The 57,671-nt window shown below is 74.9% G+C and carries 47 protein-coding genes (2 of these 47 cut by a window edge); 18 read left to right on the top strand and 29 right to left on the bottom strand.

Annotation, left to right across the window (positions count from 1 at the left end; genetic code table 11):
- The 6 genes from Pdca_RS06065 to Pdca_RS06040 all read right to left on the bottom strand — a co-directional run.
- Window positions 1-529 carry the 5' portion of a class F sortase gene (locus tag Pdca_RS06065; RefSeq protein ID WP_085911718.1) on the bottom strand. 254 nt of this gene lie to the left of the window's left edge, so 529 of the gene's 783 nt are visible here — the first part of the coding sequence; it begins with the start codon at window positions 527-529; its stop codon lies off the left edge, out of view.
- Entirely contained in the window at window positions 526-1,488 is a 963-nt protein-coding gene (locus Pdca_RS06060; RefSeq protein ID WP_085911717.1) for a DUF4142 domain-containing protein, read from the bottom strand. The genes Pdca_RS06065 and Pdca_RS06060 overlap by 4 nt, the downstream gene beginning before the upstream one ends.
- 103 nt (window positions 1,489-1,591) lie before the next feature.
- On the bottom strand, window positions 1,592-2,455 hold the full coding sequence (locus Pdca_RS06055; RefSeq protein ID WP_085911716.1) for an exodeoxyribonuclease III: 864 nt from the start codon (window positions 2,453-2,455) through the stop codon (window positions 1,592-1,594).
- Window positions 2,456-2,464: 9 nt separating this feature from the next.
- On the bottom strand, window positions 2,465-3,412 hold the full coding sequence (locus Pdca_RS06050) for a transketolase family protein (protein ID WP_085911715.1): 948 nt from the start codon (window positions 3,410-3,412) through the stop codon (window positions 2,465-2,467).
- Window positions 3,412-4,113 (bottom strand): thiamine pyrophosphate-dependent enzyme, encoded by a 702-nt coding sequence (locus Pdca_RS06045; protein ID WP_085911793.1) that lies wholly within the window; start codon window positions 4,111-4,113, stop codon window positions 3,412-3,414. The genes Pdca_RS06050 and Pdca_RS06045 overlap by 1 nt, the downstream gene beginning before the upstream one ends.
- Before the next feature lie 46 nt (window positions 4,114-4,159).
- On the bottom strand, window positions 4,160-5,155 hold the full coding sequence (locus tag Pdca_RS06040) for a potassium channel family protein (protein WP_232021631.1): 996 nt from the start codon (window positions 5,153-5,155) through the stop codon (window positions 4,160-4,162).
- 128 nt (window positions 5,156-5,283) lie between these two features.
- Here Pdca_RS06040 and Pdca_RS36700 point away from each other — a divergent pair, with 128 nt between their 5' ends.
- The 6 genes from Pdca_RS36700 (at window position 5,284) to Pdca_RS06015 (ending at window position 11,695) form a co-directional block, all read left to right on the top strand.
- Entirely contained in the window at window positions 5,284-6,414 is a 1,131-nt protein-coding gene (locus Pdca_RS36700) for a sensor histidine kinase (protein WP_232021434.1), read from the top strand.
- Entirely contained in the window at window positions 6,411-7,253 is an 843-nt protein-coding gene (locus Pdca_RS06030; RefSeq protein ID WP_085911713.1) for a LytR/AlgR family response regulator transcription factor, read from the top strand. Before Pdca_RS36700 ends, Pdca_RS06030 begins: the two co-directional genes overlap by 4 nt.
- Window positions 7,250-7,840 (top strand): hypothetical protein, encoded by a 591-nt coding sequence (locus Pdca_RS35355; protein WP_085911712.1) that lies wholly within the window; start codon window positions 7,250-7,252, stop codon window positions 7,838-7,840. The genes Pdca_RS06030 and Pdca_RS35355 overlap by 4 nt, the downstream gene beginning before the upstream one ends.
- Window positions 7,837-9,504 (top strand): sodium/solute symporter, encoded by a 1,668-nt coding sequence (locus Pdca_RS06025; RefSeq protein ID WP_085911711.1) that lies wholly within the window; start codon window positions 7,837-7,839, stop codon window positions 9,502-9,504. Before Pdca_RS35355 ends, Pdca_RS06025 begins: the two co-directional genes overlap by 4 nt.
- A 188-nt stretch (window positions 9,505-9,692) precedes the next feature.
- Window positions 9,693-10,046 carry a DUF485 domain-containing protein gene (locus tag Pdca_RS06020; protein ID WP_085911710.1) on the top strand — a complete coding sequence of 118 codons (354 nt, stop codon included), beginning with the start codon at window positions 9,693-9,695 and terminating at the stop codon, window positions 10,044-10,046.
- Window positions 10,043-11,695, top strand: a complete 1,653-nt coding sequence (locus Pdca_RS06015) for a solute symporter family protein (protein ID WP_232021433.1) — start codon at window positions 10,043-10,045, stop codon at window positions 11,693-11,695. Before Pdca_RS06020 ends, Pdca_RS06015 begins: the two co-directional genes overlap by 4 nt.
- Before the next feature lie 184 nt (window positions 11,696-11,879).
- On the opposite strand, the gene Pdca_RS06010 is transcribed toward Pdca_RS06015, so the two are convergent.
- Both Pdca_RS06010 and serS read right to left on the bottom strand, forming a co-directional pair.
- Complete coding sequence (locus Pdca_RS06010; RefSeq protein WP_085911709.1) at window positions 11,880-15,263, bottom strand: ATP-dependent helicase; 3,384 nt, start codon at window positions 15,261-15,263, stop codon at window positions 11,880-11,882.
- A 195-nt stretch (window positions 15,264-15,458) separates the two neighbouring features.
- Window positions 15,459-16,712, bottom strand: a complete 1,254-nt coding sequence (serS, locus tag Pdca_RS06005) for a serine--tRNA ligase (RefSeq protein ID WP_085911708.1) — start codon at window positions 16,710-16,712, stop codon at window positions 15,459-15,461.
- A 79-nt stretch (window positions 16,713-16,791) separates the two neighbouring features.
- On the opposite strand from serS, the gene Pdca_RS06000 reads away from it, so the two are divergent.
- Entirely contained in the window at window positions 16,792-17,631 is an 840-nt protein-coding gene (locus tag Pdca_RS06000; RefSeq protein ID WP_085911707.1) for an LLM class F420-dependent oxidoreductase, read from the top strand.
- A 93-nt stretch (window positions 17,632-17,724) separates the two neighbouring features.
- Here the strand turns inward: Pdca_RS06000 and Pdca_RS05995 are convergent, their stop codons facing one another.
- Entirely contained in the window at window positions 17,725-21,306 is a 3,582-nt protein-coding gene (locus Pdca_RS05995) for an ATP-dependent helicase (protein ID WP_085911706.1), read from the bottom strand.
- A 64-nt stretch (window positions 21,307-21,370) separates the two neighbouring features.
- Here Pdca_RS05995 and Pdca_RS05990 point away from each other — a divergent pair, with 64 nt between their 5' ends.
- On the top strand, window positions 21,371-21,652 hold the full coding sequence (locus Pdca_RS05990) for an MGMT family protein (protein ID WP_085911705.1): 282 nt from the start codon (window positions 21,371-21,373) through the stop codon (window positions 21,650-21,652).
- A 265-nt stretch (window positions 21,653-21,917) separates the two neighbouring features.
- Window positions 21,918-22,703 (top strand): DUF4190 domain-containing protein, encoded by a 786-nt coding sequence (locus Pdca_RS05985; protein ID WP_085911704.1) that lies wholly within the window; start codon window positions 21,918-21,920, stop codon window positions 22,701-22,703.
- Window positions 22,704-22,783: 80 nt separating this feature from the next.
- Here Pdca_RS05985 and Pdca_RS05980 read toward each other — a convergent pair whose 3' ends face one another.
- From Pdca_RS05980 to Pdca_RS05950, 7 genes are all read right to left on the bottom strand, one after another.
- Window positions 22,784-23,551 (bottom strand): putative protein N(5)-glutamine methyltransferase, encoded by a 768-nt coding sequence (locus Pdca_RS05980; RefSeq protein ID WP_085911703.1) that lies wholly within the window; start codon window positions 23,549-23,551, stop codon window positions 22,784-22,786.
- A 23-nt stretch (window positions 23,552-23,574) separates the two neighbouring features.
- A complete protein-coding gene (locus tag Pdca_RS05975; RefSeq protein WP_085911702.1) occupies window positions 23,575-24,285 on the bottom strand; it encodes a sirohydrochlorin chelatase in 711 nt (236 codons plus the stop codon).
- Window positions 24,282-25,472, bottom strand: a complete 1,191-nt coding sequence (locus tag Pdca_RS05970; RefSeq protein WP_085911701.1) for a uroporphyrinogen-III synthase — start codon at window positions 25,470-25,472, stop codon at window positions 24,282-24,284. The genes Pdca_RS05975 and Pdca_RS05970 overlap by 4 nt, the downstream gene beginning before the upstream one ends.
- 104 nt (window positions 25,473-25,576) lie before the next feature.
- Window positions 25,577-25,957, bottom strand: a complete 381-nt coding sequence (gene nirD / locus Pdca_RS05965) for a nitrite reductase small subunit NirD (RefSeq protein WP_085911700.1) — start codon at window positions 25,955-25,957, stop codon at window positions 25,577-25,579.
- Window positions 25,954-28,512: a nitrite reductase large subunit NirB gene (nirB, locus tag Pdca_RS05960; protein ID WP_166665905.1), complete on the bottom strand. Its 2,559-nt coding sequence runs from the start codon at window positions 28,510-28,512 to the stop codon at window positions 25,954-25,956. Before nirB ends, nirD begins: the two co-directional genes overlap by 4 nt.
- A gap of 86 nt (window positions 28,513-28,598) precedes the next feature.
- Window positions 28,599-30,032 carry an FAD-dependent oxidoreductase gene (locus tag Pdca_RS05955; RefSeq protein WP_085911698.1) on the bottom strand — a complete coding sequence of 478 codons (1,434 nt, stop codon included), beginning with the start codon at window positions 30,030-30,032 and terminating at the stop codon, window positions 28,599-28,601.
- 333 nt (window positions 30,033-30,365) lie between these two features.
- Window positions 30,366-30,731, bottom strand: coding sequence for a hypothetical protein (locus Pdca_RS05950; protein WP_232021432.1), 366 nt, complete (start codon window positions 30,729-30,731; stop codon window positions 30,366-30,368).
- 249 nt (window positions 30,732-30,980) lie between these two features.
- Here Pdca_RS05950 and Pdca_RS05945 point away from each other — a divergent pair, with 249 nt between their 5' ends.
- Both Pdca_RS05945 and Pdca_RS05940 read left to right on the top strand, forming a co-directional pair.
- Complete coding sequence (locus Pdca_RS05945) at window positions 30,981-32,042, top strand: acyltransferase family protein (protein ID WP_166665904.1); 1,062 nt, start codon at window positions 30,981-30,983, stop codon at window positions 32,040-32,042.
- 405 nt (window positions 32,043-32,447) lie between these two features.
- Window positions 32,448-33,857: an HNH endonuclease signature motif containing protein gene (locus Pdca_RS05940; RefSeq protein WP_085911695.1), complete on the top strand. Its 1,410-nt coding sequence runs from the start codon at window positions 32,448-32,450 to the stop codon at window positions 33,855-33,857.
- A gap of 23 nt (window positions 33,858-33,880) precedes the next feature.
- Here Pdca_RS05940 and Pdca_RS05935 read toward each other — a convergent pair whose 3' ends face one another.
- From Pdca_RS05935 to Pdca_RS05905, 7 genes are all read right to left on the bottom strand, one after another.
- Window positions 33,881-36,022, bottom strand: a complete 2,142-nt coding sequence (locus Pdca_RS05935) for a molybdopterin oxidoreductase family protein (RefSeq protein WP_232021431.1) — start codon at window positions 36,020-36,022, stop codon at window positions 33,881-33,883.
- Between the two features lie 3 nt (window positions 36,023-36,025).
- Window positions 36,026-37,393 (bottom strand): nitrate/nitrite transporter, encoded by a 1,368-nt coding sequence (locus tag Pdca_RS05930; RefSeq protein WP_085911694.1) that lies wholly within the window; start codon window positions 37,391-37,393, stop codon window positions 36,026-36,028.
- A 138-nt stretch (window positions 37,394-37,531) separates the two neighbouring features.
- On the bottom strand, window positions 37,532-38,341 hold the full coding sequence (locus Pdca_RS05925; RefSeq protein WP_373865497.1) for an NAD-dependent epimerase/dehydratase family protein: 810 nt from the start codon (window positions 38,339-38,341) through the stop codon (window positions 37,532-37,534).
- Window positions 38,338-39,165, bottom strand: coding sequence for a TIGR02569 family protein (locus Pdca_RS05920; protein ID WP_085911788.1), 828 nt, complete (start codon window positions 39,163-39,165; stop codon window positions 38,338-38,340). Before Pdca_RS05920 ends, Pdca_RS05925 begins: the two co-directional genes overlap by 4 nt.
- Window positions 39,166-39,346: 181 nt before the next feature.
- Window positions 39,347-41,965 carry a hypothetical protein gene (locus tag Pdca_RS05915; protein ID WP_158092094.1) on the bottom strand — a complete coding sequence of 873 codons (2,619 nt, stop codon included), beginning with the start codon at window positions 41,963-41,965 and terminating at the stop codon, window positions 39,347-39,349.
- Window positions 41,966-42,266: 301 nt separating this feature from the next.
- Window positions 42,267-43,439 carry an adenylyltransferase/sulfurtransferase MoeZ gene (gene moeZ / locus Pdca_RS05910; protein ID WP_085911787.1) on the bottom strand — a complete coding sequence of 391 codons (1,173 nt, stop codon included), beginning with the start codon at window positions 43,437-43,439 and terminating at the stop codon, window positions 42,267-42,269.
- An 83-nt stretch (window positions 43,440-43,522) separates the two neighbouring features.
- On the bottom strand, window positions 43,523-44,566 hold the full coding sequence (locus Pdca_RS05905; protein WP_085911692.1) for an alpha/beta fold hydrolase: 1,044 nt from the start codon (window positions 44,564-44,566) through the stop codon (window positions 43,523-43,525).
- Between the two features lie 165 nt (window positions 44,567-44,731).
- Between Pdca_RS05905 and Pdca_RS35350 the strand changes: the two genes are divergently transcribed.
- The 3 genes from Pdca_RS35350 to Pdca_RS05895 are packed head-to-tail and all read left to right on the top strand — an operon-like array spanning window position 44,732 to window position 48,359.
- Window positions 44,732-45,667 (top strand): hypothetical protein, encoded by a 936-nt coding sequence (locus tag Pdca_RS35350; protein WP_085911691.1) that lies wholly within the window; start codon window positions 44,732-44,734, stop codon window positions 45,665-45,667.
- Window positions 45,668-45,671: 4 nt separating this feature from the next.
- Window positions 45,672-47,669 (top strand): HAD family hydrolase, encoded by a 1,998-nt coding sequence (locus Pdca_RS05900; RefSeq protein ID WP_085911690.1) that lies wholly within the window; start codon window positions 45,672-45,674, stop codon window positions 47,667-47,669.
- A gap of 57 nt (window positions 47,670-47,726) precedes the next feature.
- A complete protein-coding gene (locus tag Pdca_RS05895; RefSeq protein WP_085911689.1) occupies window positions 47,727-48,359 on the top strand; it encodes a TetR/AcrR family transcriptional regulator in 633 nt (210 codons plus the stop codon).
- 43 nt (window positions 48,360-48,402) lie between these two features.
- Here the strand turns inward: Pdca_RS05895 and Pdca_RS05890 are convergent, their stop codons facing one another.
- Both Pdca_RS05890 and Pdca_RS05885 read right to left on the bottom strand, forming a co-directional pair.
- On the bottom strand, window positions 48,403-49,314 hold the full coding sequence (locus tag Pdca_RS05890) for an alpha/beta fold hydrolase (protein ID WP_232021429.1): 912 nt from the start codon (window positions 49,312-49,314) through the stop codon (window positions 48,403-48,405).
- 30 nt (window positions 49,315-49,344) lie between these two features.
- Complete coding sequence (locus tag Pdca_RS05885; RefSeq protein ID WP_085911688.1) at window positions 49,345-50,259, bottom strand: AurF N-oxygenase family protein; 915 nt, start codon at window positions 50,257-50,259, stop codon at window positions 49,345-49,347.
- Window positions 50,260-50,370: 111 nt separating this feature from the next.
- Between Pdca_RS05885 and Pdca_RS37455 the strand changes: the two genes are divergently transcribed.
- Window positions 50,371-51,186 carry a TetR/AcrR family transcriptional regulator gene (locus Pdca_RS37455; protein WP_269462840.1) on the top strand — a complete coding sequence of 272 codons (816 nt, stop codon included), beginning with the start codon at window positions 50,371-50,373 and terminating at the stop codon, window positions 51,184-51,186.
- Window positions 51,183-51,548 (top strand): DUF4873 domain-containing protein, encoded by a 366-nt coding sequence (locus Pdca_RS05875; protein WP_085911686.1) that lies wholly within the window; start codon window positions 51,183-51,185, stop codon window positions 51,546-51,548. Before Pdca_RS37455 ends, Pdca_RS05875 begins: the two co-directional genes overlap by 4 nt.
- Before the next feature lie 90 nt (window positions 51,549-51,638).
- Here the strand turns inward: Pdca_RS05875 and Pdca_RS05870 are convergent, their stop codons facing one another.
- Both Pdca_RS05870 and Pdca_RS05865 read right to left on the bottom strand, forming a co-directional pair.
- On the bottom strand, window positions 51,639-51,875 hold the full coding sequence (locus Pdca_RS05870) for a DUF3107 domain-containing protein (RefSeq protein ID WP_085911685.1): 237 nt from the start codon (window positions 51,873-51,875) through the stop codon (window positions 51,639-51,641).
- Window positions 51,876-51,938: 63 nt separating this feature from the next.
- Window positions 51,939-52,607, bottom strand: a complete 669-nt coding sequence (locus Pdca_RS05865; protein ID WP_085911684.1) for a ferritin-like fold-containing protein — start codon at window positions 52,605-52,607, stop codon at window positions 51,939-51,941.
- Between the two features lie 495 nt (window positions 52,608-53,102).
- On the opposite strand from Pdca_RS05865, the gene Pdca_RS05860 reads away from it, so the two are divergent.
- Window positions 53,103-54,782: a DEAD/DEAH box helicase gene (locus Pdca_RS05860; protein WP_232021630.1), complete on the top strand. Its 1,680-nt coding sequence runs from the start codon at window positions 53,103-53,105 to the stop codon at window positions 54,780-54,782.
- Between the two features lie 56 nt (window positions 54,783-54,838).
- The gene (locus tag Pdca_RS05855) at window positions 54,839-56,059 is read left to right on the top strand and encodes an Rv3212 family protein (protein ID WP_125911276.1); all 1,221 of its coding nucleotides are present in this window, start codon (window positions 54,839-54,841) and stop codon (window positions 56,057-56,059) included.
- On the opposite strand, the gene Pdca_RS05850 is transcribed toward Pdca_RS05855, so the two are convergent.
- Both Pdca_RS05850 and Pdca_RS05845 read right to left on the bottom strand, forming a co-directional pair.
- Window positions 56,056-56,295 carry a hypothetical protein gene (locus Pdca_RS05850; RefSeq protein ID WP_125911275.1) on the bottom strand — a complete coding sequence of 80 codons (240 nt, stop codon included), beginning with the start codon at window positions 56,293-56,295 and terminating at the stop codon, window positions 56,056-56,058. The two genes, Pdca_RS05855 and Pdca_RS05850, sit on opposite strands and share 4 nt — an antisense overlap.
- A gap of 764 nt (window positions 56,296-57,059) precedes the next feature.
- Window positions 57,060-57,671, bottom strand: partial view of a RecB family exonuclease gene (locus tag Pdca_RS05845; RefSeq protein ID WP_085911680.1) — the 3' portion only. Its footprint extends 264 nt past the window's final position; 612 of the gene's 876 nt are visible here — the last part of the coding sequence; its start codon lies off the right edge, out of view — the gene reads right to left on this strand; its stop codon occupies window positions 57,060-57,062.

The following is a 57,671-nucleotide window of genomic DNA, read 5'->3' as shown; positions in this document are numbered from 1 at the left end:
TACGCGAGTCGACGTGCCCGGCGAGCACCGCGCTGCCCGCCGCCCCGCCCGGCAGCACACCCGGTGCCCACCAGCCGACGTGCCGGACCTGCTCGGGGACGACCATTCCTCCATCGCGCCCGGTACCGACCGGCTCGACGGGGGCGCTGATCCCCCGCCCGGGGAGCTCCAGGGTCGCGGGCGACACCGGGCGGGGCGCCACGGCCGGGGCCGGGGACGCGGGCCGGGATCCGGGCTGGGACGGGGCCGCGCGTGGGTGCACCGCCGAGAGCAGCCACGGCGCGTCGGAGGTTGCCGGGCCGGGGCCGGACGGCGGTGCGGCGAGCACCGGCAGGACCGCCGCGGCGGGGACCAGCCGCAGCGGCGGCGCCGAGCCGGCCGGGACGTCGCCCAGCTCCTCGGCGGTGATCCGCGGTGCGTCACCGCCGGCGGCGAGCCCGGCGCCGGTACCCAGCAGCGCGGTGCCCAGGAGCAGCAGGGCTGCCGCTCCCCGGGCACCGCCGCGCGGGCGCCGGCGCCGCGGGCTCACGCGCGCGAGCGGCGCAGCCGGAGGGCGCCGGCCACCAGCAGGACCAGCCCGGCCCCGCCCAGCGCCACCGGCAGCGCGGAGTCGGACGCCGACGCGGCCTGGCCGCCGGTGCCGGCGTCGACCGCCGGGGCACCGCCCTGACCGGAGCCGGAACCGTTGGCAGATCCGTTGCCGTCAGCGGAGCCGGACCCGCTGCCGTTGCCGCTGCCGCTGCCGTTGCCGGCGGCGCCACTGCCACTGCCGCTGCCGCTGCCACTGCCGCTGCCGTCGCCGGAGCCGCCGCCCGCGGTGCCGTCCGGACCGGATCCCGAGCCGTCACCGGCCTGGCCACCGGCGTCCGGACCGGCCGCCTGGCCGTCCGCACCGTCGCCGGAGCCCGCTCCGTCGCCGCCGGGGGTCGCCGCGCCCGCGGCCGCCGCGGCCTCGTCCAGCTGCGTCTTCAGCTCCCCCAGGTTGGTCAGCTGGGCACGGGCCTGGTCGATCTGCTCCTGTGGGAGCCCCGGCACGTTCAGCAGGCCCTGCGCCTGCTCGTTCAGCTGCCCGACCTGCTCCTGGGCGGCCTGCAGCCAGCCCTGGTCGAACTGCTCGCCGGTCCGGGCCGACAGGTCGTCGACCTGGGCCTGGATCTCGGGCGAGACCTGGTCGGGCAGCGAGACGCCGATGCCGGACGCGAGCCCGCGCAGCCGCTCGTTGAGCTGCTGGCCCTCCTGCTGAACCTGCGGTGCCAGGTCCTTCACCTGCTCACCGACGCCCTGCTCCAGGCCGATGCCGCCGAGCGCGGCGAGCCCGAGTGCCTTCTGGTGCGCGTCGCCGAACGCCTGCCGCGGGTCCCCGACACCGGGCACCTCCGGCAGCTCGGTCGGGATCGACGGTGTCTCGCCGCCGCAGGCGGTGAGTCCGACGAGCGCGAACGCGGCGACGGACGCGCCGACGGTGCGACCGATGCGGTTCTGGTTCATGGTCTTCCCCCGAGAGTAGCGATCCACATGCGGTGGGCTATCAGCGTTACTCCGAACGTTGCAAGACGAACCACACCTTGTCGCACGGGGCCTCGGTGAGTGGCTACTTCTTTCGGACCAGTGGCGCCGGGGACGAGGGCGGCGGCACCATCGGGCCGACGTCACCGTCCGGGGCCTCGTCGAGATCGACGAGCACCGGCGCGTGGTCGCTGGGCAGCTTGCCCTTGCGGGCCTTGCGGTCCACCCAGGCGGCCGCCCGTCGACCCGCCGGGCCGTCACCGGCCAGCACCAGGTCGATCCGCATGCCCTGGTCCTGATGGAACCGGCCGGCCCGGTAGTCCCAGTAGCTGAAGACCCGCTCGTCGGGCCAGCGGTCCCGCACGACGTCGTGCAACCCGGTGGCCTGCAGCGCGGCGAGCGCGGCCCGCTCGTCCGGGGTGACGTGGGTGGCGCCGTCGAACGCCGGGCGATCCCACACGTCGTCGTCGGTGGGGGCGATGTTCATGTCCCCGGCCACGACGGTCGTCGCCGGATCACCGGCGACGACCAGCTCGCGCAGCGCGTCCAGCCAGCGCAGCTTGTAGCCGTAGTGCGGGTCGTCCGGGGTGCGCCCGTTCGGCACGTACACCGAGGTCACCCGCAGCCCGCCGCAGGTCGCGGTGACGGCGCGCGCGTCCGTCCCGGTGCGCCCGCCCTCGGCGAACACCGGCTCGCCGGGCAGCCCCCGCACGACGTCGTCGAGCCCGACCCGGGACAGCAGCGCGACGCCGTTCCACCGGCCCTCACCGTGGTGCGCGACGGCGTAGCCGCGCGCGGCGAGCTCGTCGTCGAAGAGGGCGGCGAAGTCGTCGTCGGAGAGCTTGGTCTCCTGCAGGCAGACGACGTCCGGTGCCCGCTCGTCCAGCCAGGGCAGCAGGCGGGGCAGCCGGGACTTCGCCGAGTTCACGTTCCAGGTGGCGAGGCGCACCCCGCGACCCTACGAGAGGAACGCGGCGACCGATCGGCGGATCCCCGGCACGTCCAGCCCGTGCGCGCGGTCGTGCTCGGCCGGGGTGCCGTAGCGGCGCAGCTCGGCCCGTCCGACACCGAGGCCGAGCACCCGGTGCCGGATCCCGGCCAGCGCATCGGACACCTGGGGCACCGAGGTGCCCGCCAGGTAGGGCTCGACCAGCACGACGTCCGGCTCGGTCAGCGTCGCGACCAGCGTGTGCGCGTCGAACGGCCGGACGGTCGCCGCGTACAGGACCGTCACGTCGAGATCCGCGACCGCCGTCAGGACCCGGTCGGCGAGCGGGCCGACCGCGACGACCGTCCCCCGGGTCCCGCGCCGCAGCACCGTCATCTCCGGCCCCGTGCCCAGCGGCCGCGCGTTGGACGCCCCGGAGAGCCGGACGTACACCCGGTCGTCGACGGGCAGCGCCGCGCGGATCAGTGTCTCGGCCTCGTCGGCGTGCCCGGGGACGTGCACCGTCCAGCCGTCCAGGGTGTCGAGCAGCCCCACGTCCCGGGAGCCGAAGTGGGTCTCGCCCGCTCCCGCCATGTCGTAGGACGCGCCCGCCGAGACCAGCACCGCACCGGCGTCCTGGTGCCCGAGGTCGAGCTTGAGCTGCTCGTACGGACGCTCGACGAGGAACGGCGCGAAGGTGTGCACGATCGGTCGCAGCCCGGTCAGCGCGAGCCCGCCGGCGGCCGAGACGAGCAGCTGCTCGCGGATCCCGAGGTTCAGCACCCGGTCCGCGACCGACGGCGGCAGGTCGACGTATCCGGCGCCGATGTCGGCGAGCAGTGCGACCGCCCGCGGGTCGTCGGCGAGCAGCTCGGGGAGCAGGCGATAGAAGCGTTCCCGCTGGTCGGCGGGGCGCTGCGGGTCGGTGAGCAGAGCAGAGGCGGCAGTGGTGACAGGGGCAGCAGTGGCGGCAGACATCAGCGGGTCTCCTTCGGCTCGACGCGGGCGACGACGGCCAGCGGACGGCCGGGGTGCGGGACGGTGAAGGCGCGATACAGCGCGTCGTGGTCGCGGCCGTCGACGTCGACGGTGGCCCAGTCCTCGACGGCGAACCGCGCGGCGATCCCGCCGGGCCAGCCGTGGGTCGCCGACGAGTTGTCGATCACGACCGCGGTCAGCCCGTCCAGACCGGCCCGGCCGGCGTACTGGACGGCCTCGGCGTTCGACCCCTCGTCGAGCTCGGCGTCGCCGACCAGTACGACGGTGCGGGCGGTGCGAGCGGTGAGCCGCAGCCCGAGCGCCGTGCCGACCGCGAGGCCGAGTCCGTGCCCCAGCGAGCCGGAGGAGATCTCCACACCCGGCACCAGGGTCCGGTCCGGGTGATGCCCCAGCGGTGAGTCGAACCGGGCGAAACCGGACAGTTCGGCCGGGTCCAGGAAGCCCTTCGCGGCGAGCACCGCGTAGAGCGCCATCGGACCGTGCCCCTTGGACACCAGGAACCGGTCGCGGTCCGGGTCCGCCACGAGGGACGGGCCGACGCGCAGCACCCGGTCGTGGAGCACCCAGAGCACGTCGAGGGTGGACAGCGAGGCGGGATCGTGTTTCTCGTCGCCGGTCATCCGGGCCAGTAACCCGGGAAGGGCGTCGTACCCGGCGGTGGTCGTCGTTCCGATACTCATGCCGACCACCCTGCGACCTGAAGTTGAGTTCAGGTCAAGTACCCGCTCAGTCGTCCGGTGGCGTCGCCTTGCGCACGTAGAGCAGCTGGTCGCCGCGCTCCAGGGCGTCGACCGACGGCGAGTCGACCCGGTACAGCTGCTCGCCCCGCACCACGCCCAGCACGATGTCGGGCAGGTGCCGGGGCGAGCCGCCCACCTCGGCGGGCTCCACCTGACGCTGGGTGATGGCGAACCCGGCGTCCGGGGTCAGCAGGTCCTCCACCACCTCGACGACGGCCGGGGACCGGGTCGCGACGCCCAGCAGCCGGCCCGCCGTCTCGTCCGAGACGATCACCGAGCTCGCCCCGGACTGGCGCAGCAGGTGCACGTTCTCCGCCTCCCGGACGGCCGCCACGATCGAGATCGACCGGGACAGCTCGCGGGCCGTCAGCGTGACCATCACCGCGGTGTCGTCCCGGTCCAGCGCGACCACCAGCGTCGTCGCCAGCTGCACCCCGGCGATCCGCAGCACCGCCGACCGGGTCGCGTTGCCGGACACCGTCACCAGCCCCAGCCCGGACGCGACGTCGAGACGCGCCCGGTCGGTGTCCACCACCACGATCTTCTCCGGTTCGACGCCGTCGCCCAGCAGCGTCTCGACCGCGGCCCGGCCCTTCGTTCCGTAGCCGACGACGACGGTGTGGTCGCGCACGCGGGACCTCCAGCGCTGGATCCGGAAGGACTGCCGGGAGCGCTCGGTGAGCAGCTCGACGGTCGTCCCGACGAGGACGATCAGGAACAGCAGTCGCAGTGGGGTGATCACGGCGATGTTCACGGCGCGGGCGGTCGGGGTGACCGGGACGATGTCGCCGTAGCCGGTCGTCGAGAGCGACACCGTGGCGTAGTACAGCGCGTCCATCATCGAGATGTCGCCCGCGCCGTTGTTGTCGAGGTACCCGTCGCGCCCGAGGTAGACGATCAGCGTCGTCGCGCCGAGCGCGAACAGCGCGACCAGCAACCGGGTCACCAGGGCGCGGACCGGGCCCGAGCGGGCGTCCGGCATCCGCAGCGCGCCCTCGACCTGCGGATCGAGGGCTGCGAGGCGGGATGAGCCGATCACGTGGCGAAGGCTAGCCCCCGGGGGCGGCCACGGGCGCCGCGCGGGGCCGCGCCGCACCCTATTCTGACCGGGTGCCGGCCGAGGGGGACTCCGAACGCGGCGGACGCGCGTCCGGCGGCCGCACCGGGCTGCGACCCCGGTTCGCCGATCGTTTCCGTACCGCGCCGGCCCGCGAGTCCGCGCAGCCCGACCTCACCGAGGTGCTGGAGACCGGCGTCGCCGTCGCCACCGGGCTCCGCTCCCCGGCCGGCTCGCCGGAGGCGGTCGACGCGTTGCGCCGGCTCGCCGGGCTCTGCGGGGCGGAGGCCGCCGGCCTGCTGGTCCCCGGGCAGCAGGAGAGCTGGTGGGGCCCCGGCCGCGACGACGGCATCGCGCTCGGCCTGCGGGCACGCACCGGCGGCCGCCGGCTGTCCGAGGGTGACCTGCTCGCGTTGCCGGTGCCGGTCGGCCCGGATCCCGCCGCGCCCGATCCGGTGCTGGTGCTCGCCGGTGCCGTCGGGATGCCGGCGGCCCGGCGCGCCGCCGGCTTCGTCGCCGACGCCCTCGAGCGCGCGGCGCTGGACGCCGGCGCCGCGGCCGCCGAGGCGGCCCGCCTGCGGGAGCTGCGCGCTCAGATCTCGCCGCACTTCGTCTACAACGCGCTGACCACGATCGCCTCGTTCGTCCGCTCGGACCCGGCCAGGGCCCGGGACCTGCTGGAGACCTTCGCCGAGTTCATCCGGCACTCGCTCGCCGCCCGCGGCGACTACACCCCGCTGGCCGACGAGTTCCGCTCCGTCGAGGCCTACCTGACGCTGGCCCGCGCGGTGCTCGGCGAGCGCCTGCGGGTACAGGTACGGGTGGCGCCGGAGGTGTTGCCGGTGCCGGTGCCGGTGCTCGCGCTGCAGCCGCTGGTGGAGAACGCGGTGCAGCACGGCGTCGAGCGAACCCCCGACGGAGGACTGGTGCAGGTCAGCGGCGAGGCGGAGGGCGATGTCTGCGTGATCGCGGTCGAGGACGACGGCCCGGGCATGAATCCCGAGCACGCCCGCGACGTGCTGGCGGGCACCGCGGAAGGCGCCGGGCTCGCGCTGGTCAACGTCGACCGGCGGTTGCGCGCCGTCTACGGGCCCGAGCACGGGCTGGTGATCGAGACGGCGCCCGGCGCGGGCACCCGCATCGTGCTGCGCATCCCACGGTTCCAGCCGGGGGTGGTCGCATGACCGACCGGCTCCGGGTGCTGGCCGTCGACGACGTCGCACCGGCCCTCGACGAGATCTGCGCGCTGCTGGCCGACGCCCCGGACGTCGGGCACGTCGCCCGGGCCGGGGACGCGGTCGAGGCGCTGCGCATGATCCCGGCCGGGTCGTTCGACGCGGTACTGCTCGACATCACGATGCCCGGCATGGACGGACTGGAGCTGGGCGGTGTGCTCGCCGCGATGGCGAGCCCGCCGGAGATCGTGTTCGTGACGGCGTTCGAGGAGCACGCGGTCGCCGCCTACGGCCTCGGCGCGGTCGACTATCTGCTCAAGCCGGTCGGCGCGGACCGGCTCGCGGACGCGCTGGAACGGGTGCACCGGGCCCGCGCGGGCCGGACCGCGAGCATCTCGTCGCCCGCCCCGCCCGACGGTGCGGGCCCGCCGCTCCCCCGGGTCGACGAGCTCGCCGTGCTGCCCGTCGAGCTGGGCGGGCGCACCCGGTACGTCCGCCGGGAGGACGTCCGGTTCGTCGAGGCACACGGCGACTACGTGCGCCTGCACATCCCCGGCGGCTCGCACCTGGTCCGGATCCCGCTGTCCCGCCTGGAGGAGCACTGGGACGCGCACCGCTTCGTCCGCGTGCACCGCAGCTTCCTGCTCCATCTCCCGGCGGTGCTGGAGCTGCGCAGCGACGCCGGCGGGGGACTGCTCGCGCACACCGACGCCGGGGACGTGCCGGTCAGCCGCCGGCACGCCCGTGAGCTGCGCGACCAGCTGATGGCGGCGGCCACCTCCGGGGCGCTCGACCCGCAGGCCACGGGTACCGGGGACGACGACGGCGAGGGCCGAGGGCCGCGATGAACCGTCCGCGCCGGGTCGCCGTGACCGCGCCGCCGGAGCCCGGCCTGCGGTCCCGCCCGGTGCCCTCCCGGCCGGTGCCGGAGACGCTGCTCGATCCGGCCCGCGCCGAGCTCGCCCGCAGCACCCGCCGCGCCCAGGTGCGCCGGGCCGTGCTCACGCTCGTGTGCGGCGGGCTGCTGCTGCTCGGCGTCCCGGTCCTGCTGCGGCTGGCCCCCGGCCTGTCCGAGTGGCGGGTGGCCGGGCTGCCGCTCGGCTGGATCGTCGTCGCCTGGGTCCCGTACCCGCTGCTGGCACTGCTGGCGTGGTGGCATCTGCGCGGGGCCGAACGGGCCGAGCGGTCCGGTGGCGACCGGATCGCCGTCATCGAGGCCGGGTCCCCGGACGGAGCCGACCCCGATGGGGCCGTCCCGGACCACTCGGTTGCTCGGCCGGCCACCGGGCTGCTGCCCGCGCCGGGGAGCGCCGACCTGCCGGACGACGCCGCACAGGGCCGTAACCCGGACAGCAGTGCCTCGGCCGGCAGCGAGCCGGATGCGACCGACACGACCGTCCAACCGGCCGCCGACCACCGGGCACCGTCCACGTGACCGTCGCCGCTGTCGTCACGCTGCTGGTCGTCACGGTCCTGATCGGTGCCCGTGGGGTCGCCGCGATGCGGACCACCTCCGACTTCCTGGTCGCCTCCCGGCGCACCTCGCCGATGCTCAACGCGGCCGCCGTGTCCGGCGAGTACCTGTCGGCGGCGTCGTTCCTCGGTGTGGCCGGGCTCGTCATCAAGGAGGGCACCGGCGCGCTCTGGTATCCGGTCGGGTTCACCGCCGGCTACCTGCTGATGCTCGCCCTGGTCGCGGCACCGATGCGCCGGACGGGGGCGCTCACCGTGCCCGGGTTCGCCGAGGCCCGGCTGGGCTCGCGGTCGCTGCGCCGGTTCTGCGCGGTGGTCGTCGTGGTGATCGGGGTGCTCTACCTGGTCCCGCAGATCGTCGCCGCCGGCCAGCTGCTCACCCTGGTGTCCGGCGTCGACTACTGGGTGGGCGTGGTGGTGTCCGGGCTGGCGGTGGGCATCACGCTGGCGCTCGGCGGGATGCGGGCCGCCACCTACGTCCAGGCGTTCCAGTTCGCGCTGAAGCTGCTGCTCTTCGCCGGGCCGGCGATCTGGCTGCTGCTGCTCGCCGGGCCGCAGCTGCGCGCCGACATGGCCGCGCCGCCGGAGTTCACCCACTTCTCCCAGCAGACCCCCGTCGACTTCCGGCTGGACACCGACCTGGTGGTCACCGAGCCGACCCTGGTCGCCGTCGACGGCGTACCCACCCGGCTGGCCCCGGGGCCCCACGAGGCGCTCGCCGACCAGGTCTGGACGTTCCCGGCCGGTGCCGCGGTGCCCGAGCTCGGCGGCGACCGGGCGTCGCTGCCGGTGCCCGGCGGGTCGGACTGGGCCCTCCCGCTGCTCGGGACCGGCGACGCGGCGCCGCTGCTCGCGACCTGGTCGGTGCTGGTCGCCACGGCACTCGGGACGATGGGGCTGCCGCACATCATCGTCCGTTTCCACACCAGCCCGGACGGCCGCGGTGCACGCCGGACGGCCGCGATCACGGTCGCGATGCTCGGCTCGTTCTACCTGTTCCCGATCGTCTACGGCCTGCTCGGAACGGTGCTGACGCCGGAGCTGTATCTGTCCCAGGGAACCGACACGGCGATCGTCACGCTGCCCGGGCGGGTCACCGACGGCAGCACCGCAGCGGTGCTCACCGCTCTGCTCACCGCCGGCGCGTTCGCCGCCTTCCTCGCCACCTCACTGGGGCTGCTGCTGGCCCTGTCCGGCGCCCTCGCGCACGACCTCATGCCGTCCGGCCTGCGCCGGCTGCGGCTCACCGCCCTGGCCGCATCGGCAGCCGTCGTCCCGGCGGCACTGCTGATGGTCCGGATCGACGTCAGCGCCGCCGTGACCTCGGCTTTCACCGTCGCTGCGTCCACCTTCTGCCCACTGCTCGTGCTCGGACTGTGGTGGAAGGGGTTGACGGCGCGCGGGGCGTACGCCGGAATGGTCACCGGGCTCGTGTCCTCGGTGGGTGCGATGGCGCTGAGCGCCCTGCTCGGGCTGGAGGGCACGGCGGGCATGCTGCTCGCCCAGCCGGCCCTGCTCTCGGTGCCGCTCGCGTTCATCGTGATGATCACGATTTCATGGACCAACGCTGTCCCCGCGTGGGCTGAGGATACGATGCTGCGGCTCCATCTGGCCGATCGCGAGTAGTCCGACCGCACACTCCCCCATCCATGTCAAGACCGCTGGTCGAGTTCTCCCGCGCCCGATCGTCCGGTCGTCCGCCGTTTGCATCACGGTCCGGGCGAGAGCGACATCCGGGGTTCCGCCCCCGCCCGTAAAGCCCTTTCCTGGTGCGCAGTCCGTGGCCGCGCGCGGATTTATGCAAGGAGGCATACGTGAGTACGACCGAGTCCGACGAACAGTCCGGCGGAACACCACCGCCTGATCCCGACTGGGCGGCCGTGCAGGCCAGCCCCGACTTCCAGGAGCTGCGCAAGCGGCTCCGTGGCTTCGTCTTCCCGGTCACGGCCGGGTTCCTGGCCTGGTACCTGCTGTACGTCCTGCTGGCGAGCTTCGCGCCCGACTTCATGGCGATCCCGGTGCTGGGCAACATCAACCTGGGCCTGATCCTCGGCCTGCTGCAGTTCTTGTCGACGTTCGCGATCACCGTGGCCTACATCCGTTTCGCGGACCGCAAGCTCGATCCGCTGTCGTCGAAGATCCGTGACGAGATCGAGGGGGCGAAGTGAGCGGCGCGAACGCGGTACTGGCACAGGACGGGGGGGCCGCAGCCAGCCCGATCCTGAACATCTCGATCTTCCTCGTGTTCGTCATCGGCACGCTGGGGATCGTCTTCTACGTCAACAGCCGGCACGCGAAGAAGACCGCGGCCGACTTCTACACTGCGGGTGGCGGCTTCTCCGGCACCCAGAACGGCTTCGCGATCGCGGGTGACTACCTGTCCGCGGCATCGTTCCTCGGCATCGCCGGCGCGATCGCGATCAACGGTTACGACGGCTTCCTCTACTCGGTCGGTTTCCTCGTCGCCTGGCTGGTGGCGCTGCTGCTGGTCGCCGAGCTGCTGCGCAACACCGGCCGGTTCACGATGGGTGACGTGCTGGCGTTCCGGATGCGGCAGCGTCCGGTCCGGGCGGCCGCGGCCACCTCGACGCTGGCCGTGTCGTTCTTCTACCTGCTGGCCCAGATGGCCGGTGCCGGCGCGCTGGTCTCGCTGCTGCTCGGGGTGTCCGGCACCTTCGCGCAGGGCGCGGTGATCGCCGTCGTCGGTGTCGTGATGATCGCCTACGTGCTGATCGGCGGGATGCGCGGCACCACCTGGGTCCAGATGATCAAGGCGGTGCTGCTCATCGCCGGCACCCTGGTCATGACGATCTGGGCGCTGGCGCTGTTCGGCTTCAACTTCTCCGCACTGCTCGGCGCGGCCGTCGACGCCAACCCCGAGGCCGGCGCGGGCCTGCTCTCACCGGGCCTGCAGTACGGCGCAACCACCCTGTCGAAGATCGACTTCATCTCGCTCGGCCTCGCCCTGGTGCTCGGCACCGCGGGTCTGCCGCACGTGCTGATGCGCTTCTACACGGTGCCGACCGCCAAGGAGGCCCGTAAGTCCGTCGAGTGGGCGATCTGGCTGATCGGCCTGTTCTACCTGTTCACCCTGGTCATCGGCTACGCCGCCGGTGCCCTGGTGGGCCCGGAGACGATCCTCGACGCACCCGGCCGGGTCAACTCCGCCGCCCCGCTGCTCGCCTTCGAGCTCGGTGGGCCGATCCTGCTGGGCGTGATCGCCGCGGTCGCCTTCGCGACGATCCTCGCGGTCGTCGCCGGTCTGACGATCACCGCGTCGGCCTCGTTCGCGCACGACGTCTACATCAACGTGATCAAGCGCGGCAAGGTCGAGGACACCGAGGCCACCCAGGTCAAGGTGGCCCGCCGGACCGCGATCGTGATCGGTGTCGTCGCGATCCTGGGCGGCATCCTCGCCCGCAACCAGAACGTGGCGTTCCTCGTGGCGCTCGCGTTCGCGGTGGCGGCGACGGCGAACCTGCCGACGATCCTCTACTCGCTGTTCTGGAAGCGCTTCAACACCACCGGTGCGCTGTTCTCGATCTACGGCGGTCTGTCCGTCACGCTGCTGCTGATCGTGTTCTCGCCGGTGGTCTCCGGGCGCGGGCCGGACGCTCCGACCCCGTCGATCTTCCCGAACGCGGACTTCATGCTGTTCCCGCTGTCCAACCCGGGGCTGGTGTCGATCCCGGCGTCGTTCCTGCTGGGTGCCATCGGTACCTACGTCGGGCAGAAGCGGCACGACGGCAGCAAGTACGCCGAGATGGAGGTCCGGTCGCTGACCGGAGTCGGCATCGCGAAGGCGAGCTCGCACTAGCGAGACGATCCACCGCGCGCGTCACGCGAGCCCGCGTCCCGGAATCCCGGGGCGCGGGCTCGTGGCTGTTCGGGCCGGGTCCGCGCGGCACCGCGCCCCGCACCGGCAGCGGCGCCGGGCCCAGCCGCGGCACCAGCACCAGCAGCGGCTCCGGCTCCGGCTCCGGCTCCGGCTCCGGCGAGGCTCAGGCCGCGGGGACCCCGGCGACCAGTGCGTGCAACCGCTCGGCGTCGAGCAGGTCCGCGGGGCGCAGGGTCACCCCGTCGCGGACGTAGTGGAAGGCCGCCCGCACCCGGTCCGCGGGGACCTCCCGCAGCGCCGCCCACGCCAGCCGGTACGCGGCCAGCTGCACCCCGACCGCATGCTCCCGGTCCGGCCCGGGCGGGCTGCCGGTCTTCCAGTCGACGACCGTCCAGCCGCCGTCGGGATCGGCGAACACCGCGTCCATCCGGCCGCGCACGGCGACCCCGGCCAGGACGGTCTCGAACGCCACCTCGACGTCGAACGGCTTGCGGTCGGCCCACTCCGACGCCTCGAAGGCGGCCTGCAGCTCGGCCAGCTCCACCGCGTCGGATTCCGAGCCGGCGCTCTCGTCGGCGGCGCCGGGCAGCTCGTCGAGATCGAGCAGCCGCTCCGCACCGAACCGCTGCTCCAGCCAGGCGTGGAACGCGGTGCCCCGCCGGGCGTACGGGTTGGGCGGCAGCGGGACCGGCCGGCGCAGCCGGACCGCGAACGCATCCGGATCGTCGGCCAGCTCGACCAGCCGGCTCACCGAGAGCCGCCCGGGCAGCGCGACGATGGGCCGCTCGGCCGCCGCGGCGCGCTCGGCGAGCAGCACGTCGACGTCGGCGGCCCAGCCCTCCGGGTCGCCCTCGGCGTCGACGACCGCCGGGCCGGTCTCCGGCCCCGGCTCCTGGGCGGCCGGCACCTCCAGCAGCGTGAGCTGGTCGGCGGGCGCCCGGCGGGGGCGCCGGGCGCGGCGGGACCGGGCCCGCAGCGCCTCCCGGACCAGGTCGGCACCGGACCGGACGTCGTCGCTCCGGTCCCCGAACGGGTCCGGCGGCCACTGCGCCGTCCGTTCCACGCCGAGCGCCGGGTTGCCGGTGTCCGCCTCCGGGGGCGGCGCCCAGTTCTCCAGCACGCCGACCTCGGTGCCGCCGGGCCCCTCCAGGATCTCGGCCACCTCGCTCAGGAAGACCGACGGCTCCTTCGGCCGCTCCCCGGTCGCCGGCCAGCGGTGCCCCGAGACGAGCAGGGTGCGCTCGGCGCGAGTGAGTGCGACATAGAACAGCCTGCGTTCCTCCGCGAGGCGACGCTCGTCGAGTGCCTCGTCGTGCGCGTCGAGCGCCTGCTCGACCTGCTTGCGGTCGGCGCCCGCCGGTGGCAGCTCGAAGCCGGGCAGGTCGTCGGCGTCGCCGCGCAGCGGTACCGGCAGATCGGACGGGTCCTTGAGCCAGCTCCCGGACATCTTGCGGCCCGGGAAGACCTGCGCCACCAGGTGCGGGACGGCGACGACCTCCCACTCCAGCCCCTTCGCCGCGTGCACCGTGAGGATCTGCACCCGGTCCGGGGCGACCTCGACCTCGCCGGGCGTCAGGCCCTCCTCGGCCTGCTCGGCGGTCTCCAGGTAGTCGAGCAGCGCGTCCAGCGACGGCACGTCGGCCCCGGCCGCGAAGTCGGCGACCACGTCGGCGAACGCGTCCAGATGTGCCCGGCCGGTCGGCCCTGGCCGGGAGGTGGTCTCGACGTCGAGCAGCAGGGTCCGCTCGACGTCGGCGACCAGATCGGTGAGCGGCGCGGCGGCCCGGGCCCGCAGATGGGACAGCTCGCGGCCGATCCGGCGGATCCGGTCGAAGCCGGCCGGCGAGTAGCGCTCCGGCCCTCCCGGATCGTCCAGCGCGTCGACCAGCCCGGCCTGCTCGGCCTGGTCGCCGGGGAGCGCACCGAGCGCCAGCTCGGCCGCGGTGAGCGGGCCGGACCGGGCCGGGCGGCCGGGTACGAGCTCGCGGGCGCGCTGCCACAGTGCCGCCAGGTCGGCGATGCCCAGCCGCCAGCGCGGGCCGGTGAGCAGCCGCACCGCCGACGGGCCGGCCAGCGGGTCGGACACCACCCGCAGCGCGGAGACCAGGTCCCGGACCTCCGGTGTGGACAGCAGCCCGCCCAGGCCGACGACCTCGACCGGGACCCGGCGGTCACGCAGCGCCGCGGCCAGCGCGTCCATGTCGGAGCGGCGGCGGACCAGCACCGCCGCGGTCGGCGGGGTACCGGTGCCCTCCTCCCCCGCCGCGGCATGCCAGCGCGTGGCGATGCCGTCGGCCACCCAGGTGATCTCGGCGGCGACGTCGGGCAGCAGTGCGGCCCGCACGTCACCCGGGCCTGCTCCGTCGAGCGGCCGCAGCTCACCGACCCGGACCGCGCCCGGCGCCCGGCGCAGCGGTTCGGACACCCGGTTCGCCAGCACCAGCACCTCGGCCGGGTTGCGGAAGCTGGTGAGCAGGCCGTGCACCGGTGCCGGGTCGCCGTGCCCGGCCGGGAAGTCGGTGCGGAACCGGTTGAGGTTCCCGGCGCTCGCCCCGCGCCAGCCGTAGATCGACTGGCAGGGGTCGCCGACCGCGGTGACCGACCGGTGCCCGGCCGTCGCCGGATCCGGCGCGAGCCCCGGCGGCACCCCGAACAGCGAGCGCAGCAGCACCCGCTGGGCGTGCCCGGTGTCCTGGTACTCGTCGAGCAGGACGGCCCGGAACTGGTCGCGCTCGATCCGGCCGACCTCCGGATCGGCCTCGGCGATCCGGGCGGCGAGCGCCATCTGGTCGGAGAAGTCCATCGCCTGCTCGGCCTGCTTGCGGCGGGCGAACTCCGCCACCAGTGGCAGCAGCTCGCAGCGCATCCGCTGCCCGGCGATCCGCGCCTTGTACCCGGCGGACGGCTCGGCGCGCTGCCGCTTGCCGGGCGGCGCGTGCTCCAGCACCGGCAGGATCCGCCGCGCGAGGCGCTCCACCTCGGCCGGCTCGACCAGGTGCTCGCCGAGCTCACCGGCCAGCGACAGCAGGTACCCGGTGACGGTCGCCGGGACCCGGTCGATCTCCAGGTCGGCCGCCCAGGTGGACACGACCCGGTGCGCGAGCTGCCAGGTCGCGGTCGGGCTGAGCAGCCGGTTCGCCGGTTCGGCAGGCAGCCGCAGCGCGTGCTCGCCGACCAGCCGTCCGGCGTAGGCGTGATATGTGGACACGGTCGGCTCGCCGGCCAGCAGCGCCGCGCGCCGGGAGCCACCCGGATCGAGATCGTCGAGCAGCCGGGAACCGGCGAGGCGGCGGAGCCGGGACCGGACCCGGGTGCCGAGCTGCTGCGCGGCCTTGCGGGTGAAGGTCAGGCCCAGGACCTGCTCGGGCAGCACCCGGCCGGTGGCGACCAGCCACACCACCCGGGCCGCCATCGTCTCGGTCTTCCCGGCGCCCGCCCCGGCCACGACCAGTGCGGGGCCCGCCGGAGCGGCGATGACCGCGGCCTGCTCCTCGGTCGGCGGGTGCAGACCGAGCGCGGTGGCGAGCTCGACCGGGGACGGATCCATGCCCCGAGTTCTACCGGGCACCCCCGACAGCTCCGCACTCCGCCCACACGGCGGCCCACCGGGACCGCGGGGAGCTGTGCCGACGGCTGCACCGCGCCGCTCGGCTCGGCGACGCCGGTCGGTTCAGCTGTGCCGCTCGGTTCAGCCGTACCGCTCGGTCCGGCCGTGCCGGTCGGTCCAGCCGTGCCGCTCGGCTCAGCCCGCGGGCGGGGTGCCGACGGTGGCGGGGGCGCCGTGCCGCTGCAGGACCTCCGGGACGGCGACGGTGCCGTTCGCGTCCTGGAAGTTCTCCATGACCGCGAGCATCGCCCGGGCGGTGGCCCCGGTGCCGTTCAGGGTGTGCAGCGTCTCGGTCGGCGCACCGGCCTCGCGGCGGAACCGGGTGTTCAGCCGTCGTGCCTGGTAGTCGGTGGTGTTCGAACAGGAGGTGATCTCCCGGTAGCGCTGCTGCACCGGGAACCAGGCCTCGATGTCGTACTTCTTGGCGGCCGGGTTGCCGAGGTCGCCGACCGAGATGTTCTGCACCCGGTAGGGCAGGCCCAGTTCCTGCACGATCGACTCCTCGTACGCGAGGAGCTGCTCGTGCACGTCCTGGGACTGTTCGGGCAGGCAGTAGACGAACATCTCGACCTTGTCGAACTGGTGGACCCGGAACATGCCCTTGGTGTCCTTGCCCGCGGCGCCGGCCTCACGCCGGAAGTTCGTCGAGAACGCGACGTAGCGGGCGGGCAGGTCGCCGAGGTCGAGGATCTCGTCCATGTGGATCCCGGCCAGCGCCACCTCGGAGGTGCCGGTGAGATAGAGGTCGTCGCGCTCGAGCCGGTAGAGGTTCGACTCCTCGGTGGGCAGGAACCCGGTGCCGTACATCGCCCGCTCGTTCGCGAGGACCGGCCCGAGCACCGGCACGAAGCCCTCGCCGACGATCTTGTCGAGGACGAACCGGAACAGCGCCATCTCCAGCCGGGCGACATCGCCGAACCGGTAGGCGAACCGCGAGCCCGACAGCCGGGCGCCGCGGGCCATGTCGACCCGGCCGGTCGACGAGGCCAGGTCGAGGTGGTCGCGCGGCTCGAAGTCGAACGACGGCGGCTCGCCCCAGGTGCGGACGGTGACCGCGTCCTCCTCGGCCATCCCGTCGGCGGCCGTCGGGTCCGGCAGGTTCGGGATCCGGGCGAGCAGCGCGGTGCGCTCGGCGTCGGACGCGGTGAGGTCCTCCTCCGCCGCGCGCAGCTCCTCCTTCTCCTTCTTGAACTGCTCGACCTGCTCAGGGGTGGGCTTGCCCTTCGGCCGCTGCTTCTGCGCCGCGCGCAGGCCACCGACGTGGTCGGTCAACTCCCGCCAGCGGACGTCGACCGCGAGGAGGGCATCGAAGTCCGCGGACGCGCCGCGACGGGACAGTGCCGCGCGGAACCGGTCCGGGTCCTGTCGGGCCGCCTTCAGGTCGATCACTGCACGTCCAGCCTCTCGAGTCGGGAGTCGTCATCCTAGAGCGGGGAATGATCGGGCCCGCGCGGTGGTAGACCTGAGCATGACTGTCTCTCCCGGCCGGTACGGCGTATGGCGGCACGCGACGGGTCTCACCCCGGGGCTCGCCCGTGAGATCGAGTCCCTCGGGTTCGGCGCGGTGTGGATCGGCGGCTCCCCGCCGGGGGACCTGCAGCTCGCCGAGGATCTGCTGGACGCCACCGGATCGCTGGTGGTCGCGACCGGGATCGTGAACATGTGGACGACGCCCGCGGACGAGGTCGCGCCGTCGTACCACCGGATCGCGGCGAAGCACCCCGACCGGTTCCTGCTCGGCGTCGGGATCGGGCATCCGGAGGCCACCGGCGACTACACCCGCCCGTACGCGACGATCGTCGAGTACCTGGACCGGCTCGACGAGCTGGCGGTCCCGGCCGCCGGTCGCGCGCTCGCCGCGCTCGGCCCGAAGGTGCTCGACCTGTCCCGGGACCGGACCGCGGGCGCCCACCCCTATCTGACGACGCCCGAGCACACCCGGTCCGCGCGGGAGCGGCTCGGCGACGACGTGCTGCTGGCCCCGGAGCACAAGGTCGTCCTGGACACCGATCCCGGATCGGCCCGGGCACTCGGCAGGCCCGCGGTCCACCGGCCGTACCTGGGCCTGCGGAACTACCGGGCGAACCTGCTCCGGCTCGGCTGGACCGAGGCCGAACTGGACGACGGCGGCAGCGACGCCCTGATCGACGCGCTGGTCGCGCACGGAACCCCCGAGCAGGTCGCGGCCCGGCTGGACGAGCACCTCGCCGCCGGGGCCGACCACGTCTGCGCGCAGCTGATCACCCCCGGGATGACGGCCCCGGAGCCGGGCCTGCGACGGCTCGCGTCGGCACTCGGGATCGGCTGAGCCGAGAGCCGGCAGTCCGGCGGGCCGACGGGCCGACGGGCCGCTGGGCCGGACTATCCGGCGGGCCGGCGGGCCGCTGGGCCGGCGGGCCGGTCAGCCGTCCACCACGGTCCGCCCGGTCTCGACGGCGGGGCAGCTGGTCCGCACCGGGCAGCGGTCACAGTCGGGCCCCGCCCTGGCCACGAACACCGCGCCCGCCGAGTCGTCGGCGCAGCGCATCAGGACGTCCCGCCAGTGCCCCATCTCCTCGGGCTTCAACGGGGCCTGCCGGGGTTCCTTCGCCTCCCCGCCCGCCCTGCGGTCGGCGAGGAACAGCAGTCGCGCCCCGCCCGGCTCGACACCGCGGCCGACGACGTCGTCGAACGCGCCGAGCGACGCCGCGAGTTGGTAGACGGCGAGCTGGTGGTGCTCGGCGGTCGCCCGGGCCGAGGTGGCCGTCTTCCCGGTCTTCACATCGACGACCACCGGCCGGCCCTGGTCGTCGCGCTCGAGCCGGTCGACCCGGCCGCGCAGCCGCACCCGGCGCGCGGCCCGGGCCGCGCCACCGCCCTCGCCGGCCGACGACACCTCCTCGAGCAGCGGATCCCCGGCCGGTGGCGGGTCGCCCTCGACACCGGGGCCCTCCGGTGGCAGGTCCCCGTCGAGATCGAGCTGCATCGACTGCTCGACCGCGACCAGCCCGAGCCCCTCGGCCCGGCTGCGCCGGACCCAGTCGTCGAACGCGGCCAGCATCTGCCGCACCCGGGTCAGCTCGCGCCGTCCGAACCAGGGTGCGCCCGCGTCCAACCGCCGCCACGCCGACTGCAGCGCCTGCTCCAGCTCGACCGGATCGGCCCCGGCCGCGCGGGCCTGCACCAGCGCGTGCACCAGGGAGCCGGTGACCGCGGACAGCGCGCCGGACTCGTCTCCGCCGTGCCGGGACAGCACCCAGCGCAGCGGGCAGCCGGCGATCGTCTCCACATCGGACGGCGAGATCGGCACCAGCTCACCGTCGGCGCGCAGCGGGGCGAGATCGGACAGGTCGGCGAGGCCGTACCAGTCGTCCGGATGCGCCCCGGGAACGCCGTCCGCGGCGAGCCGCGCGAGCTGGGTCGCCGCCCGGCGTCGGCGGGCGGCCCGCGCCGGATCGCCGCGATCGGGTGCGGTGACGGCGCGGCGCAGCTCACCGACCAGCTCGGGCAGCACCAGCGAGCGCTCCGGCCGGTGCACCTGCCGGGCCTCGGTGGCGTCGGCGGGCCGCGGGTCGAGCTCGTCGAGGAACCGGGATGGCTGCTCGTCCTCCCCCTGTACCGCGCTGACCAGCAGCATCGAGCGGGCCCGGGTGCAGGCGACGTAGAACAGCCTGCGCTCCTCGGCCAGCAGCGGCGCCGTCCGGGAGACCGCGGCTCCGGGATCGGCGACCCCGGCGACGAGATCGACGAGCTGCTCGTGCCCGAGCAGGCTGCCGCGCAGCCGCAGGTCCGGCCACAACCCCTCCTGCACGCCCGGCACGGCGACGACCGTCCACTCCCGGCCGCGGGCACCGTGCGCGGTGAGCAGCTCGACCGCTCCGCCGCGCGGTGCCTGCGGGGCGAGGGTCTCCCCGGGCAGCTGCTGGTCGGCGAGGTACTCCAGGAAGCCGCCGACGTCGGCACCCGGTAACCGGTCGGTGTAGCGGGCCGCGGCGTCGAAGAGGGCCAGCACGGCGTCGAGGTCGCGGTCCGCGGCGGCGCCACCGGGGCCGCCGCGGCCGCTCGCCTCGCTCCAGCGCCGGGCCAGGCCGGTCCGGCGCCACACCCGCCACAGGGTCTCCTCGACCGAGTCGCCCGCGGTGATCGAACGGGCGGCGGTGTCGAGCAGGCGCCCGACGTCGCGCATCGGCGCCGCCTCGGCCGGGGACAGCATCGCGAGCGGATCGGGGCGCCCGCCGACCGCCTCTCGGAGCATCGCGACCAGCAGCGGATCGCTGCTCGCGGTTGCCGGATCGGACTCGCCGGGTTCCGGGTCCTCGTCGTCCGGGAACACCCGTACGTCGTTGCCCGCGGCGGCGTGCAGCCGCAGCAGGCCACGCCGCAGCCGCCGCATCCGCATCGGGTCGCCACCGCCGAACGGCGAGGTCAGCAGCGAGATCGCCAGATCGGCGTCGATCGAGGAGGGACGCGACGCCGCACGGAGCACCAGCAACAGTGGGATCACCGCGGGCTGACGTGGCAGCGGCACCTCGTCCGGCGGCGCGACGATCGGGACGCCGGCCGCGGCGAGCGCACGGCGCAGCGCGGGCAGCGTGCGGCGCGCGGACCGGGACAGCACCGCCATCTCCGACCAGGGGACGCCGTCGACCAGGTGCGCGCGGCGGAGCCGGTCGGCGATCCAGCCGGCCTCCGCCGACGGTGAGCCGAAGACCCGCACCTGGACGGCCTCGCCGGCGCCGGCGCTCGCCGGGCCGGCGGCCTCGCCGGGACCGGGAGCGCGCTGACCCGCAGCCGGGCCGGGACCGGGGGCCCGCTCCCCAACGGCCGGACCGGGTCGGTCGGCCGGTTCGCGGCCGGCGGCCCGGGCATCGGCTCCGGACGCATCGTCCGGACCGTGCCGGACCCGGGTGCGGCCGGCACCGGGCAGCTTCTCCGCCAGCCGCAGACCGGCGGTGCGGACCTCCGCGGTCTGCCGGTGGTCGACGGTGAGCAGCTCGGTGGGAGCGTCGATCGCGTCGAGCCCGCGGGCGTCGGCGCCGCGGAAGGTGAGCACCGCCTGGTCCGGATCGCCGGCGACGAGCGTGGACCCGGCGTCGGCGGCGAGTGCCGCGACGAGCTCCATCTGCTGCGGGTCCAGATCCTGGGCGTCGTCGATGAGCAGGTGCCGGATCCGCTGCCGTTCCAGCTCGCGCAGCCCCGGGTCGGCGGCCAGCGCGTCCAGCGCGGCGGCGACGAGCTCGGCGGAGTCGAGCGCCGGGGCGGTCGCCTGCGGGGCACCCCGGCCCGCGGCGCCGCGGAGCAGCGTGACCTCCTCGTAGGTGCGGAAGAACCGGGCCGCCGCCACCCACTCGTCGCGCCGGTGCGCTCGGCCCAGCTCGGCGAGGTCCTGCGGGCCGAGGCCCCGCTCGGCGGCCCGCAGCAGCAGCTCCCGCAGCTCGGCGGCGAACCCGGGCAGCCCGAGTGCCGGATCGAGACGCTCCGGCCAGCCGGATCCCGGGACGCTGCCGTTCCAGTTCTCGATCTCCCCGGCGAGCAGCTCGCGGACCACCACGTCCTGTTCGGCGGAGGCCAGCAGCCGGGGTGGTGGGTCCTCGTGCCGCGCGGCGTGCAGCCGCAGCACGCCGAACGCGTACGAGTGCACCGTGCGCACCAGCAGCTCCCGGGTGGTGCGGGCACCGAAGTCACCCGCCGGGCCGTTGCCACCCGGGTCGGTGCCGCTGCTGGTCAGCAGCGCGGTGAGCCGCCCCCGCAGCTCCTCGGCGGCCCGCCTGCTCCCGACCAGCAGCAGCACCGACCCCGGTGACGCACCCGCCCGGATCCGCCGGACCACCGCATCCAGCAGCAGGCTGGTCTTCCCGGTGCCGGGCCCGCCCAGCACCCGCAGCGGACCACGGTCGTGCTCGAGCACCCGGGCCGCGGCGCCGGTCCACTCCCGGGCCGGCTCGGCGACCGGACCCGTGCGCACCAGGCGGGGGGACGCCTGCTCCGCGGCTGCTCGGGTCATGCTCCGATTCGACCACGTGACACCGACAGTGACACCGGGGCCCGCCCGGCGGGAGGATCCCGGTGTGGACGAGGAGACCGTGGAGCGGGTCCGGGACGTCATCGGGTCGATCCCGCCGGGGCAGACACTGAGCTACGGCGAGGTCGCCGAGCTGGCCGGTCTGCGTTCGGCCCGGCTGGTCGGCCGGATCCTCGCCGAGGACGGCTCCGACCTGCCCTGGCACCGGGTGCTGCGCTCGGACGGCCGCGCGGCGCCGCATCTCGCCGTCGAGCAGGCGGCGCGGCTGCGCGCGGAGGGTGTGCTGATGGTGGACGGCCGGTTGCCACGCGAACACCGCCGCCGCTGAGCCGCGGCCGCAGGTCGGGGCTGCCGCGACGGCACCCGCGACGGCACCACCCGCGACGACCGTCGTGCGGCGCCCGGTGACCAAGTCGGGCGGGCGGGCCCGGTGTCTGGTCAGGCGGGCGGGCCCGGCGGATGGGCCCGGCGGACGGCCCGCGGCGGGTGAGCCCGCAGTGGGTGAGCAGAGCAGGGGCCCGCTCGATCGTCAGTTCTGATGACCTCCCCGGTGTCCCGGCAACAGGGCAGGCACGCCGCGCGACCTGATCGTCGTGATCCCCACCCAGCCCCCGTACCCGCCGCAGCCGCCCTATCCGCCCCAGCCCCCGCACGGCTGGGCGCCGCAGCCCAGGAACGGTCTCGGCACCGCAGCGCTCGTCCTCGGGATCGTCGGTGTCCTGTTCTCGCTGATCCCGATCATCGGCATCATCGCCTGGCCGCTGGTGATCATCGGACTGGTGCTGGGAGCGCTGGGCATCGTGCGAGCGCAGGCGGGCAAGGCCGACAACCGCGGCGTCGCGATCTCCGGGACGGTGCTGTCCGCGTTCGGGCTGGTCATCTGTGTGCTCTACACGATGGCGTTCGCCACGGCGTTCTCCGGCGGGTCCTCGGCGACGACGTCCGGCGGCGGCTCGACCACCGCGTCCGTCGGCAGTGTGCAGCGCGCCGACCGCACGACTCCCGCTCCGGCCCCGGTCACGAGCGGGCCCCCCGGAACCACTCTCTCGACGGACGACGGCATGGAGGTCGGCGCCGGCCCGCTCCGCGACAAGACGGCGTTCGTCGGGGCGGTGAAATGCACCGACGTCACCTATCGCAACGGCAGCCCGAGCACCGAGAGCTTCAACATCTGGGACTGGAAGCTGCAGGACCCCGACGGCGCCATCCGCCGGGTCAGCATCGGCAGCAACAACGATCTGAGCTCCGGTGAGCTCGCGCCGGGCGGGACGGTGAGCGGGCAGGTCTGCTTCGACGCGAAGGAGCAGCAGCAGGGAACCTGGACCGTCGTGTACGAGGGCGGGCTGTTCGGGTCGGAGAACCTGACCTGGGTCAACTGAGGCCGCGCCGCCCGTCGTACAGCGCCCGGCGGGCGGGCCAGGCGGGCGGGCCCGGTCTGTAAGCAGAGCAAAGGGCCACGTCAGTGTGGGAGGGTGCCCTCGACCCAGGTGCCGTCGCGCTCCTCGTCGTGGCCGGTGCGCGACGCCAGCCCCGCCCCCTCGAACGCCGCCTCCAGGGCCGGGGCCTGGTCCGACGACGTCTCGATCAGCACCCGTCCACCGCGGGCGAGCCAACCGCAGGCCGCCGCCGCGACCCGGCGGGCCGGGTCGAGACCGTCGGCACCGCCGTCCAGCGCGGTCCGGGGTTCGTGGTCGCGGGCCTCGGGCGGCAGCCCGGTGATCTCGGCGGCGGGCACGTACGGCGTGTTCGCCACGACGACGTCGACCCGCCCGCGCAGCGACTCCGGCAGCGCGGCGAACAGGTCGCCGGTGTGCACCGTGCCGGTCCCGGCGAGGTTGCCCGCCGCGCAGGCGGTCGCCACCGGATCGACGTCCACGGCGTGCAGCACGACCGGTGCCCGCCGGGCGATCGCCAACCCGATCGCGCCGCACCCGCAGCACAGGTCGACGACGACCGCGCCGGGCCGCAGTCCGCGGACGGCTGCGTGCACGAGCGCCTCGGAACGACGGCGCGGCACGAAGACGCCCGTCGCCACCCGGATCCGCAGGCCGTCGAACCGGACGTGACCGAGCAGGTGCTCCAGGGGCTCCCCGGCGATCCGGCGCCGGACGAGCCGGTCCAGCTCGGCACCGGACGCGGCGGCCTCCAGCAGCGCGGCCTCCTCCTCGGCGAACACGCAGCCCGCGGCCCGGAGCCGGGCTGCCAGCGGCGCACTCACCCGGTCCATCGTGCCCGATCCCGGACCAGGGCTCAGGCGGCGCGCTCGATCTCGGCGACCCCGGCCGTGTACCGGTCGAGCACCGCACGCACGACGTCGTCGTGCACGCCCAGCGGATCGGCCACGACGTCCGCGCCGCACTCGAGCAGACGGTTCTGGAACACTCCGGGCGCCAGCAGCCAGGACGCCACCGCGACCCGCCGCTCACCGGCCCGGCGCAGCCCCTCGACCAGGTCGGTCACCGTCGGTGTCCCGGTCGCGGCGAACCCGACCCGGACCCGGCGCCCGACCCGACCGGACAGCATCCCGGCGGCCAGCCGGACCTGCGCGACGGCCGACGGGTCCGACGAGCCCGCCGCGGCCAGCACGACCGCGTCGCCGTCCCGGTACCCGGCGGCGCGCAGCCGGTCGAGCGCGGCCGCGGCCAGCAGCGGATCCGGGCCCATCGACGGCGTCGTACGGAACCGGGCCGGATCGGCCCCGGCCTCGGCGAGCTGGGCGGGCAGGTCGACCCGCACGTGATAGCCGGCGGCCAGGAACGCCGGGACGACCACCGCGCCGTGCGCACCCGAGTCGCGCAGCGCGATCACCGCGTCGACCACCTTCGGGCCGCGGACGTCGACGTAGCAGATCTCCACCCGCGGCCCCTGCGCCGCGACGGCGCCGGCCAGCGAGCGGATCACCGCGTCGGCGGCGTCGGACCGCGACCCGTGCGCGACCAGCAGCAGCGGCAGCTCGCTCACCGCTCGGCCCCCGGGACGTCCGCGCAGTGCCCGCCGTGCCCGGGTTCGAGCGCCAGCCGATAGCCGCGCCGGACCACGGTCTGCACCAGTCCCGGAACGCCGAGCGCGGCACGCAGCCGGGCGATCGCGTTCTCGACGGCGTGCTCGTCGCCCGCCCCACCCGGCTGCGCGGCGAGCAGGTCGGCGCGCGACACCACCCGGCCCGGCCGGCGGGCGAGCAGCCGCAGCAGCGCCATCGGGGTCGGTGGGAGCGGGCGCAGCTCGGCGTCCACCAGGACGGCGTGCCCGCGCAGCTCCAGCACGTGCCCGGCGACCGGCAGCGTGCGGGCCCGCCCGGGTGCGACCGACTCGCAGGTCCGCACCATCGCGCCGAGCCGCGACCGCTGCGGCTGAACCGTGGGGACGTCGAGTGCCTCCAGCGGTGCCGCCGTCACCGGGCCGACGCACAGCGCCAGTACCGGCCCGCGCAACGCGGCCAGCAACGGCTCGTGCAGCCCGCGTTCCTCGGCGCGGGCAAGGATCCCGGCTGCAGCGGGGGCGCTGGTGAAGGCCAGCACGTCGATCCCACCACCGAGGGTGCTGTCGATCAGCCGGTCCAGCGGGCCGATGTCCAGCGGCGGCGCCCACCGGTACACCGGGACGGTCACCACCTCGGCGCCCGCCAGCTCCAGCGCGTCGACGACGTCGGGCAGCGGCTCCCCGTGCAGCTGGACGGCGATCCGGCAGCCCTCGACACCGCGTTCGAGCAGGTGCTCCAGGACCTCGGCGGTCGACTCCGACTCCGGTGACCAGGCGTCGACCAGCCCGGAGGCCCGGATCGCGCCGCGCGCCTTGGGGCCGCGGGCCAGCATCTCGGAGCGGCCGAGCGCGGCCAGCAGGTCCTCGCCGATGCCCCAGCCGTCGGCCGCCTCGATCCAGCCGCGGTAGCCGATCCCGGTGGTGGCGACGGTGATGTCCGGTGGTGCCGCGACCAGCTCACGGGTGCGGTTCTCCAGCCGGTCGTCGTCGGCGAGCGCGACGATCCGCAGCGCCGGGCCGTGCTGGACGGTCGCCCCCCGGCGTTCCAGCATGGTGGCCAGTTCCTCGGCCCGCCGGGCCGCGGTGATCCCGACGGTGAAACCGGCGAGCGGCGGCACCGGCGCCGTATCGGGGGCGGGTGCGGCGTCTCGTGCGGCGGATCGGGTCACCGGTCCTCCGTTCCTCCGGCCGGTCGCCGGCGACCGGCGTACGACGGGGACTCCGGGAATGTCGCGAGTGGTGGTGGTGGTCGCGGCTGCGTGGGTCGGGCCATTCACCGTATCCCGACCTGTACCGAGTCGCCCACGACCCGCACGGCGAACGCGGGCAGGCTCACAGTGTCGTCGCCCCCGTCCAGGCAGCGCCCGTCACGCAGCGCGAACACCTGCTTCAGGATCGGTGACGCGACGGTCGGCTCCCCGGCCCGGTCGCCGGTGATGCCGCGGGACATCACCCCGGCGCCACTGAACGGGTCGACGTTGCCGACCGCGTACAGCGCGTCGTCGGCGAGCCGGAACAACGCCACCTGGACGTCACCGACCAGGGCGGCGGCGCCGCGGCCGGGGAGCAGCCGGTCGAGGGGGCAGACCTCGACCCAGCCGCTGGGCTCGTCGTCGACACCGGCCGGGATCGGGGACGCGTGCACGGCGGTCATCGCGGGGACACCTCCGGGAGTCCGATCAGCACGGGTTCGTCCGGCCGCCCGGGCGCCGGGACGTTCTGTCCCCGCTCCTGCACGAACCGGATCGTCGGGTCCGGCGCATCGGGTGCGTTGACGAAGGACACGAAGCGGGACAGCTTCGCCGGATCGTCGAGCACACCGGCCCACTCGTCGGCGTAGGACTCGACGTGCCGGGCCATCGCGGCGTCCAGCTCCGCGCAGATGCCCAGCGAGTCGTCCACGATCACCGATCGCAGATGGTCCAGTCCGCCCTCCATCGACTCGATCCACGGCGCGGTGCGTTGCAACCGGTCCGCGGTGCGCACGTAGAACATCAGGAACCGGTCGATCGTCCGGATCAGCGTCGCGGAGTCGACGTCGGAGACGAGCAGCTCGGCGTGCCGCGGGGTGAACCCGCCGTTGCCGCCGACGTAGAGGTTCCAGCCGGTCTCGGTGGCGATCACCCCGAAGTCCTTGGAGCGGGCCTCAGCGCACTCCCGGGCACAGCCGGACACCCCGGACTTGAGCTTGTGCGGCGACCGCAGCCCGCGGTAGCGGAGCTCCAGCTCGACGGCCATCCCGACCGAGTCCTGCACGCCGTAGCGGCACCAGGTCGTCCCGACGCAGGACTTCACCGTCCGCAGCGATTTGCCGTAGGCGTGCCCGGATTCGAACCCGGCGTCCACCAACCGCCGCCAGATCGCCGGCAGATCGTCGACCCTGGCCCCGAACATGTCGATCCGCTGCCCACCGGTGATCTTGGTGTAGAGCCCGAAGTCGCGGGCCACCTCGCCGATCACGATCAGTCCCTCCGGGTTCACCTCGCCACCGGCGATCCGCGGCACGACCGAGTACGACCCGTTGCGCTGCATGTTCGCCAGGAAGTGGTCGTTGGTGTCCTGCAGCGTCGCGCGTTCACCGTCGAGGACGTGCTGGTTGTAGAGGCTCGCGAGGATCGATCCGACGACCGGTTTGCAGATGTCGCAACCCGCGCCGCGGCCGTGCCGGGTGATCAGCTCGGAGAACGAGGTGATCCCGGCACCCGCGACGATCTGGAACAGCTCCGCGCGGGACCGGTCGAAGTGCTCGCACAGCGCCTTCGAGACCTCGACGCCCTGCTGTTCCAGGATCTTCTTGAGCGTCGGCACGCAGGACCCACAGGTGGTGCCGGCCCGGGTGCACGCCTTGAGCGCCGGTACGTCGTGCGCGCCGCCGTCGATCGCGGCGCACAGATCGCCCTTGGTGACGGCGTTGCAGGAGCAGATCTGCGCCGAGTCCGGCAGCGCCGACGCGTCCGGCTCGGCCCCGCCCTTCGAGATCAGCGTGACCGGGTCGCCCGGCAGCGCCGAGCCGACCAGCGGGCGCAGCGCGCCGTAGCGCGACGCGTCACCGACCAGTACCCCACCGAGCAGGGTGGACCGGTCGGCACCGGTGTCCGGAGGGGTGACCACGAGCTTCGAGTAGGTCCCGGCGACCGGATCGTCGACGACGATCTCCAGCGCGCCCTCGGTGCTCGCATGCGCGTCCCCGAAGCTGGCGACGTCGACGCCCAGCAGCTTGAGCCGGGTGGACATGTCCAGTTCCGCGGGCGTCATCCGGGCCTCGCCGCCGAGCAGCCGGTCCGCGACGACCTCGGCCATCGCGTAGCCGGGCGCGACCAGGCCGTAGGTGCGGCCTTCCAGCGCGGCACACTCGCCGATCGCCCACACGGCGTCGTCGTGGGTCCGGCAGCGGTCGTCGACCAGCACCCCGCCGCGTTCCCCGACCGGCAGGTCACAGCCGCGGGCCAGCTGGTCGGCGGCCCGGATACCGGCGGAGAAGACGACCAGATCGGCGTCCAGCTCGACGCCGTCGGACAGCGTCCCGACCAGCCGGCCGCGATCGGCGGAGATGCTGTCCAGCGACACCCCGGTCCGGACGGCGATGCCCTGCGACTCGACCAGCGAGCGCAGCAGTACCCCGCCGCCGGCGTCGACCTGCACCGGCATCAGTCGCGGCGCGATCTCCACGACCTGCGGGGACAGTCCGAGCAGCCGCATCGCGCGGGCCGCCTCCAGACCGAGCAGTCCGCCACCGACGACGATCGCCGACGGGCGGCCCTTGCGGTCCGGGTTCGCCGAGGCCGCCGCGGCGGCCTCGGTGATCGCGTCCAGGTCGTCGAGGGTGCGGTAGACGAAGCAGCCGGGCAGGTCATGGCCCCGCACCGGCGGGACGAAGGGGTACGAACCGGTCGCCAGCACCAGCGCGTCGTAGTCGAGGGTCCGGCCGGACGCGGTGCTGACCCGGCGGGCGTCCCGGTCGATCGTCGCGACGGCGTCGCCCAGGTGATAGGTGACGAGCGGGTCGTCGTGCAGATCGTCGTCGTCGAGCCGGAGATCCTCCTCGGAGCTTCCATCCACATAGGACGACAGTGCGACCCGGTCGTAGGCGCGACGGGACTCCTCACCGAGGACGGCGATCTCCCAGTCCCCCGCGGTGTCCCGGTCGCGCATCGCGGCGACGAGCCGGTGCCCGACCATGCCGTTCCCGACGACCACCAGACGGCTCACGGTGCTGTCCCCCTTCATATCGCCTGCTCTCGCCATACCGCGTGCTCCCGCCGTACGGTGCGCTCCCGCCGTACCGTGTGCTCCCGTCATACGGCGTGCTCCCGCGACGGATCGGCGTGCTCCAGCCAGTCGCGGATCCCGCCGACGGCGTCCCGGCAGCTGCCGCAGCCGGTTGCGGCGCGGGTCCGCCGGGACAGCGCCCCGACATCGCGTGCGCCCTCGCGCCACGCCGTGACCAGCGCGTTCTTGGTGACGGTGTTGCACCGGCAGACGACGGCGGTACCCGGCAGCCTGCCCGGGTCACCCGTCGCAGGCGCCTCGCCGGGCAACGCCCGCCCGAGCAGCAGCGCCAGCCGGTCCTCCGGGGCCGGCGCACCGGAGTCGTAGAGCCCGATCACGGTCGCGGCGGCGTCCGGGAGGCCCATCATGACGGCGCCGACCACCCGGTCGTCGCGCAGTGACAGGACGCCGTAGCGGCCCCGGCGCGGATCGGCGACGTGCAGCCGCTCGTCGCCGTCCGCGACATCGCCGATCGCGGCGAGATCGATACCGGCCGCCTTCAGCCGGGTCACCGGACGGGTGCCGCGATAACGGGCGGCCGGATCGGCCCCGGTGAGCAGATCGGCCAGTACCGCGGCCTGCTCCCAGCCGGACTGGACCAGTCCGGGTGCGGCGTCGGGATGCTGCGCGCAGTCGCCGATGGCGTGCACCCGGCCGTCGTCGGTGGCGAGCCGATCGTCGACCAGGATGCCACGGTCGACGGCCAGTCCGGCGTCGGCGGCGAGCCCGGTCTCGGCGCGGACACCCGCGGCGACGACCACGGCGTCCGCGGCGATCCGGCTGCCGTCGTCGCAGTCCAGGCCGGTCTCGGGATCCCATGCCTTGGCCCCGACCCCGCAGCGCACGTCGACGCCGAGCCCGCGCAGCGCATCGGCCAGCACCGCACCGGCGCCCGCGTCGAGCTGGCGTTCCATCAGATGGGTGCACGGATGCACCAGGGTGACGGCGACCCCGCGGCCGGCCAGCCCGCGGGCCGCCTCCACCCCGAGCAGCCCGCCGCCGACGACGGCGATCCGGGCGCCCGGCGCGGCCACGGCGAGGATCCGCTCGCAGTCGTCGAGATCGCGGAACGGGCTCACCCCGTCGGCCGGGGCCCCGTCGGCGCCGGTGAACCCGTCGACCGGCGGGAGCCAGGCCCGGCAGCCGGTGGCGAGCACCAGCTCGTCGTACGGGTGCTGTCCGCCGTCGGCGTCGTGCACGACCCGCGCGGTGCGGTCCAGCGCGGTCGCGGTGACGCCGGTGTGCAATGACACGCCGTCCGCCACCGGGAGCGCGACCATCGGCGCGCTCAGGCCGCCGGCGAGCACGGTGGACAGCAGCACCCGGTTGTAGGCGGGGTGGACCTCGGCGCCGAGGACGGTCAGCGACACCCGCTCGCCGCCCGGGTCGCGCCGGCGGATCTCCTCGGCGAGCCGGGCACCGACCATCCCGTTCCCGACTACCACCACTCGCCTGCTCATGGCACCGACGGTAGGAACGTGGGGTTACACCCGGGCGGCCGGGGATGACACGGGCGTTACGAGGTCCTCATTCTGCGCAGGTGGGGACCGTGAGGCGGGCGCCGTCCGGCACCGCGGCGATCCGGCCGCCGTCCCGGCCGTGGCGCTCCCCCGGCGACTCCGGGGCAGTGCGGCTCCGGGACGGCGCAGCTCCGGGACAGCGCGATTCCGAGGCGGCGCAGCTCCGGAACAGCGCAGCTCCGGGTCCGCACAGATCCGGCACAGCTCCGGGACAGCGCGGCGCGATCCGCGGCGGCGACGCACCGGACGGTCGCCCGTCGCCCGGCAGGGGCGTCACATCCCGGGCCACTCACCCTGGTGGACCGCAGCCACCCGGCCCGCCCAGCGCTCGTGCGCCGACTGCCGGGTGATCCCGGCCGCTCGGCCGATCGTCGTCCAGCTGATCCCGGCCGCGCGCAGCCCCAGCAGGTTCGGCAGCGGATCGAGCCCGGCGGCGAGCGCGATCCGGAACGCGGCGAGCTGCCAGGCGGTCTCCCGGCGGACCGGGATGTCGGTGCCCTGCTCCGCCTCCCACTCGGGCGTACCGGGCAGCGGCGGGACACCCGCGACCGCGTCGGCGTGCCGGTCGATCTCGGCGACCGCGACCGCGGTGACCGCGCGGGCGGCGGGACCGACGTCGGTGGTGAGTACGTGCTCCATGCTCCCTGTCATACCGTGCTCGCTGTCATACCGTCAGGGTATTCCTGACAGAGCCGGTGTCGAGCGCTTTTCGGGTCGGTCACCCGACGCGCCCGTCCGAGCGCGGACGCTCACGCTTCGTGAGATACACCACGTTCGGCTGCGTTCTCTTCATCGAACGGACTAAGCAGTTGCGGAGCGACACAGTCCACTACCCCGAACCGCCACGCGGGGTGACACATTCACCCGCGATGGCGCACGGAGGGTCGATTGACTCGCACGCGAACCGGACGACACAGGAGCACCACCCGATCCGCGGCCCCCGCCGGACGACTCGACTGGGTCGACGTCGCGAAGGGGCTCAGCATCATCCTGGTGGTACTGCACCACGCGGTGATGTTCCTGGAGCCGCACGGCCTGGTGCCCGGCCCGGTCGCCGCCCTGAACCTGGCCCTGACCTCGTTGCGGATGCCGCTGTTCCTGCTCGCCTCGGGACTGTTCCTGGCGCCGGTCCTGGAACGCGGGTGGCGGACCCTGCTGCACCGGCGGGTCGCGCTGTTCCTCTGGCTCTACCTGTTGTGGACCGTCGTGCAGTTCGCCGTGATCACCCCGCTGCCCACCGGGACGGCTCCCGACTTCGCCGTGCTCGACGCCGCCGATCTGCCGCTGGTCCTGCTGTACCCGGACCCGTCGATGTGGTTCCTGTACGCGCTGGCGCTCTACTCGGTCGCCGCCCGGCTGCTGCGCCGGGTCCCCGGCTCGCTGCTGCTCGTCGCGACCGGCGTGCTCAGCACCCTGGTCGGCGCCGGCATCCTCGAGTTCGGCTGGCACGCCTGGGAGCTCACCGCCCGGTACGCGTTCTTCTTCGTGCTCGGCTGGCACGGCCGCCGGCTCGTCGAGCGGGTCGCCGCACGGTCCACCCTGCTGTGGGTCCTGACGGCGGCCGTGCTCGCGGTCGCCGTGGCCGCGGCGTCGGTACTGCTGGACCTGCACGACGTGCCGGGCGTGGCGTTCGTGCTGAACCTGGTCGCGGTCACCGGTGGCGTGCTCGCCGCCGCGCAGCTGGCCCGGTGGCGGATCGGGCGGGGCGTCGCCGCACTGGGACGACGGACGCTGCCGATCTACCTGGCCAACGTTCCACTGGTCGCCCTGCTCACCGCGCTCCTGGCGAGCACCGCGCCACCGGTCGCCGTGCAGTACGGGATCGTCGCGCTGGTCACGGCGGGCGCCGTGGCGCTCTCGCTCGCGCTGCACCGCGGGCTGATCGCGATCCGGGCCGGGTGGTTCTACGACCTGCCGGGACAGTGGGCGGTGCGGCCGCGGATCGGGTGAGTGACCGGTAGCGCCACTGCGACACGCCAGGACGGACGGTGACGGCACGGCTCTCGCGCCGTCCCACCGCTGCACGGTCCCCGGCGCGGGGCGGCCCGGGTGAGGCACCGCGGTACAGGCACGGGGTAGCGCGGCACGGGCACGAGGCAGGGCCGCGCGAGCGCGAGGCGGCACGGGCGTGGGGCAGTGCGAGCGCAAGGCGGCGCGGCGCGGGGCGGCACGGCGTGGGGCGGCACGGCGTGGACGCAGGGCGGCATGGGCATGGGCGGCGCGGGCGCGACCGCGAGCCGGTGGCCGACGCAGAAGCGCGACTGCTCCGCGGTTCACAATCGCAAACCGGTGAACGGTCGCTGAACTGCGACGACGGACACTCGACAGTGGACTTCAGACGCTACAATCGAACACATGTACGAACAGGTCGCCGCAGCGAAGGCCCGCCTCGACGCGGCCGTCGACGACCTCACCGCGCTCCTCGACACCGCCGGCGACGACGAGGTGTGCGCCGTACAGACCGCCCTCGAAGCCGGCGCCCGCCGCCTCGACCATGCCGCGGTCACCGCGCTCGCCACCGCACAGCGGCGCGGGATCTATGCCGAGCGCGGCTACCGCACTCCCGCTGGCGCACTCGCCGACCTGCTGCACCTCGACCCCCGCCGCGCTCGGCGCTTCGCCTCCGCGACCGAGGCGGTCAGCCCCCGGATCGGGCTCGACGGCAGCGCCCTGCCCGCGCGCCTCGCCGCGACCGCCCCTGTGTTCGCCGCCGGTGAGGTCTCGCTGCGCCACGTCGAGGTGATCTCCGCACTGCTCGGCTCGGCACCGGCCGCCCGCCTCGGCCCCGACGTATGGACCGGCGCCGAGCAGGCCCTCGCCGACCAGGCCGTCCTGTGCACCCCCGCCGAGCTCCACACCTTCGGCGTGCGCCTGCTCGAAGCCCTCGACCAGGACGGTCCCGAACCCGACGACGCCCCACCACCGCAGATCAACGAACTACGCATCACCCGCCACCGGAACCGGCCCGGCGGAACCCTGTGCGCCCACTACGACGACGCCGAACAGTTCGAGCGGATCGCCACCTGCCTGCACGCGATGTCCGCCCCGGCCGACGCCGACGACATGCGCACCACCGCGGAACGCGCCGCCGAGGCCCTCGCCGAACTCTGCGGATTCGCCCTCGCCCACGCCTCTGGCCGGATGCTGCCCGAGACCGGCGGCCGCCGACCACAGGTCGTGGTCACCATCCCGCTCGACGACCTCGAACACCGAGCCCGCACCGCCACCCTCGAGTTCGCCGGACAGGCCACCCCCGGGGCGCTGCGGATGCTCGCCTGCGATGCCGCCGTGCTACCGGTGGTGCTCTCCGGCGAGGGCAGGCCGGTCGACGTCGGCCGGGCGAAGCGCACCGCCACCGACGCCCAGCGGCGCGCGGTGACCGCCCGCGACGGCGGCTGCGCCCACCCCGGCTGCGACCGCCCACCGGCCTGGTGCGAGGTCCACCACGTCCTCCCCTGGGAACGGGGCGGGCCGACCGACCTGGACAACCTCGTGCTGCTCTGCCGGATCCATCACCGCCTCGTCCACCATTCCGGCTGGGAGATCCACATGACCGGCAGGCGACCCGAGTTCGTCCCACCCCGCTGGATCGACCCGCAGCAGAAGCCCCGGCGCAAGCCCGATCCCGATCGGATCGTGCCGCCACCCCGGGCACCGGTCGACGACCCGCGCCCCGGCAGCCCCGCCGAGACGGAAGCACCGCGGGTCCGGGCGATCACCTTCGACGAACTCACCGCAGGGATCACCACGCGGACGGCGCGGTGACCGGCCCGGCCCGGCAAACGCGGTCAGACGCCCGATCCGCCCGCATGAGCAACGGGCTTCGCCGCGGGGCCGGCGTCCTCCCCCGGCGTGCTCCCGGTGGTCGCCGGCGCCAGCCGCACCGCGGCGACCTTGAACTCCGGCATCCGGCTCACCGGGTCCAGCGCCGGGTTCGTGACGTTGTTCGCCGCCCCCGCCCCGCCGAAATGGAACGGGAGGAACACCGTGTCCGTCCGCAGCGTCGGCACGCAGCGCACCCGCGCCGTCGTCGTGCCGCGCCGCGAGGTCACGTCGGCGAGTTCGCCGTCGGCGAGCCCGTGCCGGGCGGCGGTGTCCGGGTGCACCTCGACGAACACCTCCGGATCCACCGCGGCGAGCTCGGCGACCCGCCGGGTCTGGGCCCCGGACTGGTAGTGCGCCAGCACCCGTCCGGTGGTGACCAGCAGCGGGTACCCGGCGTCGACGTCCTCGTCGGGTTCGACGTGGTCGACCGGCACCATCCGGGCCCGGCCGTCGGCGTGGGCGAACCGGTCCGCGAACAGCCGGGGTGTCCCGGGATGGTCCTCGGCGGGGCACGGCCAGTGCAGTGCCTCCCCCGCGTCCAGACGCGCGTACGAGACACCCGTGTAGTCCGCGATCCCGCCGGACGACGCGCGGCGCAGCTCGTCGAACACCAGCTGCGGGTCCGCCGGGAACTCCCCCGGCGCGTCCAGCGCGGCGGCCAGCCCGGAGATCACCTCCAGGTCGGTACGGACACCCGGCGGTGGGGCGAGGGCGCGCCGACGGCGCAGCACCCGGCCCTCGAGGTTGGTCATGGTGCCCTCCTCCTCGGCCCACTGGGCCACCGGGAGGAGCACGTCGGCCCGCATCGCGGTCTCGCCGGGCACGACATCGGCGACGACGAGCAGGTCCAGCGCGTCCAGCCGGTCGGCGACGGCGCGCGCGTCCGGCGCGGAGACCAGCACGTTCGAGCCGAACACCAACAGCGCCTTCGGCCCGCCGGGCCGCCCGAGCGAGTCCAGCAGCTCCACCGCGCTCCGCCCCGGGCCGGGAATCGAGTCCGGATCGACGCCCCACACCGCTCCGACGTGCGCCCGCGCAGCCGGGTCGTCGATCCGCCGGTAGCCGGGAAGCTGGTCGGACTTCTGGCCGTGCTCGCGTCCACCCTGGCCGTTGCCCTGACCGGTGATCGTCCCGAACCCGGAGCCGGGCCGCCCGGGCAGGCCGAGCGCCAGCGACAGGTTGATCCACGCGGTGACCGTGTCGACGCCGTGTGCGTGTTGTTCGGCGCCGCGCGCGGTCAGCACGTAGCGCCGCGACGACGTCGCGAGCAGCCGCACCACCGTGCGCATGTCGGCCGCGGACACCCCGCAGACCCGCTCCGCGCGTTCCGGCCACCACTGCGACGCGATCCGCCAGGCGTCGTCGAACCCGCTGGTCCGGTCGTCGACGTAGGCCAGGTCCAGGTGTCCGTCGACGACGGCGGCGTGCAGCATCCCGAGCGCCAGCACCAGGTCGGTGCCCGGGCGCGGTGCCAGGTGCAGGCCGCCGGAGGCGATCGCCCGCTCCGCGGTCGGGGTGCGGCGCGGGTCGATCACGACCAGCCGGGCCGTGCTCAGGTGCGACATCAACGGCGGCATCGTCTCGGCGACGTTCGCGCCGGCCAGCACGATCAGCTCGGCGTCGTCGAGATCGGTCACCGGGAACGGCAGTCCGCGGTCGATCCCGAATGCGCGGTTGCCCGCGGCGGCCGCCGAGGACATGCAGAACCGGCCGTTGTAGTCGATCTGCGAGGTGCCCAGCGCGACCCGGGCGAACTTGCCGAGCAGATAGGCCTTCTCGTTGGTCAGACCGCCCGCGCCGAACACGGCGACCGAGTCCGGGCCGTGCTCGGCCCGCAGCGCGGCCAGCCGGCCGGCGACCCGGCCGAGGGCGTCGTCCCAGCCCGTCTCCCGGAATCCGGCCGTCCGCGAGTCCCTGACCAGCGGAGACGTCAGCCGCTGCGGGTGGGTGAGCAGAGCAGCGGAGGTCCAGCCCTTCTGACACATCCCGCCGGCGTTGGTCGGGAAGTCACGGGCGTCGACCGCACCGGACGGCCCGATCCACTGCCCGCACTGCAGCGCGCAGTACGGGCAGTGGGTGGCGGTCCGGATGTCGTCGGGCCGCACCGGTCAGACCCGGACGAGCTCGGCGCCGCCGGGCACGGACGCCTGCTTCGGTCGCAGGTACACCGCCCACGTGACGCCGATGCACACCACGTAGAAGGCGAGGAAGCTCCAGAAGGCGGGCGTCCCCGACTCGACCGCCAGGAACGACTGCCGGAACGCCAGGTTGATGAACAGGCCGCCGAGCGCCCCGACCGCGCCGGCAATGCCGATCACGGCGCCGGACAGCCTGCGCGCGGTGCCGAGCTCGGTCTCCCGGTCGCCGCCCTCGGCGATCCTGACCCGGGCGCGGCCGGTGAAGATCGCCGGGATCATCTTGTAGGTGGAACCGTTGCCGATCCCGGACAGCGTGAACAGCAGGATGAAGCCGAGCGTGAACACCGCGAGGGACTGCGCACCGGACGCGGCGATGATGACCAGCGTGGCGACCGCCATGCCGGCGAAGTTCCACAGCGTCACGTTCGCGCCGCCGTACCGGTCGGCCAGCCGGCCGCCGATCGGGCGGATCAGCGAGCCGATCAGCGGGCCGATGAAGGTGACCGCGGCGGCCTGCAGCGGGGTGCGGTCGAACTGGTTCTGCAGCACCAGGCCGAAGGCGAACGAGTAGCCGATGAACGACCCGAACGTCCCGATGTAGAGGAACGACATGATCCAGGTCTGCCGGTCCCGGCAGGCCTCGGCGAAGGCGCCGGTGTCGTTCGACATCGCGGCGATGTTGTCCATCCGCCGCCACGCCAGGATCGCGGAGACGATCACCAGCGGAATGTAGATCGCGATCAGCACCCGGGGCTGCCCGGCACCGATGGTCGCGATGACCAGCAGCCCGAGCAGCTGCACCACCGGGACGCCGAGGTTGCCGCCGCCCGCGTTCAGGCCCAGCGCCCAGCCCTTGCTCCGCTCGGGGTAGAACGCATTGATGTTGGCCATCGACGACGCGAAGTTCCCGCCGCCGACCCCCGCGACCGCGGCCACCAGCAGCAGCGTGGTGTAGGAGACGCCCGGCTCGATCACGACCAGCGCAAGGAGCAGCGGGACGATCAGCAGCGCCGCGGAGAAGATCGTCCAGTTCCGGCCGCCGAAGCGGGCCACCGCGAACGTGTAGGGCAGCCGCAGAATCGCGCCGACCAGGGTCGGCACCGCGACCAGGAAGAACTTCTGGGCGGCGTCGATCCCGTACTCCGGCCCCATGAACAGCACCAGGACCGACCACATCGTCCACACCGAGAAACCGATGTGTTCCGAGAAGATCGACTGCCAGAGGTTACGGCTCGCGATCTTCTTTCCGGTGCGTTCCCAGAACCCCTCGTCCTCGGGGTCCCAGTGCTCGATCCAGCGGCCGCCGAGACGGCGGCCGGGAGAAGCTGAGGTCGTCACGGATGGCACTCCTGATCGCCGGCGTCCACGTCGTCGACGAGGCTAGGGAGTCCCAGTTTCCGACGGGTGGCGCCGCGTGACACGCCGGGAACGCTTATCTCACATGCCCGTTGTCATGTCTGTGAGGAGTGCGGTACGTCAACGCATCCGGACGCCGAGCGGGAGATCGCAGAACCCGCCGCCGACCCGATGGTGCTCCGGCGCGGCCGGGTCCGGTTCCGGGCCGCCGGCCAGTATCTCGGCGGCGAACACCTCGGCGTCGTCACGCGGGTGGAAGCCGATCGCCGCGCCCTCCTCGAGCGACCACCAGCGACGGGTGTTCGCCGAGACGCCCCACACCAGGTGGTGGCCCCGGGTATCGGGATCGACCGACGCCTCGACGAGCCGGGCCGCGTCGTCCGGCGACAGCCAGGTCGCCAGCGCGCGGGCGTTGCGCGGCTTCTCGAAGCAGGTCCCGATCCGCAGGCTCACGACGGTCAGCCCGTACCGCTCGTGGTACAGCCTGCCCATGCCCTCGACCGCGGCCTTGCTCCAGCCGTAGTAGGTGTCCGGGGCCTGCTCGACCGTCGCCGGCAGCGGGACGCCGTCGGCGCGGGTGCGGAACCCGGCGGCGTGGTTGCTCGACGCCAGTACGACGGTCCGGACCCCGGCGGCGACCGCGGCGTCGAGCACCGTGCGGGTGCCGGTCAGGTTCGTCTCGACGATCTCGTCCCAGCCGGCCTCACCGCTGATCCCGGCGAGATGGACGACGGCGTCCGCCCCGTCGACGGCCGCGGCGACCACCGCGGGATCGGTGACCGATCCGGCGTGCGCCTGCTCCCCCGGCCCGGCCGTGAGCGGCGCGGCGTCGAGCAGTCGCAGGGTCCGGCCGTCGCGGACGAGCCGCGGACGCAGCAGCGTCCCCATGTTGCCGGCGGCGCCGGTCAGCAGCAGCGTCACGGCGATCAGAGCCTGCGGCTGACCAGCCCGGCGACCCGCTCGATCCCGGACAGCGACTCGGCGGTGGCGTCCGGGTGCTGGGCGTGCAGCGCGAGCCGATAGAGGACGGCACGCAGCAGCGACTGCGGCCACTCCTGCAGCTCCGACCAGCGCTCGATCAAGTCCTCGTCGGCGCCGCCCCAGGCGACCGCGTCGACCACGACGACGGCGGCGGCCCACTCGGCCGGACGCCAGAACGGCACCAGGTCGAGCACCGCGGGCCTGCCGGTCGGGTCGAACAGCATCGCGCCGAACAGCTCGCCGTGCACGACCTGCGGGGTGAGCCGGATCGTCCGGCGGTGTGCGGCGAGCTCGGCGAACAGCAGGCCGCCGGTCTCCGGGTGCAGCTCCAGCTTGCGCTCGCCGAACGCGGCGGCGGCCGAGCGGGACAGCAGGTCGTCGCGGTCGTCGAGCAGCCGGGGCCGCAGCACCGTGGACGTCGCCGCGTGCAGCCGCAGGGATGCCGCGACGACCTCGTCGTGCCGGGGCTCCGGGGCCCCGGGGACGTAGCGGGACGCCGCCCAGCCGCCGACCACCCAGCGGCCGTCGCTGGAGCGCACCGGGCGGGCCAGCCGGACGCCCTCGACCTCCAGGTTCTCCAGAACGGTCGCCGACCAGGCCGCGACGACGTGATCGGAAACCGGGCGGAGCAGCGTGTCGCCGCACTGCCAGGCCCGCTGGCCGGCCCAGACGACCGGGCGCGGGGCGGTGTCACGCACGCCGAAGGCGATGCGTACGTGCTCGGGCAGGGCGCTCGCGGCCGGCGCGGTGGCGAGCGGGCGGGCAGCGGTCACGGTCGCGACGGTACCCGCGCCGCCGGATACACCGGTCCGCGCCACGCCCGAACGGTCGCAACGCGTCACCACGTTCGGTGGACGGCCGCAGTGCAAGGCCGTCCGCTGGATTGCCATCAGGCAGGACGCGACCGGGCGGCTCCGCTGAGCGGAGCGCCGTCCGGCCGCGTCCCGGCCGGGTTCAGTCCTGCGAGCCGCCCGACATCCACCGGTCCGCGCCGGAGCCGCCCCGCGTGGACCCCGAGTCGTCGCCCCCGGAGTTGTCACCCCCGGAGCGGCCCGATCCCGAGTCCCTGCCCCCGGAATCGTCACCCCCGGAGCGGCCCGATCCCGAGTCCCTGCCCCCGGAGTCGCCCGATCCGGAGTCGCCGCCCTCACGACCACCGGAACGGCCGGACGAGCGGCTCGACGTCCGCTCCTCCACCTTCTCCGCCATCTGCTTCTCGGCCCGCCGGTCGGCCTCGGCGAGCACCGGGGCAGCGGCCTCCTTGCCCATGGCCGCCTCCACGTAGGAACCGGCGACCGCCGAGGCGATCCCACGGGATCCGCCGGACTCCCCCGACCCACCGGACCTGCCGGACTCCCCGGACCCACCGGACTTGCCGGACTCGCCGGACTCGCCGGAGGAACCCGACCGGCCCGACCCGCCCGACGACTCCGAGGACCCGGACCGACCGTCGGGGTCTCCGGAGCCCCGGGAGCCGTCGGTGCGCCCGGAACCACCGGAGCGCCCTTCGTCACCGGAGCGCGCACCGTCACCGGAGCGCTCGGCGTTCCCGGACCGGTCGGCGCCGCCGGAGCGGCCTTCGTCCCCGGAACGCCCGCTGTCGCTCTTCTCCCGGTTCCCACCGGATCCGCCGGTGTCACCGGACCGCTCCGCGCCGGCCAGGGCCTCCGACCGCACGGCCGCGACCCGGTCGACCAGGCCGCCCGTGGAACGCGCGCCCTCCGACCCGGACGACCCGGATCCGGGCGACTCCGACCGTGACCGCTCCGGGCGGGACGCTTCCGACCGGGACGCCCCGGAACCGGACGACTCCGATCCGGACGACTCCGAGCGGGAGCGACCCGCCCGGCTCACCGCCGCCACCGGACCCGACTCCGAGCCCGACCCCGCCGACTGCGGGGCCTCCTCGCGGCCGCGGTCGGTGGGGCTGCCCTCCGCCGGCCGTGCGCGGCCGCTCTCCCGGGAGTCGGACGCACCGCCCGGGGAATCCGAGGCGGACCCGCCCCGGCCCGCGCCGCCGGATTCGGCATCCTGCTGCGCCGGGCCGCTGCGACGGCCCGAACCGCCGGCGACGCCGCTCAGCGCCCGGCCCGCGTCCTGCACGGTGTCGCTCACCCCGCCGGCCGCCCGGCCGACACCGTCGCCGATCCGCTCGACCGGCCCGTCCGCGGCCCGATCCGAACCAGCCCGATCCGAACCGGCTCGATCCGAACCGGCTCGATCCGAACCGGCTCGATCCGAACCGGCCCGGTCCCGCGCCGGACGATTCGCCCCGTCCCGATCCGGTGGTCCGGCGACACCGGTCCGCGGACCACCGGAATCAGCGCCCGAACGCGCCGGACCGGCCTCCCGGGCCGGACGCCCGGCGCCCTCCGGGCCGGCCGCACGAGGCGCCCGGTCGGCGGCATCCGCGCCGGACCGGCCCCCGAGCAGGGTGCCGACCCCGTCCGCGGCATCCGAGACCACGCCACCGAGCGCCTGCCCCGGCCCGGTCGCGGGAGTCGGCCGGACCGACGGCCCCGCGGCGCTCCCGCCGGCCCGCTGCGGCTCCGGATCCGGTGCCGCCCGCCCGCCCGGGGCGCCGCGCGGGTCCAGCGGCGGGCCGCTTGTGCTCACGTCATCGCGTCCGCGGTCGCCCGCCGTCTCCCGGCCACCGGTGACGATCTGCAGGTCCCGGCGGCGACCGATCGGTTCCGGCACCACGGGCCGCTCCCCGCGGGCCAGCGCGAGCACGTCCCCGGACACCTGATCGGTGCCGGACCGGTCACCCGGGAGCGGCGCCGCCGTCGCCCGGCCCAGTCCCTCCTCCAGAGCCCTCAGCTGCTCGGCCGTGCTGTCACGGCGGCGGGCCCGCAGGTCCCGCTGCTCCTCCAACGACGCCCCCGCCGCAACCTGCTCACCCGTCCGCCGGGTGGCCGGGGGCAGCTCGGCGACGATCTGCTCCATCTCGGCGAGCTCCTGCTCGGCGAGGGCCAGCGAATCGCCGACCGTGCCCCGGGACGCGTACACGTCCAGCTGCGACCGCAGCGCCGCCTGCTGCTGCCGCAGCACGTCCCGGCGCTGTTGCAACCGGGCGACCGGCGCCGGAGTGTGCTGCACGCTGTGCGGCGAGGCGCGCCAGGTCTGTTCGGCCTGCTCCAGCGTCACCAGCTGCTCGTCGAGCGCCGCCAGCGCGATCCGTGCCTCGCCCGCCCACTCCTCCGCGGTACGCCGCTCGCCGGAGGCGGTACCGCCGACCGGTGCCGGCGCCGTCGTGATCAGGGCGTACCCGGCGAGCAACGTCGCGGTGGCACCGATCAACGCGAACGTGCGGCGGTGCCGCAGCGGGCCGCGCGGCGCACGCAGCCGGGCCGGCGCGACGCGCACGACCGGCCGGGACCGGGGAGCCGGACCGGCCGGGCCCGGCTCATCCTGGGCGGGCTCGGGCTCGCGGAGCCACGGGAGCGTCCCGGCGAGCCGCTCGTCACCCGCCGCCTGGGCCGCCGCCCGCCGCACCTGACGGGCGCGGACCCGGTGCGCCGCGGAACAGTACCGGCGCTGCGGCCGCGTCTCCGGCGGACCGTCGTCCGCCACGATCGATTCCTCGCAACCATCCAGCGCACACCGTCGCACCGGTCCGTCCACAGTGACCTCCTCGCCGCCGTCACGCCGGCCCCCGACGTGCATCGGCTTGTCGCGGCGACCCACGGTGATGTTTCGGCGAAACGGTCCACTTCGGAGCCAAATCACCGATCTTCACCCGTTCAGCGGAGTGAGATCGGACGGTTTGTCAAGTATCTGGATGGTTACTCGCCGGTCACGACATGTGACGAACGACGAACGGCCGCCGCCCCGCGGGTGCGGGACGACGGCCGTGTCGGAACGATCGTGACGGTCAGTAGCTCGGCTGCGAGGGGTCGATCTGCTTGACCCAGGAGAGCACGCCACCGCCGACGTGCACCGCGTCCGCGAAACCGGCCCGGTGCAGGGCCGCGAGCGCCTCGGCCGAACGGCCACCGGACTTGCAGTGCAGCACCACCGGCCGGTCCTGCGCGATCTCCGACAGCGCCTCGCCGGAGAGGATCCGGTCCTTCGGGATGAGCGTCGCGCCCGGGATCGAGACGATCTCGTACTCGTGCTGCTCACGGACGTCGATGAGCTGGAAGTCCTTGCCGGCGTCCATCATCTGCTTGAGCTCGCCGACGGTGATGGTGTTGCCGGCGGCCGCGTCCTGCGCGTCCTGGGTGACGGTGCCGCAGAACGCGTCGTAGTCGATCAGCTCGGTGATCTTCGGCGTCTCCGGATCCTTGCGGATCTTCACCTGACGCCAGGTCGTCTCCAGCGCGTCGTAGATCACCAGGCGCCCGAGCAGCGGCTCACCGATGCCGGTGATCAGCTTGATCGCCTCGTTGACCATGATCGAGCCGATCGACGCGCAGAGCACGCCCAGCACGCCGCCCTCGGCACAGGACGGGACCATCCCGGGCGGCGGCGGCTCCGGGTAGAGGTCGCGGTAGTTCAGGCCCTGGCCGTTCGGGGCGTCCTCCCAGAACACCGACGCCTGGCCCTCGAACCGGAAGATCGAGCCCCAGACGTAGGGCTTGCCCAGCAGCACCGCCGCATCGTTCACCAGGTAACGGGTGGCGAAGTTGTCGGTGCCGTCCAGGATCAGGTCGTAGTCCCGGAAGATGTCGAGGACGTTCTCGCTGGTCAGCCGCTCGTTGTGCAGCCGGACCTCGACGTAGGGGTTGGTCTCGCGGATCGAGTCCCGGGCCGACTCCGCCTTCGGGCGGTCGACGTCGGACTGACCGTGGATGATCTGACGCTGCAGGTTCGACTCGTCGACCACGTCGAACTCGACGATCCCCAGCGTGCCCACCCCGGCCGCTGCCAGGTACAGCAGCGCGGGCGAGCCGAGGCCACCCGCTCCGACGACGAGGACCTTGGCGTTCTTCAGCCGCTTCTGCCCGTCCATCCCGACATCCGGGATGATGAGGTGGCGGCTGTACCGCTCGACCTCTTCCTTGGTGAGCTCGGCAGCCGGCTCCACCAGCGGCGGTAGCGCCATCTCGTCCACTCCTCCGAAGTTCACGTGCGGGTGTCTGGGCGTCTCAACGCTCCGGGGTCGCCCCATCTTCCCCGACCGTGCGATCAGGTCTCGTCCCACAGCCCGGCGACGGCGAGCGCGACCTGCTCGGGGCTCTCGATCTGTGCGACGTGCCCGGTGTGGGGCAGCACCAGCATCCGCGCGTCCGGCAGCGCCGCAGCGGTCCGGCGGGCCAGCCGCGGCGACACGATCCGGTCCGCGCCACCCCACACGACGAGCGAGGGTGCCCGCACCTTCGACGCACGCTGCCAGGCCGATCGCCCGGCCCAGGTCGCCAGCAGGCCGCGGGTCGCGCCGTCGGTCGCCTCGGCCGCCCACGGCAACGTCGCCCGGTACTCGTGCTCGGCGATCAGCTCGTCGAGCCTGCGCTCGGAGCCGCGCTGCGGATCGGCGAAGCAGACCCGCACGATCCGCTCGGCGCACTCGCGCACCGGCTCGACGGCCAGTGCCCGGCGCGCGCCGCGGCCGAGCACCGGGACCATCGCCAGCGCCATCCGCGGATCGGAGAGCCGCCGCGGATCGGGGCGCAGGTCCGGCATCGCGGGCGACACCAGGGTCAGCGACCGCACCAGCTCCGGACGGCGGGCGGCGACCGTCATCGCGATCAGCCCGCCGAGGGAGTTCCCGACCAGGTGGAACCGGCCGTCGTGACGCTCCCCGGCCCTGGCCCGCTGCTCGCGGCGGCCGGCCAGCCAGCAGAGCAGCGCGTCCGCCATGCCGTCCGGGGTGTAGTCCCGCGCCGCGGTGGGCTCGGACAGACCGAAGCCGGGCAGGTCGATCGACAATCCCGACGCACGCGACGCCAGCAGCCCCGCCAGATCGGTCCAGTTCGTCGCCGACCCGGCCAGGCCGTGCACGTAGACGGCCTCGGAGGCGTCCGGATCGTGTGCCGCACCCGTCCCCGGCGTCCGGCGGACGTGCAGCGACACCCCGCCCGCGGTGATCGTCCGGCCGGGCCACGGCGGGATCTCGTCGGGCAGCGTGGCGAGCGTCGCGGGATCGACCGGCCGCGGCTGCGCGCCGGATGTGCGGGCAGGCCGGGGCGCGGTGACGGAGGGGTGAACGGGGAGCGACGTACCGGCGGCCATTCGACCAGGATGACGTGCCGGGCGCGACCGTGCCGATCGCGGGTGACCTCCGTCTCGTCACCGGCACCGACCTTCGTCACTCCGCGTTCTCCTGTGCACACCGAGCGCAACGACGGGGGCGTCCACGCGTTGTACCGGGGGGACGCCGGACACTGGAGGACGCGCATGGGGCGGATCGCCGGATCGGCCGCGGCCCGGATCGCCGGCTTCGGCGCGGCGTCGGTCCTCGTCTTCACCTGTGCCTGGACGGCCGGTGGCGCGCTGGAGGCGCCGGCCGCGGCGCAGGGCCGGGAGACCGCCGAGCTCGACGACGGACGGGTGCTCCCGGCCGGCCGGAGCGACCCCCCGCCGGACGGCGGCGTGACCAGCACCGCCGCCGGCTACACGCTCACCCCGGCCCGGCTGATGTACCCGTGGCGGGAGGCCACCGAGATCACCTTCACCGTCACCGGCTCGGACGGCGAGCCGGTGACCCGGTTCGACACCCCCGGCGATGGCAGGCCGGTGATGGACGTCGCGGTCATCCGGCGCGACGTCGCCGGATACATGCGGCTGCGCGCCGAACCCGGCCCGGACGGGCTGTGGCGGGCCCCGGTGACCCTTCCCGGCGAGGGGGTGTGGCGGCTGTACGCGGCCTTCACCCCGACCGGCGGGCCCGCCCTCGATCTCGGTGCCGACGTGCACGTCCCGGGCCCCTACGGCGCGTTCCGGTTCGACCACGAGGACCGGTCGGGGCTGTGCGGCCCCAGCGACCAGCAGGTCCGGATCGACGGTGCGCTGCTGCCCGGCGGCAGCTCGCGGCTGTTCGCCACGGTCGGCCGCGACGGCGTCCCGGTCACCGATCTCGAACCCGTCGACGGCGGTGCGTTCGGCAGCCTCACCGTCGTCCGGCAGGGCGACCTGGCCCGGTTCCCGGCACGGCCGGAGGTGACCGGTGCGGCCGCGGACGACCGGGCCGGGCCGGGCATCGCGTTCTCCGCGTCGGTCCCGGCGGCCGGCGACCACCGGCTGTTCCTCGACTACCGGTCCGGCGGGGAGCTCCGCTCCTGTGAGTTCACCCTGCCGACCGAGTTCACCCGGCCGACGGCACCGGGGAGCTGAGCCGGTGCGCTCCCGCATCCCGGTCGCGCTCGCCGCCGCCGTGACGGCACTCGCCCTGCCGGTCGCCGGCCCGCTGCTCGTCCCGGCGCCGGTCGTCCCTGCGCTGCTGGCCGCGAGCGTGCTGCTCGCGCTCGCCGTCGTCCTGGTCGCCGGACGGGCGGGGCACCGGGGCGCGGCCGCCGCGCTGCGGGCCGGGACCGTCAGCACCGACGTCGGTGTCTCGATCGCCACGCTGGGCGCGTCGGCGTGGGCTGCGCCGGCCGTGCTCGCCGCCGCCGTCTCACCGGCCGGTCCGTCGGCCGTGCTCGGCGGCTGGGGCGCCGGGAGCACGCCGGCGGACCTGCTCGGTCTGCTGGGCGGCCCGGCCCTGCTGCCGGGCACCGCCGCGGTGCTCACCGTGCTGGCCGTGATCGTGGCCGACACCGGCCGCCGCACGCCGCCGTCCGCCGCGGGGACCGACGGGCCGCCGGTCGTCCGGGAGACCGCGGCGCACCCCCGGGACGCCCTGCGGGCGGTGGCGGACCGCTGGTGCACCCGGCTGGTCCCGATCGCCGTGCTGGTCGCGCTCGCCGTGACCGGTTTCCGGGTGGGTTCCGGGCAGGGATGGCCGGTCGCCGGACTCGCCGGACTCGCCGTGCTGCTGGCCGCCTGCCCGGTGGTGCTGCTGGCCGCCGCGCCCGCGGCCGTGCGGGCCGCCGACCGCGCGGGTGGCACGGACGTGCGGCTGCCGCTGCCGGGGCCAGGACCCCGGCAGGACCCGGTCGGCTGGACCCGTCCGTTCGGCGCCCACGGCGTCGTGCAGCGGATCGACACCGTCGCGCTCGCCGGGCCGGACGTGCTCACCGGCACCGGGCCCGGCGCGATCGTGGTGCACCCGGCGCGCGGGGAGGACCCGGACACGGTGCTGCAGCTGGCCGCGTCGGTCACCGCGGGCTGCCGGCCGGGCTCGGATCTGGCCCCGGTCGCGCGGGCGCTGTCGGCCGCCGCCGGTGGCCCGGTCCCGGACGTCGCCGAGGCCGACGAGCAGCCGGGACTGGGGGTGTCCGGCCTGGTCGCCGAGCTCGTGCCGGTCGACGGGATGCGGCCCGGCGTGGTGACCGGGCGGGTGCGCGCCGGGGCCGGTGCGGCCGCCGCCGGACCCGTGTCCGGGGAGCCGGTCGTCGCGCTCGCCGAGCACGACGGCCGCACGCACCCCGGGCCCGGCCCGGCCACGACGGTGGTGGCGCACGCGGTGCTCGTCGGCTCCCCGGAGTGGCTGCACGAGCACGGCGTCCGGCTCCCGCCCGGCCTGCGGGCCGCACGGGAACGCGCCGTCGCCGACGGCGGCTCGGTGGTCGCGGTCGCCTGGGACGGGGCCGCCCGGGCGGTGCTCACCCTGGACCGGGTCCCGCACCCGTCGGCCGCCGCCGGGCTGGACGCGCTGCGGGCCGCGGGAGCCGAGCCTGCTCTGCTCACCCCCGACGACGACGGTGCCGCCCGCACCCTCGCGCTGGCCGTCGGACTGGACCCCGACGACCCGGACGCCGTCCGCGCCGGGCTGGGCCCCGCCGCCAGGGCAGCGGCCGTCGCGGGCCTGCGCGCCCGCGGCCGCACGGTCGCGGTCGCGGCCGACCCCGGGACCGATCCGGACGCACTGGCCGGTGCCGATCTCGCCGTCGCCCTGCTCCCGTGGCGCAGCGTCGAACCGGGGGCCCCGGGGGAACCGGACCCGGTTCCCGATCCCGTCGCGGGATCCGCGAGGATCGCCGCCCGAGGCGGTCCCACCGAGGTGGCCGCAGCCCTCGTACTGGCCCGGCGGGCCCGCGCGCACACCCGCAGCGCGGTCGTCGCTGCGATCGTGCTGGCCGCCGCCGGGACGGTCGCGGCGGCGGCCGGAGCACCGGGCCCGGTGGTCGCCGCGCTGCCGGTCCTGGGGGCCCTCGCGGTGCGCGCCCGGCGGGCCCGGACAGGCGTCCGATCCACGCCCGGCGAGGCGCCGGCAGCGGCGATGACGGATCGTTAGTAATCCCGGTTACCAGCGGGTAGGGTGACCCCACACCGGGTGAAAGGTAGGGGGCCGATGACCGGAACCGCCACACCTCGGGGCGCACGCCTGTCCCGTGGAGCGCGGCGCGCCCAGCTGCTGCTGGCCGCCCGCGACGTGTTCGCCGATCAGGGGTACCACGCGGCGGCCATGGACGACATCGCCGAGCGGGCCGGGGTCAGCAAGCCGGTGCTCTACCAGCACTTCCCCGGCAAGCTCGAGCTGTACCAGGCGTTGCTCACCACCTACGCCGAGGAGCTGGTCGAGCGGGTCTCCGGGGCGATCGAGCGGACCGGCGACAACAAGGAACGCGTCCAGGCCGCCGTCGCCGCCTACTTCGACTTCGTCGCCGGCGAGGGCAAGGCCTACCGGCTGGTGTTCGAGTCCGACCTGCGGGGCGACCCGGAGGCCGCCTCCGTCGTGGAGAGCGCGCTCGACCGGTGCATCGACGCCGTCGCCGGTGCGGTCACCACCGACGCCGGGCTGGACCAGGACCGGGCCCGGCTGCTCGCCGTCGGCCTGGTCGGGCTGAGCCAGGTCGGCGCCCAGTTCTGGCTGGACTCCGACCAGCGGGTCCCGCGTGACGAGGCGGTTGCGCTGATGACGTCGCTGGCCTGGCGGGGCATCGGCGGATTCCCCAAGCTCACCGAGAGTCCCGAACAGCTCTGAGACAGCTCTGAAACAGCTCTGAGCCCTACCGGCCGGCGTGCGGTCACGCCGCCCGGTCGGCCCGCACGGTCCCCCGCACCAGCGCGCCGATCCGGGCCGCCACCCCGGCGACCCGCTCGACGGGCAGCATGTGCCCGGCGTCCGGGAACACCGTCAGCCCGGAGCGGGGCAGCCCGTCGCGGATGCGGCGGGAGTAGCGGGGCGGGGTCAGCCGGTCCCGGGACCCGACCAGTACCTCCACCGGCAGCTCGGCGAACGCGGCCAGCGCCGCGTCCCGTTCGTGCGCGGTGAGCGTCGGGGTGAACCCGGAGATCGTGGTCGGACGGCAGCCGGCGATCGCGTCGCAGGTCAGCCGGACCGCCTCCCGGTCCGGCTGCCGCCCGAGCAGCAGCGGCCGCACCCCGGCCCGCAGCAACGCCGGATGCGAGCTCAGCGCCCGCCGGTCGGTCCACAGCGGACTGACCGTCACCTTCTCCTTGCCCGCCAGGAACAGCTCCGCCGGACGCCCGCTCATCCCGAGCGTGGCGGCCCCGCCGAGCCCGCCGCTGGCCGTGGCGACGAGCGCGACCCCGGCGACCCGCTCCGCGACCAGCTCCGGATGACGTTGGGCGAGCGACATCGCCGTCATCCCGCCCATCGAGTGCCCGGCGATCACGACCGGCCCGGCCGGGATCACCTGCTCGATCACCTCGGCCATGTCGTCGGCCAGCCGCTCGAGGGTCTTGCGCTCGTCGGGGGTGTCGTCGGACCGGCCGTGCCCGCGGTGGTCGTAGCGGACCACCCGGGTCGGCGGGCCGGACTGCACACCCGCGGCGATGGTGTCCGCGACCGGCGCCCAGCAACGTTCGTCGAGGGTCCAGCCGTGCGCCAGGAGCACGGTCACCGGCGCCGCCTCGGGTCCGGACTCCCGCACGTACAACCCGGTCCCGTCGCGGGTGACGATCCGCCTGCTCACGTCCGGCTCCTCTCGGCTCGGAGATGGGACTCAGATCAGGTGCGCGCGCTTCCACAGCAGCTCCGACGGCCCACCGATGACGCCCTGCTCACGCAGGAACGGCACGAGCTTGCGGGCCGACCAGCGCAGCATCTCGCGGTGGTGCGGATTGGCCCGCGCGATCTTCCGGCCGACCGACGGCTCGATGCCGACGCTGCGGTACACCTCGGGATGGATCAGGTTGCGGGCGACGACGAAGGCGATCGCCGCGGTCTCGTTCCGGGCGAGGGAGCGCTGCGCCGCGTTCGTCTTCGGCATGATCCGTTGCAGCTCCTCGCGGGCGTAGCGGACGTGCCGGGCCTCCTCCGTCACGTGGATCTTGTTGATCATCCGGGAGAGCGGCTGCACCCGCTCGTCGCGCATCCCCTCGCGCTGGAGCTGATCGAGGATCTCCTCGACGTAGAGCGTTCCGGCGAACATCGCGGGCCCGGTCCCGATCGTCTTCATCACCCGGCCCAGCTCGTGGGTGAGCCGGTCCGGTGCGTAGTCCGGGACCCCGTAGCGCTCGGTCGCCTTGGCGAACATCATCGAGTGCCGGCACTCGTCGGCGATCTCGACCAGCGCGTACTGGATGTGCGGGCGGCGCGGATCGCGGTCGTAGGCGTAGCGCAGCAGCATCTGCATCAGGATCATCTCGAACCACAGCCCGATCCGGGCGACGCTGCAGAACTCGTGCACCGACAGCGTGACCCGCTGCTCCTCGGACAGCTCGTCCCACAGCGGCGTGCCGTACAACGACACCCGCTCGGGGACGACCCCGTAGGCACCCTCGACGAGCGGCGCCTCCCAGTCGATGTCGATCGACGGGTCGTAGGACTTGTCGACCGAGCTGCGCAGCAGCCGCCGGGCCGTGTCCTCCCGGTCGGCGATCCTGCTTCTGCTGCCGGTGCGGGCGGGAGCGCTCATCGGCCACGCCTTCCTGTCTGATGCAGGTCCGGACCGGATCGTCGGTCGATGTGCTGTTCCGGACACCGCAAGCGCTTGCTGTTACCAGCGGTAACGGCTACCACTGGTAACGTGCCGCAGGAGCAGAGAGATGTCAAGCCGGACCCACGGGCCCGGCGCCGCGAGCAACGCCGGTCGGAGATGGTCCAGGCGGCGATCGACGCCGTCCGTGAACACGGGCCCGGTGTCTCCGTCGCGCAGATCGCCGCCGCCGCCGGGATCACCAAGCCGGTGCTCTACCGGCACTTCGACGACCGTGCCGATCTTCAGCGCGCGGTCGGCGAGCGGGCCGCCGAGATGCTGATGGAGCGCATCTACCCGGTCCTGGCCGTGGAGGCCGAGCCGATCGAGCACATCGCCGCGGTGATCGACGCGTTCCTCGGTGGCATCGAGGACGAGCCGCAGCTCTACCGCTTCGTCGTGGCCAACCCCGCCGAGCCGGCCCCTGGTGCGGAGATCGTCGAGGACGTCCGCGGCCGGATCGGGGCCCTGCTGGCCACCCTGTTCGGCGAGCGGCTGCGATCCGAGGGGCGTGACTCGGGCGGCGCCGAGGTCTGGGCGCACGGGCTCATCGGCCTCGTCCAGGCCGCCGGGGAGTGGTGGCTCGACCGCCGCACGATGAGCCGGGACGCGCTGACGAACTACCTGTCCACGCTGGTGTGGGGCGGGGTCGCCGGCGTCGCCGGGATCGACCAGCCGACGGCGAACGCCGACATCCTGCGCCTGGTCCCGCCCCCGCACACCGCCACCGGCACCGAGGGCGGGACCGGGACGGGGACATCCACCGGCACCGCAGCCGACACCGGGACGGCCACCGACACCGGCACGGCCACCGCCGCCGATGCCCGCGTCGACACCCGCATCGCCCCGGAGGGCCGGCCGACATGAGCGGACACGGGCACGGGCACGGGCACAGCGACGGTGCCGACCACGCCGACGATCATGCCGACGAGGGCTACCGCGGCCCGGCGACGCTGGTCGTCGAGGGCGAGGAGATCCCGGTGGAGGTGCTGCTCGACGCCCGGCACGAACCGTTCGACGGCCGGCTGCACTGGTCCGGGCGGGTACTCGCGCACCGGCGCCTGACCGAGCTGCTCGGCACCCGCGGCACGGATGCCGAGATCAGGACACCGGGCCACGCCGCGGTCGGGACGCTGTCCGAGCCGGACATGTGGGACCGGTTCCGGATCGCCGGGACCGGGCGTCCGCCGTTCGGGCTGGACGAGCCGCCACCGCCGGAGACCGACTGACCGGCACCGGCCGACGTGACCGGGCCCGGTCCCTCCGCGGAGGGACCGGGCCCGGATCCACCGGTCAGTCCTGCCGGTGGTGTACGACGCTCAGGGCTTGCCGCCCAGACCGAAGCCGACCTTGCGCTCCTCGCCCGGGCCGATCTCCACGTAGGAGATCCGCGCCACCGGCACGACGAAGCGGTTCCCCTGGTCGTCGGTGAGGTCCAGCAACCCGTCGTCGGACTTGAGCGCCCCGCTCACGAGCTGGGCCACCTCGTCCGGCGTGCGGTCGCTGGACACCACGAGCTCGCGCGGGGTCTCCGCGATGCCGATCTTGACCTTCACCGGTTGGCCTCCCGATCCGTTCACGTCCTGCCCTTGCCGGCGCCAGGCTAGTCGAGAACGGGCTCAGGACAGTCCGAGCCTGCTCATCCGCCTGCCGTGGGCGACCTGGACGGTCTTGATCAGGCCCGCGACGCCGCCCTTCGCACCGGAGCCGAGGACGATGAACTCGGCCAGCTCGTCCCGCTCGGCCACCACCCGCTGGGCGTGCGTGACGGCTTCCCCGAGCAACCGCCTGCCCCACAGGGCGAGCCGGTCGCGCTGGTGCGGATTGGCCTCGCAGGCGGCACGCACCTCGCGCTCGGCGAACGCCGAGTGGCCGGTGTCGGCCAGCACCCTGCGGACCAGGTCACCGGTGTCCGGATCCACCCAGCCGGCGACCTCGCGGTAGAAGTCGGCGCCGAGACCGTCGCCGAGATAGGCCTTCACCAGCGACTCCAGCCAGCTCCGCGGGGCCGTCGAGGCGTGGTAGCTGTCGATCAGGGTGACGAACGGGGCCATCGCGTCGGCGATCGCGACACCGGAGGCGCCCAGGTGTTCCTCGATCAGCCGGAAGTGACCGATCTCCGCGGCCGCCATCGTGGAGAGCTGAGCCCGGCCGGTGAGCGTCGGTGCGGCCCGCGCGTCCTCGGCGAGCCGGTCGAACGCGGACAGTTCGCCGTAGCCGAGCACGCCGAGCAGCTCGACGGTCACCGGGGAGGGGCCGGCGGCCGGCGGACCGGCATCGGTGGTCATGACGGTCACCCTAACCGGACGGCGGGCACCAGCCCGGATGATCACCCGCAGGGCACGCGAGGTATCTCACCGCCCCGACGCGCGGCGTGCTCGTCGTGCAATCGGGACGCGGGGGGGTACCATGCGAACAGCGCGTCGCCGACGTACGGCTGACGTGCACACGCGCGGGAACCCGGGAAACGGGGCGGGTGGGCCGTTCCGCGGCCGGCCACATCTCACCGGACCCGCACCCGACATGGTGCGCGCAGCGCCTCGGCGGCTCTCCTGCCCCGACCCCGATGTGGGCGAGCGGCGGTCGACGAGCCACGCCACGGCTCCTGTGCGCGGAGAGAGGCGATCATCCTGTCCGTTCCCGAAGGCAGTGCAGAGTCCGGTTCCGAGTCCGGCCCCGAGTCCAGCCCCGAGTCCAGCGCAGCATCCAGCCCTGAGTTCAGCGCAGCGTCCGACGCGGAGGCCACCGGCCCCGCGGCCGACCCCGGTTTCCTGTCGACCGGCATCACGCCCGTCGAGGCCCCGCTCGGCGTCACCAACCCCGGCGGCGAGAAGCTGCCCCCCACCTTCGCCGAGCTCGGCGTCCGCGACGAGATCGTCTCCGCGCTCGCGGAGAACGACATCATCCGCACCTTCGCGATCCAGGAGCTGACGCTCCCGCTGGCGCTCGCCGGCGAGGACGTCATCGGCCAGGCGCGCACCGGCACCGGCAAGACGCTGGGCTTCGGCGTCCCGCTGCTGCAGCGGATCACCCCGCCCGGCGAGCGCGCCGCCGCCACCGCCGAGGGCGAGGCCGCCGACCGCACCAAGGACGTCCCGCAGGCGCTCGTCGTCGTCCCGACCCGCGAGCTCTGCGTGCAGGTCGCGCGGGACATCGCCGCGGCCGGCAAGAACCTCGGCGTGCGCGTCGTCGCCATCTACGGCGGCCGTGCCTACGAGCCGCAGCTGGAGGCCCTGCGCAAGGGCGTCGACGTCATCGTCGGCACCCCCGGCCGGCTCCTCGACCTCGCCGAGCAGCGCCACCTGGTGCTCGGCCGGGTCAAGGCGCTCGTCCTCGACGAGGCCGACGAGATGCTGGACCTGGGCTTCCTGCCCGACGTCGAGCGGATCCTGCGGATGCTGCCCGAGGAGCGGCACACGATGCTGTTCTCGGCGACCATGCCGGGCCCGATCGTGCAGCTGTCCCGGGCGTTCCTGACCCGCCCGACGCACATCCGCGCGGAGGAGGCCGACCAGGGCTCCATCCACGAGCGCACCAAGCAGCTCGTCTACCGCGCGCACGCGATGGACAAGGTGGAGCTGGTCACCCGGGTCCTGCAGGCACGCGAGCGCGGCCTGACCATGATCTTCACCCGGACCAAGCGGACCGCCCAGCGGGTCGCCGACGACCTGGCCGAGCGCGGGTTCGCCGCGGCCGCGGTGCACGGCGACCTGGGCCAGGGCGCCCGCGAGCAGGCGCTGCGCGCGTTCCGCTCGGAGAAGGTCGACGTGCTGGTCGCGACCGACGTCGCCGCCCGCGGCATCGACGTCACCGGCGTCACGCACGTCATCAACTACCAGTGCCCCGAGGACGCGAAGACCTACGTCCACCGGATCGGCCGCACCGGCCGCGCCGGGCGCGAGGGCGTCGCCGTCACGCTGGTGGACTGGGACGAGACCCCGCGCTGGAAGATGATCTCCGACGATCTGTCGCTGGGCATCGACGAGCCGGTCGAGACCTACTCGACGTCGGACCACCTGTTCACCGACCTGGACATCCCGACCAGTGCGAGCGGGCGGCTGCCGCTGTCCGCCCGCACCCGGGCCGGGCTCGGCGCCGAGTACATCGACTCCGAGGGCGACCACCAGGGATCGCGCAAGCAGCGCAGCGGTGGTCGCACCGGGCGCGACTCCGGTCCGTCCACCCCCTCGGGTGACGAGGACGGCCGCAGGCCCGCCCGCAAGCGCCGGGCCCGCACCCGGACCAGGGGCGGCGTGACCGTCGACGCCGGCTCCGCGACCGGTGACGGTGCCCCGGAGACGTCCGCGGCGAGCGCGGCGAGCAGCGCCCCCACGAGCGGCCCCGAGGCAGGCGGTTCCACCGACGGCGAGGGCACCAAGCCGCGTCGCCGGCGGCGCCGCGGCGGGTCCCGGCGCCGGGCCGACGGCGAGTCCGCCGACGGGGCCGACGCCGCCGCCAGCTGACCGGTCCGCACCGCGTGCTGCGCCCGCGGAACCTGCGACGCCCACCCTGGCCGCAGGTGCCCGCCGAACGACGACACCGCGGCGACCGCATGGTCGCCGCGGTGCTCGTGGTGCTGCTGGGCGGTGTGGCGCTGCTCTACGGCGTGCAGAGTCCGGCGGCGAACACCGAGTCGGTCCCGGCGACGGCCGCCGCCACCCCGCCGCCACCGGTGGGCCCGGTCCCCGCGGCCTTCACCGAGCGGTGGCGGGCCGCCAGCCCGGCCACCCCGGCCCCGCTGGTCGCCGGGGACGGCGTCGTCGTCGCCGAGGGGTCCCGGTTGTCCGGGCGGGACGCGGTCAGCGGCGCGGAACGCTGGTCCTACTCCCGTGATCTGGCGCTGTGCACCACCGGTTTCGCCGACGGCCGCGTCATGGCGCTGTACCGCAACGACGAGTACTGCTCCGAGCTGACGACGCTCGAACCCGGTTCCGGCGACCGCGGCCCGAACCGCACCCTGGACGCCCGCCCCGGCACCCGGCTGATCGGCCAGGACCCGGTGCTCGCGACCGGCGAGGACTATCTGGAGACCTTCCGCTCGGACCTGGTGCGCACCGCGGAATACGGCACCGTCCGGGCCCCCGCCGAACCCGGCACCCAGCCACGCACCGGCTGCACGTTCCTGTCCTTCGCCGCCGCCCAGGACCGGGCCGGAGTGCTGGAGCGCTGCCCCGGTGAGGCCGGCGAGCGGCTGTCGGTGCTGCGCCCCAGCGGCACCGAGGGCGACCGGCCCGCGTTCGACGCGTCCGCCGAGATCGGGACCGACGGGGCGCAGCTGATCGCGGTGTCCCCGGAGCGGGCCGCCGTGCTGCTGCCCGGTGTCCCCCGGCTGGCGCTGTTCGACCGCGGCGGCCGCAAGATCGGTGAGTTCCCGGTCGACGCCGGGGCGACCATCTCGGTGCCCGCCGACGGCGTCGCGCGGACCCGCACCGGCGGGCAGGACGACCCGACGCGCTACTGGTGGACCGGTGGCGCCACCGTCGCACTGGACGCGGGGACCCTGCAGCCGCGCTGGACGGTGCCCGGCACCCTCGGCCCCGGCACCCGCTACGGGGACCGGCTGCTGGTCCCGGTACCGGATGGGCTGGCGGACGTGGATCCGGTCACCGGCGTGGTCGGCCGCACGGTGCCCGTCGACCGCGCGGACCGGACCGGGCCGGTGCAGGTCGCCGCCCAGGGCGGGCTGCTGGTGGAGCTGCGCGGCACCGAGATCGTGGTGCTCGGCCCGGCCACGGCCTAGAGGAACCAGCCCAGGCCCAGCACCAGCGCCACGGTGCCGATCACCCCGGCTGCGGCGAGCGTGCCCGTCCGGTCGCCGCGCCGGTCCGCGACGACCTGCCCGACCACCGCGATCACCGCGGCGACCAGGTGCGCGGCGACCGCCCCGTTACCGGGGCCCGGCACACCGTTGCTGCCGGCCAGCCACTCCACGACGACGAGGCCGACCGCCAGCACCACGAGGCCACCGGCGAGCACGCCGGCCAGGCCGCGCAGGATCCGGCCCGGCCCGGTCGGGCGGGCCGACCGGCCGCTCCGGCCCGATGCCCGGTCCCGATCGCCCCTGCCCCGATCGCCACGGTCCTGAGCGCGGCCCCCGTCGCGGTTCCTGTCCCTGTCCCTGTCGCGGTTCCTGTCGCGGTCCCTGTCCCTGTCGCGGTCCCTGTCCCTGTCGCGGTCCCTGTCCCTGTCGCGGCGGCGCCCGTCGGCGGGTGGGCGCGCCGCGGGATGGTCGTCCGGGCCGGGATCGGGGGTGCCGCTGCCGATCCCGCGCCGGGAACCGGGTCCGCCGCGTGCTCCGGGCGCGTCGCGCCGGGTCGTGGGTCGCTCTGTGGGGCCGTCGGTGGGGCCGTCGGTGCGCCGCCGGCCTTCGGGGGCACCGGCGCGGCCCCGACCGTCGGGGCCGCCGGCAAGGCCGCTCCCGTCGGGGGCACCGGCGAGGCCTCGTCCGTCGGAGGACCCGGCGCGGCCCCGGCCGCCGGGGACACCGGCGGGCACCCGGCCGGCGCCGTCGCCCACCCGTGGCACCGATGCGCGGCCGCGGGCCGGCGCTGCCGGGGGCACGGGCCGGCCCGGCGGGGCCGGGTGGCCGGTCGGCCGGGTGGGCGGCTCGCCGCCCGGCGCGGGCGGATGGGGCCGGTTCGGGCGTGCGGCGCCCCGGGGCGGTGGACCGCCGGGTGCGGGCGGACGCCGCGCGTCCGGTCCGGGCCGTCCGATCCCGTCGTGGTGTTCCGGCCGGCGCGTCACGGTGCGAGCAGGTCCCACGGGCGCGGCTCGGGCGCCGCTGCCCGGCCGTCGGCGCAGTGCCTGCGCACCGGGCAGGTTCCGCACTGCTCACCGGTGCTGGGCGGGAACGCCTCGTCCGCCGCGGCACCCGCGGAGAGCGCCGCGACGGCGTCGGCCGCCCGGGTCGCCGTCGCCTCCGCGGCGCTCACGTGCGCGGCGAGGGAGCTGTCGTCGTGCTCCCAGGCGGCGACCGTGCCGGTCGGGACGTGGTGCAGCTCGACCTGCCTGCACCGCCTGCGGAAGACCTCCCCGGCGGCGACGGCGTAGAGCGCGAGCTGGCGGGAGTCGCGGGCATCGGTGTCGCGCGGGACCCGGCGACCGGTCTTGAAGTCCACCACCCGCAGCCCGCCGTCGGTGTCCGCGTCGAGCCGGTCGATCCGACCCTCCACCAGCAGCGACCCGACCGGGGCGCTCACCCGGCGTTCGACGGCGACCGGCTCGGTCGTACCCGCCGGGCCATCGGCGGCCGCGGCCAGCCAGTCGGCGGCCCGGTCCCGGTGGCGCGCGGCCTGCCCGCTGTCCCGGAACCCCTCGTCGGACCAGTGCCTCCCGATCAGCGCGGCGGCCTC

Source organism: Pseudonocardia autotrophica (genome assembly GCF_003945385.1).
Lineage (GTDB): Bacteria > Actinomycetota > Actinomycetes > Mycobacteriales > Pseudonocardiaceae > Pseudonocardia > Pseudonocardia autotrophica.
This window is presented reverse-complemented; position numbering and strand designations above follow the sequence as displayed.

Coding starts and splice junctions, on each gene's coding strand:
- Pdca_RS05885 (WP_085911688.1), bottom strand. CDS start 50,259: ATGAGCGCTCCCGCCCGCACCGGCAGCAGAAGCAGGATCGCCGACCGG.
- Pdca_RS35350 (WP_085911691.1), top strand. CDS start 44,732: ATGGGGCGGATCGCCGGATCGGCCGCGGCCCGGATCGCCGGCTTCGGC.
- Pdca_RS05905 (WP_085911692.1), bottom strand. CDS start 44,566: ATGGCCGCCGGTACGTCGCTCCCCGTTCACCCCTCCGTCACCGCGCCC.
- Pdca_RS05950 (WP_232021432.1), bottom strand. CDS start 30,731: ATGGAGCACGTACTCACCACCGACGTCGGTCCCGCCGCCCGCGCGGTC.
- Pdca_RS06060 (WP_085911717.1), bottom strand. CDS start 1,488: ATGAACCAGAACCGCATCGGTCGCACCGTCGGCGCGTCCGTCGCCGCG.
- Pdca_RS05955 (WP_085911698.1), bottom strand. CDS start 30,032: ATGAGCAGGCGAGTGGTGGTAGTCGGGAACGGGATGGTCGGTGCCCGG.
- moeZ (WP_085911787.1), bottom strand. CDS start 43,439: ATGGCGCTACCGCCGCTGGTGGAGCCGGCTGCCGAGCTCACCAAGGAA.
- Pdca_RS06050 (WP_085911715.1), bottom strand. CDS start 3,412: ATGTCTGCCGCCACTGCTGCCCCTGTCACCACTGCCGCCTCTGCTCTG.
- Pdca_RS06000 (WP_085911707.1), top strand. CDS start 16,792: ATGACTGTCTCTCCCGGCCGGTACGGCGTATGGCGGCACGCGACGGGT.
- Pdca_RS06040 (WP_232021631.1), bottom strand. CDS start 5,155: ATGCCGGACGCCCGCTCGGGCCCGGTCCGCGCCCTGGTGACCCGGTTG.
- Pdca_RS05895 (WP_085911689.1), top strand. CDS start 47,727: ATGACCGGAACCGCCACACCTCGGGGCGCACGCCTGTCCCGTGGAGCG.
- Pdca_RS06010 (WP_085911709.1), bottom strand. CDS start 15,263: ATGGATCCGTCCCCGGTCGAGCTCGCCACCGCGCTCGGTCTGCACCCG.
- nirD (WP_085911700.1), bottom strand. CDS start 25,957: ATGACCGCCGTGCACGCGTCCCCGATCCCGGCCGGTGTCGACGACGAG.
- Pdca_RS06030 (WP_085911713.1), top strand. CDS start 6,411: ATGACCGACCGGCTCCGGGTGCTGGCCGTCGACGACGTCGCACCGGCC.
- Pdca_RS06045 (WP_085911793.1), bottom strand. CDS start 4,113: ATGAGTATCGGAACGACGACCACCGCCGGGTACGACGCCCTTCCCGGG.
- Pdca_RS05940 (WP_085911695.1), top strand. CDS start 32,448: ATGTACGAACAGGTCGCCGCAGCGAAGGCCCGCCTCGACGCGGCCGTC.
- Pdca_RS05865 (WP_085911684.1), bottom strand. CDS start 52,607: ATGACCACCGATGCCGGTCCGCCGGCCGCCGGCCCCTCCCCGGTGACC.
- Pdca_RS05875 (WP_085911686.1), top strand. CDS start 51,183: ATGAGCGGACACGGGCACGGGCACGGGCACAGCGACGGTGCCGACCAC.
- Pdca_RS05995 (WP_085911706.1), bottom strand. CDS start 21,306: ATGACCCGAGCAGCCGCGGAGCAGGCGTCCCCCCGCCTGGTGCGCACG.
- Pdca_RS35355 (WP_085911712.1), top strand. CDS start 7,250: ATGAACCGTCCGCGCCGGGTCGCCGTGACCGCGCCGCCGGAGCCCGGC.
- Pdca_RS05980 (WP_085911703.1), bottom strand. CDS start 23,551: ATGGACCGGGTGAGTGCGCCGCTGGCAGCCCGGCTCCGGGCCGCGGGC.